Origin of the sequence: Mucilaginibacter lutimaris, from assembly GCF_042676625.1 — a bacterium.
GTDB classification, from domain to species: Bacteria; Bacteroidota; Bacteroidia; order Sphingobacteriales; family Sphingobacteriaceae; genus Mucilaginibacter; species Mucilaginibacter lutimaris.
In genome coordinates this window covers 1-57,671 of the sequence record NZ_JBHTIA010000003.1, presented here as the reverse complement: position 1 = coordinate 57,671, position 57,671 = coordinate 1, and the positions used below count along the sequence as shown (strand labels likewise).

Here is a 57,671-nt window from a genome sequence, read left to right as displayed (position 1 = left end):
TTGTGGTACACCGCAAGGATATAAAAATGGATGGCAAAAACCCGGTGCTGTTAACCGCTTACGGTGGCTTCCAGTCGGGCATTAAGCCGGGCTATTTTGGTTTTTACGCGCCGTTCATCCAGGCGGGCGGCATCGTAGTTAACGCGGGCATCCGTGGTGGCGACGAGTTTGGCGAGCAATGGCACCTGGACGGGATGCTGGCCAAAAAGCAAAACAGCTTTGATGATTTTTATGCCTGCGCGGAATGGCTCATTAAAGAGAAATACACTACCGAAAGCAAGATAGTTGCCCTTGGCGGCAGCAACGGCGGCCTGTTGATGGGAGCCGCCGCTACGCAACGGCCCGACCTGTTCAAAGCCATTGTTTGCGAGGTGCCTTTACTGGATATGCTGCGTTACCATAAATTCCTGATAGCCCGTTATTGGATCCCCGAGTATGGCGCGGCCGAAGATCCGGAGCAGTTCCGCTGGTTGTTGCGTTATTCGCCATATCAAAACATTCGTATGGGTGTAAACGTACCGCCCATGCTGGTAACCGCCGGCGCTAACGATACACGTGTAGACCCTATGAACGCCAAAAAGTTTGTAGCCGCCCTGCAAAATAACCCCGGACAAACCAGCCCCATCATCCTCCACATGGATTTTGACAGCGGCCACGGCAGCGGCCAAAGCACCCAGCAAGCCATAGAAAACTGGACGTTTATTTTTGAATATGTAATGAACCAGTTGGGGATGTAATGCGCATAATTATAGTATTTATTATGGCACTTGGTTTAGTTGGCTGCAAAAGCAAGGCAGATAAACAGCTTGTTACGGTTAAAAAGAAGAAGATAACTGTTAACAAGACCGACAGTATTATCAGCCAAAATGAATGGAAGACAATGGATTTTCCAGCAGATACCATTTACCCGGCCAGGATACTTACCGGCGGCGGTGTTTTTCATGAAGACGAAGTAGACCCTCATTCATCTAAGTATAAGTGGATGGGGATCTTTAAAACAGATACCGGTTATTATATCAGGCCAACTCAAATTAAGCTGACCCGCGAAAACGACGCCGTCTTAGATGAAGCCGGTCAAAAAACGGGGTGGATGGTTTCTCCCAGTGTTAAGGACACTTCCATACTTTTAATTTCTGGTCTTGATTATTTGCAAAGCAGACCAATAACAGCTATCCCGTTCAAGAATGAGTATATATTACCCGGCGAGCATGAAGACTTTATATGCAACGGTATAAAATATATCCTTTATGCAACAGGTACAAATAAATCTACCTCACTAAAGCGCGAACCTTACAATGTATCTGGTTATAAATTATTTATTAAGGCTGTTATCGGTGGGCAAGAATACAATCAAGTGCTACTTTCTGTCGCTATGTTTGACGATGTGATAAGCACTCTGATCTTTATAGGTGACATTGATGGTGACGGTCGCCCCGATCTTATCATGGATACAACCAACGATTATAACATGCAACGAGCTACATTATATTTATCAAAACCCGCCGAAACGGGCAAACTATTAAAGGTAGTTGGCTGGCATGCGATATCGGGATGTTAGATACAAAATGACGGTTATTTATACGTCAGCTGAACGCGCACCTCCCTCTACTCATCTTTCAAGGTTTTTACAGGATTAGTTTGTGCCGCCTGGTAGGTAAGGTATATGGTAACAGAAAAAGATATAAGCATTAACGTTACCACGGGCAATATAAACTGCCACCAGGTTATTTCTACTTTAAACGCGTAACCCTGCAACCATTGATAAATAAGCAATACGGCCAATGGTATGGCTACTACACTTGCCGCTGCAATCAGTTTCAGCATATCGTTGGTTAGCATTTGCACTATACTTTGTGCAGATGCGCCCAATACCTTGCGGATACCTATCTCCCTGCGCCGGCAGGCGGTAGAGTAAGTTGTTAAGCCAAATAAGCCCAAACATGCAATAATTATCGCCATGGATGAAAACAGCATAAACACCTGCCCAAAATGGATATCCTGCTCATACTGCCGGGCGTAAAAATCATCAAGGAAAAAATAATCGAAAGAAGATTCGGGGAAAAATCCCTCCCATGTTTGTTTAAGGTTTTGGCTTATTTTGGGCAATTGCGCCTGGTTAACCTTAAGTGAAATATACTTAAGCGGCACCCAGGTAAGTTTAGGGTCCATAAACAGCACGGTTGCAAAGTATGCCTCTTTTAGCGATTGTTGGTGATAGTCTTTAATAACACCGATGATCTCGTTAGGTACTTTATCTAAAGATTCTACCCAGATCTTTTTACCAACCGCATCTTGGGCAGATGCAAAACCAAATTGCCTAACTGCGGCTTCATTCAGGATAACTTTGGTGGAGTCGCCGGTGTTTGTTCTGTCGTACGCTCTACCCGCTATTAGCTGCAGTTGGTACATCTTCATAAAATCAAAGTCAACCCGCAGCATATCATATGTACGTTCTTCTGCTTTTGAGGTGCCGTACCTCCGGCAGGCGGCAGCCATAGCTACTTGCTTACCCGGAACCGCGCCGGATACACTCACTTCCTGTACCCCGGCTAAGTTTGCAGCGCTGCTTTTAAAGCTATTCACTTTTTGCAAATAGTTGTTTGTAATAGAGGGTGCTTTAAGCACGATAGTTTGCTTAAGGTTTATGCCCGTTTGCTCGCTACTCATGTAATTAAGCTGCCTGTAAACGGCCATCGTACCTGCCAATAATAATAGTGATGCTGCAAACTGGAAGGATACCATTCCCTGGCGCAGCCACACACCGCTTTTAGAAAAAGCAAAACGCCCCTTAAGAACCTTAATAGGTTTTAACCTCGATAAAACAACTGACGGATAGATGCCTGATAACAGTACACTTCCAATAAAAACGACGGTAACTTTTATAATAAGCGGGCCATTTATTAGCAATTCGTAAGTTTTGCTATCCCCTGAAATTTGTTGCAACAATTGCCTTATGCCTATTACAAGCAACGCGGCAAAAAAAAGTGATATGAGATTGATTATAAACGATTCGATGAAAAATTGGAGCACCAATTGAGAAGTATGCGCGCCGCTTACCTTTCTGATCCCCACTTCGCGGGCCCTGTCTACAGATTTTGTAGTGGCCAGGTTGATGTAGTTAATACACGCGATCAACAAAATAACGTAAGCCATTATCTGCAAAAAGTTAACAGCACTGCGGTTACCCTTAACCTCCATTTCGTATGGTTTTATAGTATTTAAATGGATTTTGGCCAGCGGGGTAAGCTGTACCGCCCATTTAAGTTCTTTTAAGGGTTGCTCCGTTTTAAAGCGTTCGGCCATGGCGGGGAACTGGTCTTCTATGGCTTTTGGCGATGCGTTTGGCTTTAGCTTAATAAATGTGTAATTGTTATGCTGATACCAAAACTGCTTGATCCAATCCGGCGCGGTAGCAAAAGATATCAGCATATTAAACTGCAATGTTGAATTAACCGGCAAATCTTTAAACACACCTGTTACCATGCAGCTATTGTTGTTAAAGCGGGTAGATAACTGCATTGTTTTACCCATTGCGGCATCGGCGCTGCCAAAATATTTTTTTGCTGATGCCTCTGAAATAACAATGGTGTTAATATTTTTTAATGCTGTTGCCGCATCGCCTTTAACTAAGGGAAGGTTAAAAAAGGACACAAAATTGCTATCAGCAAAGCAAACGCGCTGTTCACGGTGCTTTATATCCTGATATCGTACATCCCTTTCGTTAGCCTCCCAACTAATACGGGCATAACTTGCAATGCCCGGCAGGTTATCATACATGGCTTTTGCATAACCATTACTGGCTGTTGCCCAGCTATCCGTAATTTCGCCCGAGCGGTAAAACTTACTCTCTACCCGGTAAATGCGGTTGGCATCAGGGTACATGTTATCAAAGCTCTTCTCGAAATTTACATATGCGCTTATCACGATAAAAACCGCGATGCCAAGGCTTAAACCAATTACATTAATTAAGGTGTAAGATCTGTTTTTGAACAGGTTCCGGTAAGTTACTAACAACAGGTTACGCAACATAAGCTTAGTTTTTCAACTAAATTAAAATATTAGTTACCATTGCGAGCAAAAAAAGTATAAGATCAGGAAAATAATACCCCTATCGTTCCATCATCCTCAAAACATCTTCTTCACTACCTTCAAACGGGCCGGAGGTTTCAATTTTTAACCCTGCCATGGCGGCGGCAAATTCGCCGGCTTTTTGGATGTCGGCGCCTTTAACGCGCTTGTACAGGTAACCTGCCATATAGGTGTCGCCGCAGCCGGTGGCATCTACCACTTCGGTAGGTTTGTAGGCCGGGATGTTGTAATAAATACTATCGTGGTAAATAACCGAACCCAGGCTGCCGCGGGTTACCACCACTTCCTTTACGCCCCATTCGGCCAGTATTTTGGCGCCTTGCTTTATATCGGCTATGCCGGTAAGCACTTCCAATTCGTGCTCGTTAACTTTTAGTACGTCAATATATTTCAGGGCTTCGCGTTTATCGGCCCAGTCAATGGCGTGTACGCCTTTGTCTATTACCTCACGCAGGTATCCCTGCGCATCCACCGATACATTGCCCCTGCTAAACAAAGCTTTAATTAACTCGGTCGACATATCATCGGCCAGCAGCGGGCCAAGATGAAAGATTATGGCTTCGGTATCTTTAAGGTCATCAGCAATAAAGGCATCTGCTTTTTGCAGCACGCGCTGGGTGCGGTTGTCCTGGTTCTCGCCATAAATATTTTCGAAGTAAACGGTATAAGCGCTTGGTAAAACTTTTACCTCAATACCTTTATCGCGTAAAGCTTCAACGCTGGGGAGTTCGCTATCGGCAACGGCCGTAACCAAGCCATACTTCACAGGCATATTGCGGATGGCGTTAGAAAAATAGAAGGCCGTACCGCCCGCCATGTGTTTCTCAGCTTTGGGGGTAACAATTTTATCTAAGGTAATATGCCCTATGCAACAAATATCGTACATGCGTAAATTAAATTGATGTTAAGCGTGGGTTACAAATGTAATATTCTGCCCGTCAATTTACATCAGCCATAAAATTTAGCGCTCAGGTTCATCAGTGTAAAATTTACACTAACCTGCAATAAATAATATTTGTATTTTATAAAATGCATTATATTGCATTAACAAAACCACTACTCTATGGAAAACTTTAAGGATAAGCTACAGGCCATGTTTGTGCCCGAAGATGCCATACCTGCCGAGCACCAAATTACAGAGGTACACCAGCGCGAGTACCTTGTAAATGGCGAAATGCGCCGGTGGGACGGCGAAGTGAGCGAGGTGTATTCTCCCGTGATGATTCCGCAGGCCGATGGCTCATTGAAACGTAAACTAATAGGCACCTACCCCGTTTGCGGCGAATATGAGGCTATGGAGGCCATGGAAGCCGCCCTTGCAGCATACGATAATGGCCGCGGCGAATGGCCCACCATGAGCATTGCCGACCGCATTAAGTGCATGGATAAGTTTGTGTACAAAATGATAGAACAGCGCACGCTTACAATTAAACTGCTGATGTGGGAGATAGGCAAGTCATACGCCGACTCGGCAAAAGAATTTGACCGCACCGTTGAATATATAAATGCTACCATCGATGGCTTAAAAGACATTGACCGACATTCATCACGGTTTGAGATGGCCGAGGGGTTGATAGCCCAGATCCGCCGTTCGCCGCTGGGTGTGGTACTTTGTATGGGCCCGTTCAACTACCCGCTTAACGAAACTTTTACCACACTTATACCCGCCCTTATTATGGGCAACACCATATTGTTTAAACCACCTAAACATGGGACCCTGCTGCACTATCCCTTACTGGAAGCTTTTAAAGATTCGTTCCCCAAAGGTGTGGTGAACACCGTTTACGGCCGTGGCGCCGTAGTTACACCGGGGCTGATGGCTACGGGTAAAATAAACGTACTGGCATTTATTGGCAGCAGCAAGGTGGCCAACGATCTAAAGAAACGCCACCCAAAAGTTAACCGCTTGCGCGCTGTGCTTAGCCTTGATGCCAAAAACGCCGCCATCATCACCAAAAATGCCGACCTTAAGCTGGCTGTGAGCGAATGTATATTGGGTTCGCTATCATTTAACGGGCAGCGTTGTACCGCTATTAAGATCATATTTGTGCATAAGTCGGTAGCGGATGAATTTTTGAAGTTGTTCAGCGACGCGGTAGAAGCTTTAAAACCCGGCCTGCCCTGGACCGATGGCGTGAAACTAACCCCATTGCCCGAGCCACACAAACCCGACTACCTGAAGGAATGTATAGATGATGCCATTACCAACGGAGCTAAAGTAATAAACGAGCATGGCGGCGTAACGGCAGGTTCGTTTGTATTCCCGGCGGTGGTATACCCGGTAATCGAAAAAATGAAACTTTACCGCGAGGAGCAGTTTGGCCCTATTATCCCGGTTATCCCTTTTGAGGATATTGAGGAGCCCATAGCGTACCAGATAGATTCGCCGCATGGCATGCAGGTAAGTATTTTTAGTAACGATGCCAAAGAGATCTCGGCACTGATAGATCCGTTTGTAAACCTGGTGAGCCGTGTAAACATCAACAGCCAGTGCCAGCGCGGACCGGATGTGTTCCCCTTCACCGGGCGTAAGGATAGCGCGGAAGGAACCCTGTCGGTACATGACGCCTTAAGGTCGTTCTCTATCCGCTCGCTGGTTGCCACAAAGCTTAATGATGCCAATAAACAGATCATTAACGAGATCGTGAATGATAACGACTCGAACTTTTTGAGTACCAAGTTTATTTTGTAGGTATATTAATTATAAAGGCGGCGTTCAGCAGCAATATTGAACGCCGCCTTTCTTGCAATCAATTCAAATACTAACCAATAGATCACCTCAATACCAACCATTTACATCATAGATAAAAACTATATCATATAGATTTTTAAGATAAGCTGTCAAGCCCCTTTTTGCCTATATTTGTTGCATAAATTTTAACAAAACAACCATTATGTTAACGATAGGACAAAAATTTCCTCAATTTTCTAAAACCGCAGTAGTTAGTCTTGAAAAAGGTAAAGAGTTTGAAACATTAACTTCTGACTACCTGGTTAACGACGACAACGTTTGGACCGTAATGTTCTGGTGGCCAAAAGATTTCACTTTTGTATGCCCTACCGAAATAGCTGAGTTCAACAAAAACTTCGGTGAATTCCGCGACCGCGAAACCCGCCTTATTGGTGCATCAACCGACAGCGAGTTTGTACACGCTGCCTGGAGAACCCACCACGACGACCTGCGCGACCTTAAATTCCCGATGCTTGCCGATACGTCAAAATCATTAGCAGAAGAGCTTGGTATTTTAGAACCAAACGAAAAAATAGCTTACCGTGCTACATTTATTATTGACCCTACCGGCATTATCCGTTGGGTATCTGTTAACGACCTTAACGTTGGCCGTAACGTTAAAGAAGTTTTACGTGTGCTTGATGGTTTACAAACCGACGAGCTTTGCCCTTGTAACTGGGAAAAAGGCCAGGAAACTTTAACAGCGTAATTAACCTTAAAAGGTTTATAAATTAGCCACAGAGCACACTGAGAGAAAACCACAAAGTACACAGAGAAATACCTTTGTGCCCTCTGTGAAAACTCTGTGTTTTCTGTGGTTATTTTTTTAACATTTAATATCTACTAACATGAGCGAAAGCACCGAAATAGTACAGGAACTGCTGGAAACAACAGGCCTCGATAAAACATACCGCACCCCGGCCATAAGCCTTTTAGAAGCCGGCGAATCGCGCTACCTGCGTGATCTGAAACTGAATTTTACAAGCACCTTAATATCCGAGCATTTAAGCGCTAAAGAATGCGCCTTATTGGGTTTAAGCACTGCCGCTAATAACCAAAACGGGCCGCTTGTTGCTTACTACACTAATATCGCGAAGCAAAATGAAGCTACCGATGCTGATGTAGCTGAAGCCATTGGATGCGCATCGTTACTGGCATCAAACAATATCTTTTACCGTTTCAGGCACTTTACACAAAAGGAAAAATACACCCAAATACCGGCACGCATACGCATGCAGCTAATGATGAAACCTGTTACCGGGAAAGAGTTTTTTGAATTGATGAGCCTGGCCATATCGGCAGTTAACGGCTGCGAAATGTGTGTTAACGCGCACGAAGATTCGTTAATAAAATTAGGCACTACCGAAGAGCGGATATTTGATGCCGTTAGGATAGCCTCATTGGTAACAGCAACCGGCAAAATTATTTTCTAATTAAAACAAAGATTTTCGGTTTGTTTAAAAATAATCTCTGTTAAAATTTTAATTTGTTGATTTAAAACACTTATTTTTAACACTTAGATTATTACGAATCCCGGTCACCATTATAATTTTATAGTTATAATGTCGGTAACCGGGAGGAATACAAATTTAATTGTTGATTTTTTGGAAAAGCCATTCCGTTCGTAAGAACAGAATGGCTTTGTTTTTAGTGGGAATCTGCCACAGCCTTTAGCTTTTTAAACGGCTGCAGGTATAGTAATGGTATCGAGAACAGCATGATCAACCCCGAGATCCAGTAGGCATCATCGTAACTTAACAGCATGGTTTGCCTTATAACGGTTCCCTCAATAGCAGCATAGGCCATATGTGTAGCGTCAAGTACCGATTTACCCTTAGCTATAAAACCCTGGGTAAGCATGTGCAGCCTTTCGGTAAACGCGGGGTTATAAGGGTTAACATGTTCTATCAGTGTGCTCCTGTGGAAACCCTGGCGAATGTGTATAATGGTTGTTAAGGCCGCTATACCAAATGAACCGCCCAATTGGCGCATCATGTTGTTCAAGCCGGAGCCTTGCCCAAGTTCGGGTCCTTTCAGGTCGGCCATGGCAAGTGTAGTTAATGGCACAAATAACAAGGCCATACCAACACCGCGTATCAACAATGGTATCAATACATCTCTTTCGCCTGTTGCCAGGGTAGAGTTGCTCAGCATCCAGGTAAATACAAAGAACAGGAACATACCACCGGTTGCCATAAATTGCGCGGGGATACCTTTGTTAAGCATCTTACCAATAAACGGCATCATAAATATGGTACATAGCCCGCCGGGGAATAACAGCTCGCCCGTTTGCTGCGCGTTAAACCCAAGCAAATTTTGACAGAACACCGGGAACACAAACACCGACCCATACAACCCAAAACCAAGTATAAAGGAGGTAAACATACCCACCGCGAAACTGCGGTGCCGCATTATACCAAAGTTTACAATAGGGTGCTCGGTACTTAACTCCCGCCAGATAAATAGTAACGTACCTAAAACGGCTGTAACAGTTAAAACCACAATATAGGTTGTAGCAAACCAGTCTTCCGACTCGCCTTTTTCAAGGATGGTTTGCAAACTGCCAACAGCAACCGCTAATAAGCCAATGCCCCACCAGTCAATAGGCCGCTTTTCGGCTTTTGGTGTTTCGTTAATAAACGTATAGGCAAGGAACGCGGCAAGCGCCCCTACAGGTAAGTTCACGTAAAAGATCCACGGCCAAGAATAGTTCTCAGTTATCCAGCCACCTATGGTTGGGCCAACTGTAGGGCCTACTACCGCGCCTAAACCAAATAAGGCTGTAGCGGTACCAATTTGTTCGCGCGGCCAGGTCTCTATCAGGATGGTTTGACCGGTAGATATTAAGCCCCCACCCGCAATACCCTGCAGAATACGGAAGATAACCAGTTCATCAAGCGAGGTGGCGTTACCACAAAGGAAAGATGCGATGGTAAATACGATGATAGATGTAAGGAAATACTGCTTACGGCCAAAACGCCCGCCAAGCCATCCCGACATGGGGAGTATAATAACGTTTGCTACAGCATAACCTGTAACCACCCAGGCAATATCCTCTAAGGTTGCACCAAGGTTACCCTGTATATGCGGTATAGCAACGTTTACAATGGTGGTGTCGATAAGCTCAAGCAACGACGCCATAATTACCGTAATGGTAATAATCCATTTTTTAAAGCCAGTTTCAGCCATGTTATTTAGTCTTTTGTAATTACCGAAACGTCAACGCTCATACCCGGGCGTAGTTTCGCTATCTCTTCTTTGCTGCCGGTGATCTTGATTTTAACAGGCACGCGTTGTACAACTTTTACGAAGTTACCGGTAGCATTATCCGGCGGCAGTAATGAGAATTTAGCACCTGTAGCAGGCGAAAAATTGTAAACTGTACCTTCAATTTTAAGATCGGGGTAAGCATCAACCTTAAGGTCAACCTTTAAACCGTTCTTAATATTTTCTAACTGGGTTTCTTTAAAGTTGGCGGTAACATAAATACTGTTATCGTTCACTACAGAGAATAACGTTTGCCCTGCCTGTACCAACTGGCCAACCTGCACATTCTTTTTAGCCACTACACCACTCGCAGGCGATTTAATATTGGTATATGATAACTGTAGTTTGGCGTAATCAATATCAACCTGTCTTTGGCTTACACCAGTGTTGGTAACCTTTAACTGGCTGCGGCTGGTGGCAATTTGCTCAACAGCGGCTTTGTATTTATCGCGTGACGCGTTGTAGTTTGCCTGTGCCACTTCAAGATCGGCCTTTGCCTGGTCAAATTGCTGGCGGGTAACAGATCCGTCCTGAACCAGGTTAGCATAACGGTCGTAATCCTTACGTACCTTATCTAAACGTGCTTTAGCAGATGCTACCTCGGCCTTAGCGCTTGACGAGTTTGCGGCAGTGCTCGAGATCTGCGATTCGCCTACATTAATGTTTGCGCTTGCACCAACCTGCGCGGCCTGTGCCTGCTCTAATTTTACTTTGTAATCGCGGTCGTCAATCTTTACCAGTAACTGGCCTTTGTTAACGTGCGTGTTTTCTTCAAACATGATGCTGTCTACATAGCCGCCAACACGCGCCACAACCGGGCTTATGTCGCCATCTATCTGCGCATCATCAGTATCTACGTGCTTACTGAAGTATATATATTCTTTTACTCCAAATATGATACCCCCTAAAAGAACTACCCCTAAAATTATAGGAAGTACCTTATTTTTCTTTTTAGGTTCTGCTTCTTGTGTTTCCTTTGCCATCGCTTATATTGTAATTATTTGTTAAGTTTTCCTGTTGATTTTAATAATGTATAGTATGCAAGGCCTGCATCGGCTTTTGCCAGTTCCAGGTTTATTTCTGCCTGGTAAAGTAAGGTTTGTGCATCAGCACGATCAATTGATGATGATATGTTGCTGCGGTATTTATTTTCGAGGATGCGGTTGTTTTCCTGCGCCTGGTTTATAGAGGTTTGCAGCAGGGCTATCCTGTCTAAAGCGGCTTTATAGTTCTGGTAGCTTTGGTTAACTTCATTTTTAATGTTATCCATGGTGATGCCGCGGTTAATAACCACCTCTTCGCGCTGTAGTTTAGCTTCGTTAACCTTGTTCTTGTTTGTCCAAAGGGTTCCGAAATCCCATCCCACGGTTAAACCTATAGATATTGGGGTAATGTAATTACCGCTTTTAGGCAGTGGGTTTGCAGATGTACCTACATAGTAAGCACTGCCCGATGCCGACAGCGTTGGCAATGTATTTGCCTTTATGTTTTTGATATTTATATCGGCAACCTGTGTGCGTAAGTCTAACTGTTTAAACTCGGGGCGATTGGTCATGGCCGAATCAAGGTAGCTTGTAAGCGGCAACGCGGTACGGTCTGCTTCAACTATCTGCGCTATGTTTAGCTGTGTAGTTTCGGGCAAGCCTAAAAGGATATTCATATTATAGTTAATAATACGGCGGTTATTTTCCAGGTCAATTCCGTTTAGCTCGATGTTTGAGCGCTGTAACTGGAAACGTAAAACATCATTTTTGGTAACCAGGCCCTGGTCAAAAAAGCGCTGCGATTGTTTAATCTGCGCATCAATGGTAGCCAAGTTTTGCTCAACCACTTTTTTGCTTTGCAGCACCTTGTACAGGTTGTAGTATGAGTCGATAATATTGTACGCTATCTGGTCTTTGTCGTTAACAGCATCTAAACGGGCAACCTCGGTTAACAGGTTGGTTGACTGGCGAGCATACTTTAATTTATTACCCGAAAAAATAACCTGGTTTAATGATAGCGTACCCAGGTAAGCATTAGCGCTTGTAGGCAGCGATAAACTTTCTTCGCCAAAATTTAATTTATTGGCAGGTATTTGGGCGCGATTGTAGCCAAAACTTGCTTTACCTGTTGGTAACGAGCGGTCCCTGGCCTGCTGGTATTGAGATACAGCCTGGTCTATGCGCGATTGTGAAAGTTTAAGCACTTTGCTGTTTTCAATCCCCAGCTTAAGGGCCTCCTCCAGTGTAAGGGTTTTGTCCTGCGCGGCGGCGGGGTTGGCAATTAGCAATGCCAGTAACAGCATGGCCAAACTACCCGCGGCCCTTAGGGCTTTGTTTAGTTGTGAGGGTTTCAAGTGTGTATTATTTATTGTTGTCATTTTCATTTTGCAAGTAAGCTTTTAACAATGTTTTCATATACTTTTTAAAACGGGGCTTAAGCAGGTCATTCTGAACGTCTACGTCCAGCACATCATAGCCAAGCACCTTTGAAGATATATGCGGGGTATTTATGATATAATTTTTTGTACCGAAGATGGTAGCTACCAAAAGCTGCTGGTCGGCATCCTTATTAAAATCTCCTTTTTTAATGCCTTCTGCTATGATGCCCAGAAAAACATTTACGTTTTTCATCATAATATCCGTTATCTGGTCGGTAAGGTCGCTTTTCTTCGCTTTAGAGATCTCGCGGTTAAGCATAATGTGAAAGCAGTTGTTTGTTACCACCTTATCTATGTAGTTATCGAGATACTTGTCGAGCTTTTCCCAGGAGTTGATGCTGTCATCGTTACCTATACTAAGCAGCACGGATTGAAAATTGCTGATGCGGCGATCAAAAATTGCCAGAAATACCCCTTCTTTAGAACCGAAGTAATAATTAAGCATAGCCATGTTAACCCCGGCCTCGCCTGATATCATACGGGTTGATGCACCATCGTACCCCTGTTCGGCGAAAACACGCTCGGCAACATCGAGTATGTGGTCTTTTTTATCTACTTTATCCTTTTCCATTCTTATTGTTTGTCGGGTGCAAAATTAATTAATCGATTGATTAATTAAAGTTTCTTTTATCATCCAATTGTAATTTCAATCAATCGATTAAATAATAAGGATTTGATAATTTATGACGGAATAATTATCATACCAAATATTGCGTAAACACTTGTTTCAGATATATTTGTGGCCATGAAGCGAATACTGCCTATAACCCTTGTATTGTTTTTAGTGTACTCAACCGCGTTTTCGCAAACCGCACCACCATCAGATATTGGGACTATATTACAGAACCTTAAAAAGCTAAATGTGCTTGGCAGCGTGCTATATATTGCCGCCCACCCCGATGATGAGAATACCCGGTTGCTGGGTTACCTGGCCCAGGAAAAACACTATCGTACCGGCTACCTTTCGCTTACCCGCGGAGATGGCGGGCAAAACCTGATAGGTACCGAGCAAGGCGAACTTTTAGGGTTGATACGTACGCAGGAGTTATTAGCTGCCCGCCGCACCGACGGGGCGGAACAATTTTTTAGCAGAGCTAATGATTTTGGCTTCTCCAAAAATCCGGAAGAGACCCTGAAGTTTTGGGATAAAGATAAAGTACTGGGCGATATGGTTTGGGTGATCCGCAGGTTTAGGCCCGATGTAATGATCTGCCGTTTCCCTACAACCGGAGAGGGCGGGCACGGTAACCACACCGCATCGGCTATACTGGCTCAGGAAGCTTTTACAGCTGCCGCCGACCCAAAGCGCTACCCCGAGCAATTAAAATACACCACCGTTTGGCAGGCAAAGCGTTTGCTTTGGAATACATTCAGCTTTGGCTCGGTAAATACAACATCTCCCGATCAGTTTAAAATAAACGTGGGTGGCTACAACCCTATACTTGGTAAAAGCTATGGCGAGATAGCTGCCGAAAGCCGCAGTAACCACAAATCGCAAGGCTTTGGCTCGGCCAGGCAACGCGGCGATGCATTTGAATATTTTAAGACGATACTTGGCGATGCCCCAAAAACCGACCTGATGGATGGCGTTGATGTAACCTGGAACAGAACACCATTCGGTGCCCCGATAGCGCAAAAAATAACCGCCATTACCAAAGCCTTTAACACCGAAGCACCGCAGGCTTCTATACCCGCATTGGTTGCATTATTGGGCGATGTTGACCAGACCGTTGCCACTAATAAAGCTTTTATGACGGTTAGGCTTACCGAGCGTGCCAATACCGATTATGATTATTGGCACAAGCAAAAAACAAAAGAACTGAAAGATCTGATAGCCTCCTGCGCGGGATTATGGTTTGAGGCGTATGCCGATCAACCAACTTATGCCGTAGGCGATAAGTTACCAATTACCGCACAGCTCTTAACTCCATACAAACTCCCTATAAGTTCGTTAACAATCGATCCGGGGCAGGAGGTCTCAAGTGTTAGGGACAATAAAAACGGGGCGGTATTAGAGCCGAACAAATTAGTATCAATTAATTTGCCGTCTATTGAGCTACATAATATATCCCAACCTTATTGGCTTGAGGCACCTCACGGAATTGGTAGCTATACCCTTGCATACGATACTCAGGCAGGGCGTCCTGAAAACACTAATGTTCCTACGGCAATGTTTGAATTTGTTATAGATGGCAAAAAACTTATTTACTCAAGAAAGGTGATGTATAAATACGTAGACCCTGCCCGCGGCGAGATTTACCAGCCGTTAGAAATCACCCCGCCTGTTACCGCCAATATTGCCGAAAAAGTTTACGCTTTTAATAATACCCAACCACAAACGGTACAGATAAAACTAAAAAGCTTTAACAATGCAAGCGGCAGCATCAGCTTAAAACCATTGGCTGGTTGGAAAATCAGTCCGGCTAAAATTGATTATGCCGACAAAAAGAAAGGTGACGAGTGGACGGTAGCCTTTACCGTATCACCAACGGATAGTAAAACAAACACAGCCATATTGCAGGCAGAAGTTACAGCCAACGGCAAAACGTTTTCGCAGGGCTTGTTAGATATTCGCTACAATCATGTTCCTGCTATCACTATCTTTCCGCCAGCGCAGGCCAAACTTGTGAACATCGATCTGAAAACCGCAGGTAAAAAAATCGGCTACATTGCAGGCGCTGGCGATCTGATACCCGAATCGTTACGCGAAGTTGGTTATGATGTATATCAGCTAACCGAAAGCGAAATTATTAACGGCGACCTATCTGCCTATGATGCCATTGTTACCGGGGTGCGTGCCTATAATGTAAACGAACGCCTTGCCTACGAGCAGCCCAAACTAATGGAATACGTTAAGAACGGTGGCAACCTTGTAGTGCAATACAATAACAACAATGGCCTTGTTACCAAAAATATTGGCCCATACCCGTTCACGGTGGTTAACCAACGCGTAACCGAGGAAGATGCTAACGTAACCTTTACAGATGCCGCCAACCCGGTATTAAACTACCCCAACAAAATAACAGCAGCCGATTTTAACGACTGGATCCAGGAGCGGGGATTGTACTTTGCAGATAATATTGACAGCCAGTACAGTACTCCCCTTCAAATGAACGATACAGGTATGGCACCAAACAAAGGTTCGCTTATTGTAACAAATTTGGGCAAGGGGCGTTTTGTGTACACATCGCTGGCATTCTTCAGGCAATTGCCCGCGGGTGTGCCGGGCGCTTACAGGTTGTTTGTTAATTTGCTCAGCAAGCCTAAGAATTAGTAATTTCCATTAGGCATCAATACATTAATAACATAAATTTGCAACATCATACTTAATAAAATATTATGTCACATCATCATCACCCACATCACCACGAAGAAAAAAACTACGATTACGTATTTTACCTTGTTGCTTTAGTTGCAGGTATGTTTGTAGGTGCTATTGTTGAAAGAGGCTTTATCTGGATCCCTGTAGGTGGTGTTTTCGGTTTATTAACCGCTGCTCTATTTATCAAATTCCTGGTGAAAGGCCGTGAAGAGGTCTGAAAATAGCGATCTCCCATCTTTTATAAAAAACTGGAACCAGTTTTACGGTATAGTTATCGTATGGCTGGTTTTTTTAATTTTGGTATTTTGGCTCATCACTAAATCTTTTGAATGAGCTTAACCGACTGGATAGTACTGGGCACAACGCTGCTCGCCATTGTTATTTATGGCGTATGGAAAAGCGGCAGCAGTAAAAATATAGACCAATACCTGGGTAATCGCTCACTGCCGTGGTACCATGTGGGCTTATCAGTCATGGCAACCCAGGCCAGCGCTATAACTTTCCTGTCTGCCCCCGGGCAAGCCTACAGCGACGGGATGCGCTTTGTACAATTCTACTTTGGCCTTCCACTGGCCATGATCGTACTGTGTATTACCTTTGTCCCCATTTTTCACAAGTTAAAAGTATATACCGCGTACGAGTTTTTGGAGCAACGGTTTGACCTTAAAACCCGTGCCCTTACTTCTATTCTATTTCTCATTCAAAGGGGACTATCAACAGCTATTACCATTTATGCCCCGGCTATTATCCTTTCGGGCATCCTGCACATCAACACTACCTACACCACACTGTTTATAGGCGGCTTAGTACTTTTTTATACGGTTTATGGTGGTGCAAAGGCGGTATCGCACACTCAACTGCTTCAAATGAGCATCATTTTCGCAGGTATGTTTTTAGCGGGCGTATTTGTGGTGATGCTGTTACCAAATGCTGTTGGCTTTGGCAAAGCCATTAAGCTGGCGGGCAACCTTGGCCGAATGAACGTTATCGACTGGAAATTCGATGCCAATAACCGTTACAATATCTGGAGTGGTATTATAGGTGGTTTCTTCCTGCAGCTCTCCTATTTTGGTACCGACCAAAGCCAGGTTGGCCGATATTTAACCGGCAGCTCGGTGGGGCAAAGCAGGCTTGGGCTTATCATGAACGGCCTAATTAAAATACCCATGCAGTTTTTGATACTGCTGATAGGGGTGCTTGTTTTTAGTTTTTATCAGTTTAACCGCCCGCCCGTTTTCTTTAACAATTACGAGGTAGAGCAGGTAAAAAAGAGCCAATATGCACCGCAGTTTAACGCCGCCGAGAAACAATATGAAGATGCCTTCGCACAAAAAAAGATAAAGACCGAGGAGCTTATAAAAGCGTTTGAAAGCGACGATGAATCGCGGATTTTAAACGCTAAAAATGACCTAAAAGCGTCCGAAAAACATACTGATACCATCCGGCAAAGCGCAATTAACATTATTAAAAAAAGCAGCGGCAATAACACTGTTAATGACACCAATTATGTGTTTTTAACCTTTGTTATACACTACTTGCCAAAAGGACTTATCGGCCTGCTCATCGCTATCATCTTCCTGGCATCTATGGGCTCTACGGCCAGCGGGCTAAACGCACTGGCATCAACAACAGTTATCGACATTTACAAACGCATCCTAAAACCCGGCGAAACCGAACAACGTTATGTGAACGCCTCCCGATTGGCAACCGTATTTTGGGGGTTGGTTTGTATAGGCATGGCTTTGTACGCAAGTAAGATCGGCAACCTCTTAGAGGCCGTGAATCAGTTAGGGTCTTACATTTATGGTACTATCCTGGGCGTGTTTATTGTGGCGTTCTACATCAAAAACATTAAGGGTACACCTGTATTTGTAGCGGCAGTAATTACTGAAGCTATCATTTGTGTAATGGGTTATTACGAAACGGTGGCTTATTTGTGGTTAAATGCCATTGGCTGTATAGCGGTTATTATTATTGCTGCTGTTTTAAATAAATTTACAAACGTCAAACCGGCAACCGCTTAGTAAAAGCACATCAAAACAAACACATCGGGCATTTTAGCATTTGTACTATATTAAGTATGAAAGCTCAAAACAATGCATCTATTTACAGCGCCCTTGCTGCTAACCTGTTAATTGCTGTAACTAAGTTTATTGCAGGCGGCTTTACCAATAGCTCGTCTATGATATCAGAGGGGATCCACTCTATGGTTGATACCGTAAATCAGGTTTTACTTTTATACGGATTAAAACGCAGCCATAAACAACCGGATATAAGCCACCCATTCGGGTATGGCAAAGAGCTTTATTTTTGGTCGTTTGTTGTATCTATCCTCATATTTGGCTTGGGTGGCGGCATTTCTATTTACCAGGGGATAAACCATATCATCAAGCCCGAAGAATTGGGCGACCCATTCTGGAACTATATTGTACTTGCTTCGTCATTCGTTTTTGAGGGGGCGTCACTTGTAATAGCCATTAAAGAATTTAACAAGGTGCGCAACGGACAAAGCTGGTGGTCGGCAATTGTAAAAAGTAAAGATCCATCAAGCTTTTTGGTACTGTTTGAAGATGGAGCCGCAGTATTGGGCCTAACCATTGTTTTTGTATTTATGCTGATAGGCCATAACTACAACATGCCTTATATGGATGGTATAGCATCGGTATTGGTGGGTATACTGCTGGTTTTCGTATCGGCCATATTGGCCCGCGAAAGCCGGAGCCTGCTGATGGGCGAAGGTATAGCCCGAGATACCCAACATAAAATACGCCTGCTGGCCGAGCAGGACCAGGCAGTTATCCGGGTGGTAAATGTGCTATCCACCTACCAGGCGCCGGATGATGTTATACTGATGCTTATAATAGAGTTTGATCCGGATATCGATACCGAAGACATCACCGCATCTATTGAACGTGTGCGATTGGCCATTAAAACAGCATTCCCGTTAATAAAGCTTGTATTTGTGCAACCCCAAACCTATACCCGCATCCCGAGCAGTTTATTTCAAATAAAAAAGCCTTAAACTTTTGGTTTAAGGCTTACGCTTTATGTATGCTTAAATTAGTCTTTAGCCTGGCCAATAACCGCTTCGTTAAGGCGAACGTACTCGTCGTCGTCACTTTCTTTAGCCAGCTTTATACCTTCCTGCGCAGTTGCAATCGCGGCGGCTTTATTACCCATCTTTAATTGTACGCGCGCTTTCCATAATTTAAACCATGGCGCTTTAGGCTCAAGCTTCTCGGCTTCTAAAGCCCATTGCATAGCCTTTTTAAGATCTTTATCGTTCTCGTAATAATACTGTATAGCATTAAAATATGGGCGCTTCTTAATATCGCCCTGCATTAATTTTTCGATGTTAGCGGTAATTTGCGCGTCATCATCGGTCTGCATATGTATAGGCACCGCAGTACGGTCCCAAATAATATACATGTCTGTACTTTTGGTGGTAGAGTTAGCAAACGCTATAGTAAAGGTTTCGCGCTTTTCTTTTACATCTATTGGTTTAACGCTAAAGCGCAATAGGTCGTCGGCTTGTTTGTAGCTGTATGCGCCCCATTGCTTAACAGTTTTATTAAGGATGATGGTCCAGTTATTTTTTTCGGGAATGCTAAATAAAGAGTAGGTACCGGCAGGTACTTTATTGCCCTCTACCAAAACGTTTTCGCTAAAAGTAATTGTTGTGGCCCAGTTAGCGCCGGTGCGCCAAACTTGCCCGTAAGGGTTAATGCCACCAAATATCTTGCGGCCTTTAACGTTTGGGCGAGAGTAAGTTATGCTTATTTTACCAAGGCCAAAATCTTGTATGATGGTTTGTGTAGAGCTTGCTTCAGGAATGCGGGGCTCCTGCTGCGCGTACGTATTTAAAGTTACACATGCTATAAGCATGGTAAATAAGTATGTAACCGTTTTTTTCATTAGTATAATTTAGTACTAAGGTAGTAATTGTATGATGAATTTTTAGTGAAAAGGTTTAACAAGGCTTGAGGGGGCGCCCTAAAAAAATAAAAGCCTCCCAACCTTGCGTCGGGAGACTTTCAACCTAAACCTTATCACAATTAACCGGCAAGATTGCCGGTATGCTCAATTAGTTACAAATACTATACCAAACTTTAACAAAATCTTAATTTTGTTTTAAATGTGTCCACATGACACAAAAAGGCTGTTTTTACAATAAATTAATATGCTGTTAATTTAGCAGGCACTGTCAAGTGTCGGCCAATTTATACACAAAACCTGACAGCTATTGCCCTTTTGCCAGCGTTTTACGACGCAAATAATAGTCTAAAAGGAATAGACCCATTACTAAATCGAAAAATAAAAAGCCTTTTATAAAAGGGCCGTTAAAATAACTTGATAAGTGCACGGCTTTTAAATTTAACTCTACAGGCATTTTTAATCCGCTCCCCCTTGCTCCCGACCAATCTACCGAGCTTAATGCATATACCAGCATAGCTGCTATGGTAATTATAAAAAACGCTGCAATGCCTGTTATGATCCGTTTATTTATAGTGGCCTTAAGCGGGTCCATGGCTTTTTCGGAACGAATGGTTTCCATAACATTATACGTGAATGCCATAGATGGCTCATCAAGTTCCATGGATTTGAACTCGGTATTAAGCTGTAATAATTCATTGTATTTGGTACGGTATATTTCATCCTGCTCAATAAGCAAAGCAACAGCCTGCTTATCGGCCTCGGGCAGCGTTCCATCAATGTAGTTCCAAAGTTTTTCTTCTATACTGTTCATATCAGTTCGTTAACTTCGTGTTTTAAATTACGCTCCAGCTTTTCCTTCAAACGCTGGCGCGCCCTAAATAGTTTTACCTTAACGGTGTTGGCCTCAATTCCCATAACCTTTGCAATTTCTTCTAAAGATTGTTCGCCTTTGTAAAACATGGTTATTATTATAGCATCATCCGGTAAAAGCTGTTCAATAGCCTGGTTTAAGTAATACGACCGCGATTTATTCTCTACGTTATATTCATCATAACCGCCCGGTTTGCTTTCTATCTGTATGTAGCTTTCATCAGCATCTATCGAATGTGTGTCCAATCTTTTCTTTCGCAAAAAAGTCATGGCCGTTGTGTAAACAATACTGTACAACCATGTGCTAAATTTTGACTGCTGCTGAAATGAGCTTAGCGATTTGTAAGCCTTTATAAAGCAATCTTGCGCAATCTCTTCGGCATCCTCGCGCCCTTTTGCAAAACGCAGGGCCAAAGTAAACACAAACCGCTGATGGCGCTTTACCAGATCGGCATAGGCCGACTGGTTGCCATTTAAGGTTTGCTCTATTAGCTCAATATCCGTAAGGTTGTTATGCATATTATACAAACACTTTGACTACACGCGAGAAGATCAGGTTACACGCGATTTTTGATTTCAGATGTTCGATTTCGGATCTATATAAATATACGTTGATTTTAGATTTATACGGTAATGGTATTATTGACTGAACATAAACGCCGAAACAAAATCGGTAGAATGTATAAGGGTTTTACAAATAATTCATGTCGGCCAATCCGATATCGAATATCTGAAATCTAAATATTTTTTCTTCCGGGGTGTAACCTCTTTAAAAACACTGTGGTCATAGCTTACAAATACACCGCAATGGTGCAACACAAACAAAAAAAATTAACTCATTAAAATTTAAATATCATGGAAGATAGCGTATTAGTAGCCATTTGCTTTTTGGGATTTTTCTCCCTTATTTTCGGAATTTTTTACATCAGGAACCGCGAACGCATGGCCATGATAGAGCGTGGTATGGACCCGCGCAACTACAAGCCCAAACCGGCACCTTACCAAAACCTTACATGGGGCCTGCTATTAATTGGCGCCGGTTTAGGTTTGTTCCTGGCTTATGTGCTTGACCGCACCGTGTTTGTACAAACCGAACGCGAGAACGAAGCCATTTACTTTGCACTAATAGCCGTATTTGGCGGCCTTGGCCTGGTACTATCGTACCGTATAGAAAAAAAGGAAGTGTTAGATAAAATGCCTAATTAAAGTAAAAGTAGGGGTTATATATACAAGAACAGGGCTGGGGTGGCCCTGTTTTTTTTGTATTGAATATTAAAATATAACTACATTTATAGTAATAAACTAAACCCTATGAAAAAGAACCTACTACTATCCTTACTGGTGGCTGCAAGCCTATCGGCAGGTGCACAAACCTTAGAGAAAAAAGCAAGAATAAATGACGATGCAGAGGCAGTTTATCATGTAAACCGCGAAACGCGTTCAAAAGATGGCATTTTTGCTGTTCAAAACCCTAAAACAGAAACCTTGTGGGCGCAGGGAAATTATAAAAATGATGAACGTACCGGCAACTGGAATTTTTTTAATAAAGACTTTCAGTTAGCAATGCGTTACAACTACGACCAAAAGAAAGTTGCGTTTATAAATAAAGATGAGCTAACCAATGTTACCGTAAAAATTTTAAGTAACGATAATGAAGTTAAAAACAACGCTACCGCCCCACTGCCAATATGTTCGATGGATTATTACCTGATGACCTTAGCCAATAGCCTTAAATCTATTGAAGATGACGGAAAGGGCGTAAATACTGAGCTTGTTGCACATGTTGGTGCAGATGGCAAAGCTACTTACACCGTTTCTTTCCTTATTAATGGTAAAAAAACCAATGAGCAAAAGCTAAATGTATTGGGCGATAAGTTTGCTATTGACTGGGTACCCAGTATGTACCACAACAAACCCATTGATTCGGAATTTATTGTTTACGCTAACATCACCGGCAGCCAGCCGGAGTTTGATCAAACAAAAAGGTTGCGTTTAGATAATTAGTACCGCAAAATAACACGGGCTTATCTACAGGAGCCTTTGTTACTTAAGATAACGTTCTTTAATGATATCAAAGTGATAAATTTCGTGCCCGGCGGTTAAATAAACCAATGCGCCCACTTTAACCAGCGCCCCGCTGGCAACACCGCTGCGCCCTAATTGCTCTTCACTAAACGACCTGAATAAAAACAGTGTGGCTTCTCTTACCGCCTTAAATTCATCGGCAAGGCTCTGGATGCTGCGGCTGTTAAAATCTGTACTTAACACGTAAGTCTCCTGGTCAAAACCCGGCAGGGAGATATCTTCGCGCGAGAACACGAACGCGCGGTAGGAGAACACCCGCTCAGTATCTATCATGTGCCCAAGCACCTCTTTTAACGTCCACTTACCTTCGGCATATGCATACATAGCCTGCTCATCGGTCATGTTATAAAACAGGTTATGCGTTTGGGCCTGGTTATTGGCTAATACCTGCAAAACATCGGCACCATCGGGCACTTTATTTACGTATGCGGCCGCATAGGGCGCGTACTCGTCAGATCTTGGCTTGCTTATCATATTTTACTGTTTTTAAAACTATCCGGAATGTAGTGCCTTTACCTATCTCGCTATCTTTAACAAATATTTGCCCGTTATGGTAGTTTTGGATTATACGCTTGGTTAACGACAATCCTAACCCCCAACCACGCTGGCGGGTAGTGTACCCCGGCTGAAACACCGTATCAAACTTAGACCGCGGGATACCTTTCCCAGTATCGGTAATATCAATAAAGATCTGCTTTTTTTGTTTGCTGCCGTGTATTTGCACCTTAATACTGCCTGTGCCATCAATAGCATTTACCGCGTTTTTTAGCAAATTCTCCAGCACCCAATCAAATAGCGGAATGTTTAACCCGGCAACCAGGCGGCGGTTACCGGTAAGCTCAAAACTAATTTTGTTGCTCACACGTACGCTAAAGTAGTCTACAAAATCTTTCACTACCTCGTAAACCGGGTTGTCTTCAAGTTGGGGTTTAGAACCAATTTTAGAAAAACGGTCGGCAACTATCTCCAGCCGCTTTACATCATTCTCCATTTCGGCCATCAGTGGGTCGTCTTCGGCGTTAAACTTATCTTTAATAAGCTCTATCCATGCCATTAACGATGATATGGGCGTACCCAGCTGGTGCGCGGTTTCTTTTGCCAAACCCACCCAAACCTGGTTCTGTTCCGATTTTCGCGACGAGCTGAATGCCGTGTAAGCCACCAGTAAAAAAATAGCGATAACAGACAGCTGAATGTACGGGAACATTTTTAATTGCGTAAGTAAAGGCGAATCTTTATAGTATACGAGCCAGGTTTCGTTTAAAACAGTAGTAAGCTTAATAGGTGCATGCTGCTTTTTCATGTAAGCAAGCTCGTCCTTAAAATACTGCGGGTCGTAAGTTAGCTTGCGCTGCTTTAACTCTTCTTTATCATACCCCAGGAAGGTTTTGGTTGGGTCGAGGCCACGGGTAAATAGAAAATCGCCTTTAGCATCAGTAACAAGGGCCGGCACCACTAAACTATCCCGTACAGATAACACGTACGATAAGAAATCGTTATCGTAGGTGTTACCAATTTGCTTCATGCTAAGTGCCCAAACCTGCGCGCGTGTACGCTCTGACCGGGCGATATTTTTAACCAGATAACTTGTATAAAAGACCGACCCGCTGGCAATAACCACTGCAAAGGCAAGCAAAAAATATTTCCAGCGGCGTTTCTGTTGGTACGGGTTCATATATAGATGCTCAAATAACGGAAAATTTTTCCGCTTGATGAATTGGGCTTCGCAGGCGTATTATTTTACCCCCGCCTCTATCTGCTCAATTACGGCAGACAGTTCTTCGGCACGTTTATCCCAGGTATTGCTTTCGGCAGTTTTTAAACGCGCTTCCCGTTTTGCAGGCGTGTCACCAGCAATTTCAGATCGCACATATTGCAAGAACACCTCTTTATCGTCGGTTATCTTAATAAGTGAAGCAAAATCGGCAATATCACCAAAGGCGGTACTAACTACCGGCAGGCCGGCTGCCAGGTATTCGTTTATCTTCATGGGGTAAATTCCTTTTGTAAAATCATCCTTTACAAAAGGAATGATACCAACCGAAAAACTTTGCAGGTATGGCGGCAATTCCTCGGGCATTTTAGGCCCTTCTATTTTTACATTCGGGTACTTTTTAAGGATGCCTAACCCACGTTCGCTCAAGATACGGCCAACAAACACAAATTCCGCATCGGGCATACCGGTAAACAGGTGGTGCAGCAGGTCGTAATCGCTTCGGTCGTCAACAGTGCCTACGTAACCAACCACCTTTTTGCCTGGGTTGGGTACGCTGTTAAACCCATTTTTGAACAGATCTACCTTTACGGCATTTTTTACTATGAAGCACTGTTTGGTGAGGTCCTTTTTACTGTTATACAATCCCTGCGAGGTTACAATAGTAGCATCAACCATTTTTAAAAAGCCCTCTTCAAGCCGCAGGCCATGCCTGGCAAGCCAATAGGGCGCGCCTTTTATCTCGTCGTAACAATGGTATATAAGGGTTTTCTCGCCAAATGTACGGCCTGTCATGAGCCCCATGCCGGGGTTAAACGAGGTAAAGTTGATCAGCTCGTTCTGCATGTTCAGTTTCCTGAGCGCTTTTTTTACCACGCGCCGCAGTAGCCAGGCATTAAATTTTAACAGGTTATTATATAATTGGCCCTGGGGTAAAAAGTTAACCGGGAAAACCAGCGGAGGGAACAAAATATGGACGGTACCACCATTGTCTGTTGTAATGGTGCGGATACGGCTCTTTATACCGAATACTTTTTTAAAATCTATTTTGTCCTTATCACTTACCCCGGCAAGGGCATCTTTATAAGTATAGGCATTCTCTACAAACAAAATGTGGTTTTGGGCAGACAAAACCTTCATCAGTTCAACAACCGCTTTAATATAATTACCGTTCCATTCGGTACCGCTAATGCATAGTATATTACGGTTATTTAACATAGGTGATGTATTTGTTACTAAACTAATAATAAACTTGTTGTTTTGCCTTGTTGTACGATAAATAGAGATAATTGTTCTAATCATACGGCTTTATCTTCTTTAAAATCCATCTAAAACATTTACCTTTAAAAACGGTAAATAAGTCATCGTTTCATTAATAAATTCCGATAAAAACATGTCCGGTAATAAATTATACGTTCATTATGGCTGCGGGCAAACAGCCCCTCCCGAATGGAAAAATTTTGATGTATCGCCAACGCTTGTCATACAAAACACACCGGTTGTAGGTTTTTTGTTAAAGAAAAGCCTGGGGCAGGTATTTGATAAAAATGTACAATACGGCGATATTACAAAAGGTTTGCCCGGTATAAAAGATGGTACCGCAGATGGGGTTTATTGCTCACATGTGTTGGAGCACATGTCGCTGGAGCACTTTAGGATAGCGCTGCGCAATACTTATAAAATGCTTAAGCCGGGCGGCATCTTCAGAATTATTATGCCTGATCTGGAAACACTGGTGAGAGATTACATTACCGATAAAGACGTTAAGCACGACCCTGATGCATCCATTACGCTTATTAAACGAATGATGATGGGGGTTGAGGTGAGGCCACGCAGCTTTAAAGCAGTTACTAAGCACTTATTTGGCTACCTGGAGCATCTTTGGCTTTGGGATTGGGAGTCGACCGAGAAGGAACTGCGCGAGGCTGGTTTTACCAATATCCGCAGATGCGAATATAACGACTCTGCCGACCCGATGTTTAAACTGGTAGAAAACCCTAAACGCTGGGAGCTGGTTGTAAAGTTTGAATGTATTAAATAAAGGCGTTGGCATAAACAGAAAAACTATACATATTGCCGCAATGTTGCTAATATTACATTTTTAAAATCAGCCGGCAATGAAACATTATGGCCTCATCGGTTATCCGCTTTCACATTCCTTCTCTAAAAAATACTTTACCAAGAAATTTTTAGCAGAAAATATCACGGATTGCACATATGAACTTTACCCTTTAGAAAACCTTGCCGACCTGCCAAACCTGCTGCACCAAACACCTGCTCTTTGCGGCCTTAACGTAACCATTCCGCATAAAGTAAACGTTTTACAATACCTGGACTGGATAGAGCATGACGCTAAAACCGCGGGCGCGGTTAATTGTATCCGTGTTACCTCCGAAAGCCCCTTGGAGGCTGCGTTCTCGGGCGAAGTTGGCATAAAAGGCCACGATTTTAGGCTGGAAGGATATAACACCGACATTTATGGTTTTGATATGTCATTAAGCCCGCTACTTACCGATAAGCATCAAACAGCCTTGATACTTGGCGATGGCGGCGCTGCAAGGGCCGTAAAATGCGTGTTAGAAAATAAAGAGATCCCTTACAAATGCGTTACCCGCAAACCCGTAGCCGGTAATATTTTATTTAGCGATTTAACCGTAAAAGATGTGGCCGATAATAAACTTATCATCAATACCACACCCATTGGTACCCACCCCAATGTTAACGAATGCCCGCCCATACCTTACGAGGGCGTAACAAATGATCATTTGTTATTTGACCTGGTTTACAATCCCGAACAAACACTCTTTCTTAAAAAAGGCGCGAAACAAGGGGCAGCTACAAAAAACGGATATGAAATGTTAGTATTGCAAGCCGAAAAGGCCTGGGAAATATGGAACTCAAAACAAAAACATCCGTGAGATATTTGGCGCTTTTAATGCTGGTGCTTTTTTTAGCTGCCTGTGGCGGCAACGCCGATTATTCACCTAAGCCGCGTGGGTATTATCGTATCGTTTTTCCGGCTAAGGAATATCGGCCATACACCGAAGGCTGTCCTTTTACATTTGATTACCCTAAATACAGTACAATAGAACCCGACAGATCAAAGGACGCGAAACCATGCTGGCAAAACATCCAGTTCCCGCAGTTTAACGCTACGCTGCATTTAAGCTACCAGCCAGTTACTTCGAAAAAAGAATTTAACCAGTTGATAGAAGATGCGCACAAACTGAGCTTTAAGCACACCATTAAAGCCACCTCTATTGATGAAGGTGTAATAGCATACCCCGACCGCAAGGTTTATGGAATTTATTATACTATTGATGGCAACGCGGCATCATCGGCGCAATTTTATTTAACCGACAGCACTAAGCATTACCTGCGCGGCGCGCTATATTTCAACTCCGAACCAAGGCTCGATTCGATCCAACCTGTTCTTAATTTTATTAAAAAGGATATGGATGTAATGATCAAAAGTTTTAGGTGGAAATAAGCAGAAAGCTTAAAGACTAAAGCTCAAAGCTATTAATGGAAAAAAGCTTTCGGCTTTCACCTTTCCGCTTTAAGCTTAATTAACCTACTTTTGCAACATGGCTACCGTTAGATCATTTGTAAATAACCCCTACCAGGAAAATACCTATATATTATTTGACGATACCGGCGAATGCGCCATCATAGACCCGGGTATGTACACCGCTGCCGAGCAAAACACGGTCACTAATTTCATAAAAGATAATAACCTTAAGCCTGTTTTGCTTTTAAATACCCACTGCCATATAGACCATGTACTGGGTAATAAATTTGTATTTGAGCAATACGGCCTAAAACCACAATTTCACGAAGGCGAATCGGATACTTTGGCCGCCGTTGTGGCCTATGCCCCATCAATGGGTTTCAGGTACGAGCCATCGCCCTTGCCGGACACCTACCTGCCGGAAACAGGCATGGTTGAGTTTGGCAATACCGAGCTTGAACTGATATTTGCGCCAGGCCATTCACCGGCGCATTTATGCTTTTATGATAAAGCAGCCAGCATCCTGATAGGTGGCGACGTATTGTTCCGCAACAGCATTGGCCGCACCGATCTGCCCGGCGGCGACTTTAGCACCCTGGTAAAAAACATTGAAGAAAAACTATTTGCCCTGCCCGATGATTGTACTGTGTACCCCGGCCATGGCCCCGAAACAACAATAGGTTACGAGAAGCAAACCAACCCATATTTGTAACACAAAAGCATTTGAACACCTCTGTTTATATAGCCAAAAGGTACCTGTTCTCTAAAAAACAGACGCATGCCATCAACATCATATCGGGTATATCAATACTGGGTGTGCTGGTAGGCAGCGCGGCGCTCATTATTATTCTTTCGGTATTTAACGGGCTGGAGAGCGTTATCCTTTCATTATACAGCAACTTTACGCCTGAGCTTAAAATTGAGCCGCGCATGGGTAAAACATTCGACCCAAATACCCCTTATTTTAACGCCTTGGGTAAAGATAAACGCGTGGCATCCTACACGCAGGTGCTGCAGGAAAAGGCGTTGATCCGCTATGCCGACCGTTCTTTTATTGCCACGGTAAAAGGTGTAAGCGATGATTTTTTAAAAGGCCGCACTTTAGATAGCACCATACAGTTTGGCTCGTTCACCTTAAAAGATAAAGGCGAAAATTACGCGGTAATAGGCGCAACCGTGCAGGGCAGTTTAGGGGTAAGTATCAAAAACCAGTTTGTAGGCTTGCAAATATTCTCGCCAAGGCGGAATGCGGGCAACTCTACCGACCCCATGAACGATTTTGTTTTCCGTACTATTCAGCCATCGGGGGTATTCGGTATCCAGCAGGATTTCGACGATCTGATCATCACCCCGATAGAATTTACCCGCGACCTGCTCGACCAGCCCAACCAGGTATCGTCACTGGAACTTAACTATAAAAAAGGCACAAACCTGGATGAAGTGCAGGAAGCAATTGAAGACCGCATAGGTAAAAGCTTTACGGTGCGTAACCGCAAGGAGCAAAACACCGAGCTATATAAAACCATCAACTACGAGCGCTGGTCGATATTTATGATCCTGACCTTTGTACTCATCATTGCCATTTTTAACATTATTGGCTCCCTCACCATGCTGGTGATAGATAAACGGAAGGATATTGCCATACTCACCAGCCTTGGCGCCGATAAAAACCTGATAAGACGCATCTTCTTCTTCGAGGGGATGATGATCTCTTTCATAGGTTGCATAATAGGCCTGGCTTTGGGTTTAATTGTTTGCCTGATACAGAAGCAGTTCGGCTTTATCAAAATGGGCTCGGCGCTATCCGTGCTTGATGCTTATCCCGTGGCATTTAAGCTAAGCGACATTGGTTTGGTATTTTTAACCGTAACGGTGATAGCTGTTATTGCATCGGGCATCAGTTCCAGCCTGAGTGTTAAAAGGCTTGATGAAATAAAAACGGATCTTTAAAAGTGAAAGCAGAAAAGTAAAAGGCAAAAGGTTTTGTCGCCTTGCGAGTTGACTCACCTGCTCCCTCTCCTTTGGAGAGGGCTGGGGAGAGGCTTTTCACCCTCTTTCCGCGCAGCGAAGAGAGGGTCGCGCACGAAGTGCCGCGGGGTGAGTAAAATAGCCGGCATGCTTCCCCCTCTCCTTCGAAGAGGGCCGGGGTGAGGCCTTTTTACCAACACTATTTTGCCACCTACTTTCAATTCATTAGCTTTAACCCATTACCTTCGCTAAACAAATTAAAAACTCATTCGCCTAAGCGGCGTTACTTAATATTATGGAATCTAAACGTCAGCAAAAATTTGCCGGGGTAATACAGCAGGACCTCGCCGCCATATTTCAACGCGAGGGGATGAATTATCTTCCGCATACTTTGGTAACCATTACCAAAGTGAGGGTTACGCCCGACCTGGCCATTGCCCGCATCTTCCTGAGCTTTTTCAACAATACCGATAACCAGGCAGCCCTGCAAACCATAAAGATGCACGCATCCGAGATACGCTATAAGCTTGGCGCACGCATTAAAGACCAGGTAAGGGTAATACCCCAACTGGAGTTTTTTGTGGATGATACCAGCGAATACGTTGAGCGCATGGACAAGATCTTCGAAAAAATAAGCCACGAGCCACGCCAGCCCGATACAGAAGAAGAGAAATAAAACACTATGCTTGCTACCGAAAAATTAGCAGCTTATATTAAAGTCCGCCCCGGTGCCATTGGCAAAGTGGTGGACTTTGATGTTAAAAGCGATAAGCTATACCCGCTTGACCTTACTGCGGCTAATACCGAACTAACCCCCAAGTTAGTTGCCGATACCGAAGCCTTTAGCCGTTGGATCAACAAAAAGCTATCTGACAATAATGCTCGCTACGGCATCGGCGGCTATATGGAGCATCGCACCATTTACAACCGCAGCCCATTATTTAACACCGATGATGAGCCCCGCCGTTTACACCTTGGGCTAGACATATGGGGCGATGCCGGTACGCCGGTTTATGCTCCCTTGGACGGAACCGTACACAGCTTTGCCGATAACGATAACTTTGGCGATTACGGGCCAACCATCATGCTGCAGCACAACCTAGATGGGTTAACGCTATGTAGTTTATACGGCCATTTAAACCGCACAAGTTTGGCGAACCTACAGGTGGGCCAAGCCATCAGCAAAAACCAACAAATAGCAACCTTTGGCAATGCTGCCGAAAACGGCCACTGGCCACCTCACCTCCATTTTCAACTAATGTTGAATATTGGCGACGCCAAAGGCGATTACCCCGGCGTGGGGCAATACTCGCGCAGGGCGGAATACTTGGCCAACATCCCCGACCCTGAACTGATTTTACAATTCGCTGATGCCAACAAAGCGTAACGCTCAATTGTAACTACTTTATTATATCTGCCACCCGATTGCATTTTACACATTAGTGATTATATTTGCGGTCGTAAAAAACTTCATTTTAACAACATAATGAGAGAAATACAATTCAGGGAAGCGCTAAGGGAAGCCATGCAGGAAGAAATGCGCAAGGATGAGAACGTATACCTAATGGGCGAGGAAGTTGCCGAATATAATGGCGCTTACAAAGTAAGCCAGGGTATGCTTGACGAATTTGGTGCAAAACGTATTATTGATACGCCTATCTCTGAATTAGGCTTTGCCGGTATAGGCATTGGTTCGGCCATGAACGGTTTAAAACCTATCATCGAGTTCATGACCTTTAACTTCTCGTTGGTAGCTATCGATCAGATCATCAACGGCGCGGCCAAGATCATGTCGATGAGTGGTGGCCAGTTCTCGGTGCCAATCGTATTTCGCGGCCCAACAGGTAACGCGGGTATGCTAAGCTCGCAGCACAGCCAGTGTTTCGAAAACTGGTACGCAAACTGCCCGGGCTTAAAAGTGGTTGTACCATCAAACCCTTACGATGCAAAAGGACTGCTAAAATCAGCGATATTAGATCCGGATCCGGTTATCTTTATGGAATCTGAATTGATGTATGGCGATAAAGGTGAAGTGCCTGAGGAAACTTACTATATAGAAATTGGTAAAGCAAAAGTAACTAAAGAAGGCAGCGATGTTACCTTAGTTGGTTTTGGTAAAATAATGAAAGTGGTTAACGCTGCCGCTGCCGAACTTGAAAAAGAAGGCATTCACGCGGAGGTTATCGACCTGCGTACCGTACGCCCTATTGATTATGATACCGTTATTGCTTCGGTTAAAAAAACAAACCGTTTGGTAATTGTAGAAGAAAGCTGGCCTTTAGGTTCTATAGCTACCGAGGTAGCATTTAAAGTACAGAAAGACGCGTTTGATTACTTAGACGCACCTGTACTACGCATAACCGGTGGCGACGTACCATTGCCGTACGCCCCTACCCTGATCCAGGAATACCTGCCAAACCCCGAGCGTGTGGTTAAAGCAGTAAAAGAAGTAATGTACGTTGCAAAATAATTGTAACGACTAAATATTGAAAGAGCCTCGCGACGGAAGTAGCGAGGCTCTTTTGTTTCACCGAAATGTAAACCTGCAACCTGCCAACCCACAACCGCAAACTATTCCCCCGCTACGCACGTTATAAAAACATGGCCGATAAAAAAACACTGATACTGGGCGCCACGCCCGACGCAAGCCGATACGCTTACCTTGCCGCCAACCGACTGATGGGCAAAGGGCACAGTATTGTAAACGTTGGTATTAAAACCGGCGAAGTTGCAGGCGTACCTATCGAAAAGCCCGAAACCATCCACACCGATATTGATACCATAACCCTGTACGTAGGCCCGCAAAACCAGCCGCCCCTGTACGACTATATCATCAACACCCACCCCAAACGCATTATATTTAACCCCGGTACCGAAAACGCCGAACTGCGCCGCTTAGCCCACGAAAACGGCATTGCTACTGATTACGCGTGTACTTTGGTGCTGTTGAGCATTGGGCAGTATTAACCTTTTTAAGCAAAAGGTTAACGTCAAAAAGTTTACAGTGTCCCACTTTTTGAGACACTACACGTTGCAAATACGGAACAAACTGTATTACAATAACTTACATTTTTGCAATTTGCAATTTTAGTTAAAGTTTTACTTAGCTATTTTGACAGTAATATATTATTTATCAACCGCTTATTGATTTTTGAATGGGTGTCCCACTTGTCGAAAAACGGGACAGAATGGGACACCTTGTTTNCTTTCACCTTTCACCTTTCACCTTTCACCTTTCACCTTTCACCTTTCACCTTTCACCTTTCACCTTTCACCTTTCACCTTTCACCTTTCACCTTTCACCTTTCACCTTTCACCTTTCACCTTTCACCTCATTTGGTTACCTTAGCATTTTATATCTGCATGAACAAACAAATAATAATTACAGCATCGGTACTGGGTACATTGGCCGTTATTGCCGGCGCTTTTGGCGCCCATGCGCTCAAGGCCTCCATATCAGCCCGCCAGCTGGAAGTTTGGCAAACCGCTGTTCAATACCAGTTTTACCACGTGTTCGCATTACTTTTCCTCTCAACATTCACCCGCTTCAAAAACAGGATAATTGTAAGCGCTTACTACCTTTTTACAATAGGTATTGTGCTTTTCTCGGGCTCGTTATATTTATTAGCCTGCCGCGATCTGCTTAATATGCCCGGGTTAGCTGTAATTGGCCGTATAACACCAATAGGCGGTTTGCTGTTTATTATAGGATGGATATTTTTAGCTTTTGCTGCTTTCAGAAATAAATAATTGCCGATGTTAGAATTTGCCGATGGTTTACAGCCTACCCGTAAAACACTTTTTGTAGAGGTTGTTTTACCGTTGGCCATAAGCCTTAACTACACTTACCGCGTACCCTACGAGCTTAACAACGCCATTGTTGTTGGCAAGAGGGTAGTAGTGCAGTTTGGTAAAAGCAAATTATACACCGCCGTTGTAGCCAATATAACGGAACACGCTCCAGAAAAGTACGAAGCCAAGTATATTATAGATATACTTGATGAGCAACCTGTGGTTACACAGCGCCAGTTGCAGTTCTGGAACTGGATAGCCGAATACTATATGTGTAATGAGGGCGAGGTAATGAACGCCGCCCTGCCCTCTGCCCTAAAGCTGGCCAGCGAAACAAAAATTATGCTTAATAAGGATTTTGAGTATGATAAAACCGCGCTGAACGATAAGGAGTATTTAATAACCGAGGCCTTAGATATTCAGCCCGAACTTACTATTAGCGACATTGCGAAACTGCTGGGGCAAAAAACGGTGATGCCCATCCTTAAAACGCTTTTTGAGAAAAACATCATCAATATATCCGAGGAGGTAAGCGAGCGGTACAAGCCCCGCAAACGCACTTATTTAACCCTTAACCCGGCTTATCATAATCAGGAAGCGCTGAAAGAACTTTTCACCATCCTGGAAAAGCGCGCGCCAAAACAGGCGGATGCCGTACTGGCTTTTATCAAGTTGTCGCGACAGCAAAAGGCAGTTTCAAAAAACGAACTGATCGAGGCAAGTGGCAGCGGCGACTCCAGCATAAAGTCGCTTATAGACAAGGATGTCTTTATTGCCGAAGAAAAAGCGGTTAGCAGGTTAGGATATGACGAGGATGAAGACCAGCTAAGTAATTTTATATTAAGCCCGACGCAGGAAATAGCCCTTGCCCAAACAAAGGAGCAGTTTTTAGAAAAAGACGTAGTGCTGCTGCATGGGGTAACTTCATCCGGCAAAACGCAGATCTATATTAAATTGATAGAGGAGATGATAGCAACAGGCAGGCAGGTGCTTTACCTGCTGCCCGAAATTGCCTTAACCACACATATTATAGAGCGCCTGCGGGTTTATTTTGGCGGCACAATAGGTGTCTATCATTCCCGCTTTAACGATAACGAACGGGTAGAAGTTTGGCAGAAAGTGCTTAACGGAGATTATCAGGTAGTGCTTGGCGCTCGTTCGTCGGTCTTTCTGCCCTTTAATGATCTGGGTTTGTTAATTGTTGACGAAGAGCACGATACCTCCTATAAACAGTTTGACCCTGCACCACGCTACAACGCCCGCGATGCTGCAATTTACCTGGCCAATATTTATAAGGGCAAGGTATTGCTGGGTTCGGCAACGCCATCGTTCGAAACATATTACAATGCCCGTGTGCATAAATATGGCTTTATTGAGCTGGTGGAGCGTTACGGCGGTGTACAATTACCGCTGATAGAAGTTGTAAGCATAACAGAAGAAACCAAGCGCAAAACCATGCAATCGCACTTTAGCAGTGTGTTGATGCAGGATATACAGCAGGCCATTGCTGATAAGGAGCAGGTGATACTGTTCCAAAACCGCCGTGGTTACGCGCCGGTATTAATTTGTAAGGTTTGCGCTTACACACCAAAGTGTATCAATTGCGATGTTAGCCTTACCTACCATAAACATACACACAAGCTCCACTGCCATTATTGCGGTTATAAAGAGGATACGCCCAAAATTTGCCCCGCATGTGGCTCTACGCATTTAGAGTATAAAGGCTTTGGCACCGAAAAGGTAGAGGATGAGCTATCTGTACTGATGCCAAACCTGCGGCTGGCACGTATGGACCTTGATACCACCCGTTCTCGCAACTCGCTGCAAACCATTTTAAATAATCTCGAAGAAAAAAAGATAGATGTTTTAATTGGTACACAAATGGTTGCCAAGGGATTAGATTTTGCCGATGTTACCGTAATTGGCATTATTAACGCCGATAGCCTGCTTAAATACCCCGATTATCGCGCCAACGAGCGCAGTTACCAGATGCTTGCCCAGGTGAGCGGCAGGGCGGGGCGCAGGGGCAAGCAGGGCAAGGTGGTCATCCAAACATACGACCCCAACCACCGGGTGATAAAACAGGTTATTGATAACGATTATAACGACCTGTACTTTACCGAAATGGAAGAGCGTAAAAGCTTTAAGTACCCGCCATACTTTCGCATTATCAGTATGGACCTAAAGCATAAGAATCCGGAGGTGCTATATAACCAGGCCGAGTATATGGCCAACGAATTGCGCAAGCATTTTGGCGATAGGGTGATAGGCCCCGAAGCCCCGCTCATTAATCGCATCCGCAACTATTATATCAAATCTATCATGCTGAAGTTTGAGCGCGATACCATCTCTATTGTAAAAGCGAAAGCCATCATAAGGGAGGTAATTACGCAGTTTCAAACCACTAAACTGAGCAAAGGCAGCGTTATACAACCAGATGTTGACCCTTATTAGGCGCACTTAACTACATTTTCAAGAAACGGCTCTAAAACCGGGTTAAGTATTACTTATTTATAAATAATGTATGTGAAATATATTGTTTATAAAAACATATGAAGTAATTAAAGATTTACGATTTTTCTTTTGGGATAACAGTATCCAATAGCAGGCATATTTATCTACCTACTATTGGGTATTTTTATGGGTTAGTGTATTCGCCTATTGTTCACAGCACGAAATAATTTTATATTTATCACAACTTAAACCCTTAAATATGAAACTATTGCTACTTAAAATTTTCGTTGCCTTATTTCCTCCCAAGGTAAAATATCAGTATGTTAAAATAGATCGCCCGTGCGGTGGTCCGTATTCTTTTAAGAAGTAGACCTAAAACGTTATAAAAATTCGGTTAATATTATCATATGATATATGACTGAATATTATATGCTTTTTAATATCAAAATGGGTTAAAACACCCTAAATAAATAGGGTTATAACTCAGCCTTTAAAAAGCAATTGCATCTACTTTTAAAGCTGAAAACCAGCCTGTTCAAATTAATACAGATAGGCTGCTTGTAGAATATTTAAATCACCATCACAAAAAAAGATCATGAAACCTACAATTAAACTTGCACTTGTATTTAACCTTTTTTTAGGGTTAAGCTTTGTGGCAAATGCACAGGGCCCGGCGGCTACTTCACCGTCTGCCGAATTAAAATACCGCAGAAGCTCGCTACACCTCATCCTGTTAGAATCGGAAGACTTCCCGCGTAAGGATGTAGTTATAAAGGCATATCACGCGGCACCATTTCCGGATAAGTATAACAACCACGAAATAGATCTGAAAAGTATAAACCCTACCCCTTACCTGTTAACAGATGCCGAAAAAGTAGCATCAGGGACTAAGAAAACCGGTATGGCTGCCTTTGGCGCGAATATGCTATCGGGAGCAACCGCCGGCATAGTAGATAAGGATGCTGCCGATATGCCAATAGTAACCGATAAGATAATTAAAGACAAAAAAATAGCCAATCAGCTTGTTGCCAAATGGTTTAACAGGCAGGCCGATGGTTCATTCGATATGAAACTGGTAGGCGAAAGGGGCTCTTATGATGCTACCGAAATGCAGGCCAATATTGCTAAAGGCAGCGCAAGGGGTACCGCCTCTTTAGCCGATGCCGGCGAAGAGCTTATAGGCAACACCTTTGTTGTATTAACCAAGCTAAAATTTGTAAGCAACGAGCCTATAGCGGCTGCAATACGCGAAGTTGCTAAACTTAAAGCTAACAACTTGCCCGCGTTGTTTCAGCCGGCTGCCTACAAAGTGTTGGATATAGCTTATAATAAAGCCAAAGAAGGGTACTCGGTATGGACAACATCTTACCTGTACAAGCTAAAGTGGAACGACTCTATAGCATCTGTTTTTTACAACGACCTGTGGATAGAAAAAGGCAAAATTGATAAAAAACGTATGGCCGCGTTTGATAATAGCAACCTGTTCCAGATGGAATACATAGGCAGCGAGAAATCAAGCAGTTTGGTAACCTTTTCCCTTAAAGAGACCCGCACCGAAGATCAGATAGTAGAACTTGCCACTGTGCGCAATGTGGAGCACGTTTTTGCCAAACTGCAAAAAGCGTACGAAGTGTTTAAGCCCAAAACACCTATTTACTCCGGCGAGCCGGTTACAGCCAAGATAGGTATGAAAGAGGGGCTTGAGGGCGGTGAGAAATTTGAAGTGCTGGAACAAACGGTAGACCCTAAAACCGGGCTGACCACCTATGTTAAAAAAGGTACGGTTACGGTAGATAAAAAACAGATATGGGATAACCGTTTTAACGCGGGCGAAGAATTATCAACAGGTGATAACGACGATAAAAAGAAAGACAAAAAGGATAAAGATAAACCGGCTATTGACCGTACCTACTTTAAAGGCGGCGGTAAATTTTACGCGGGGATGCTTTTGCGACAGATCAAATAACACAAAACCATATAAATAATGAAAAAACATAGTACAATTTGGGTGATGTTGATGCTGCTGATAACGGGCTTTTCGACCACCGTTATGGCGCAAACAAACAAAAAGGCAAATGCCGATACCGAAGCCTGGCGTTATGAACTGGAAGTGGCGGGCACGGGTGTGCAGGGTACTTACTTATTAAAGGTATGGTCGTACTCTAAAAAGCCTAACGTGGCTATTGAACAGGCTAAAAAGAACGCGGTGCATGGCGTAATATTTAAAGGCTTCGCCGGCGACCAGGGTATTTTGGGCAAACCGCCGCTTACTACAAACTCAAATTTAGAACAGGAGAAGGATGAGTGGTTTAAGGAATTTTTTGCCGATGGCGGTAAATATCAAAAGTTTGTTTCGCTATCAAGCGATGGCGCCGTTGCTGCCGAAGACCGCATGAAAGTAGGCAAGCAATATAAAATAGGCGTGCTGGTATCTGTTAATGTGGCCCTGCTGCGTAAAGACCTTGAGGATGCCGGCATCATCAAATCATTAAGTGCAGGCTTTTAAACCCAACCATCATGAATAAAAATTTACTTTATATAATCCTTGCCGCCGTGCTTGCATTTAGCAGCTGTGCCGAGCAAAAAAAGCTAAACAGCAGTTACACCTACAAAACCGAATGCCTTGGTGTAGGGTTTGACGGTTCGCAGCAGGTGCTGGCCTTTTCAGGCCTTCGTAACAAACAGGATGCTATTGAAGAGGCCAAAAAAGTTGCCATACGCGAAGTACTATTTAACGGCCTGCGCGAGGGTAAACCCGATTGCGATGTAAAGCCTATCCTGAATGAGGCTAATGTACAGGCAAACAACGAGGCGTACTTTAATAATTTCTTTGTATCGCAATACAAAACTTACGCGCTATATATAGAGGAGCGTGCGGGCCAAAAGGCAAAAGCACAGCAGAAGGTTAAAAATGTAGCGCAAAGTACCGGTTATGTTATAAAGATCAGCAGGCCCGCCTTAAAAGAGAAAATGATTGCCGACGGCATCCTTAAAAATTAAACTATTCTGATAAATGAAACTACAGATAATTAAAATAGCCCTTTCATTATTAATGATATTGGGCGCGGCAACCGCAGGGTTTGCGCAGGCAAAAAAGCCAACTATTATGGTTGTGCCAAGTGATGTTTGGTGCAACACAAATGGTTACATGACAACTTATGACGACCAGGGCACCAAAGTGAAGATCCCCGATTACAAGCGTGCTTTCCAGGAAAACAGCGATCTGCTGGCAGTAATAAGTAAGATAAACGGAATGATGGCCGAGCGTGGTTTCCCGCTTAAGAACATGGAATCGGTTATCAAGACCCTGGAGTCTGAACGTGCCGAAAACGCTATCCTTACTTCAAAAAGTGGAGCGGGAGTAGCCGAGAGCCCGATGGATAAATTAAAGAAAGTGGCCAAGGCCGACATTATTATGCAGCTTACGTGGGATGTGTTAAAAACCGGGCCTAAAAAATCAATACGTTTTACGTTGCAGGGTATAGATGCCTACAGCGATAAGGAGGTTGCAACTGCCGGCGGCACGGGTAACCCCTCGTTCTCGGCAGAAACTGCGGTATTGCTTGAAGAAGCCGTTGCCGATAAGTTAGACAATTTTAACGCGGGCCTGCAACGCCATTTCGACGATTTGTTTGCCAATGGCCGCGAGATCATCATCCGCATCAAAAAATTTGATTCGTGGAAGAACGATCTGGAGACCGAATACGGCGGTAAAGAGCTGAACGTAGTAATTGAGGATTGGGTACGTGCCAACTCACTCAAAGGCCGCTTTAGCAATACCGATGCAACCGAGAACGCCATGTTGTTTGAGCAGGTACGCATACCGTTGTATGATGCAAATGGCAATGCCATTGATGCACGTGGGTTTACACGCGGGCTGCAAAAGATGCTGGCTGCCGCGCCATATTCTATTGTAAATAAGCTTACAGCTAAAGGCTTAGGGCAAGCGGTAATTGTACTTGGTGAAAAATAAAATCAAATAAGACAATCATGAAAAAACTGATCATAACCTGCATGTCGCTTCTTATTGTTATGGGGAGCTACGCGCAAAAAAGGCCGGCACCTGCTAATGACCGTGGTCGTGTAACGCTTGCCGCTTACATACCCGACCAGATAGACGGCCTGCCGGATGCTGCCCGCAACATGCTTGGCAACAAACTGAACCAGATCATAAGCCAAAATGGTTTTGGGGGCGATGAAGGGCAGCGCTTCATCATCACCGCGAATATTGTTGTGGCAAGCAAGGATATGCTGTCGACCGCGCCGCCGATGACGGCATTAAACCTTGATGTTAACCTATATATAGGTGATGGCTACGAGGGTACAAAGTTTGCCAGTACGGTAGTATCGGTAAAAGGCGTTGGCGAAAATGAGGCTAAGGCCTATATTAACGCATTTAAAAACATTAACCTTAACGACCCTAAACTGCAGGCGTTTGTAGATAAAGGCAAAACCAAGATCATTGCGTACTACAACACCCATTGCGACGTGATTATTAAACAAGCTCAAACGCTTGCCAATACCGGCCGTATGGATGAGGCGATTTACAACTTAACATCGGTGCCACAGGCATGTACCAATTGTTATAGCCGCTCTATGGCCCTGGTAGCGCCCATTTACAAAAAACAAATTGAGAAAGACTGTGCCGTTAAATTAGCACAGGCTAAAACCGTTTTTACAGCAAACCAAAACGTTGATGGGGCGAATGCTGCCGGAGAGATTTTGCAGCAGATAGATCCTCAATCGGCCTGTTATAAAGAAGTAAAGGTATTTGTTGCGCAAATAGGTAAGCGGGTTAAGGAAATTGACAACCGTGAATGGAGTTTTAAACTACAGGAGCAAAAGAACGATATGAGCATTATAAATGCCGCCCGCGATGTTGCTGTAGCCTACGCTGCCCAACCACGGGTTACTACTTATAACATTCATGGCTGGTGGTAAATACACGCTGTATAAATGTTAAAAATATTATTGGTTAACTGCCAAAGCTTTATTGCAGGGTAGTGGCATATTACATAGCGAGCCGGCAAATTTGCCGGCTTTTTATATAACTTTGCCTTTGTAATGGCGTACAAATTTATTGATAATTACCGCGAACAAGGGGCAAGGAAACGATTGGTTGAGATACTGCGAAAAAAGGGTATCGAAGACGAAAAGGTATTGCTGGCCATTGGTAAAGTACCCCGTCATTATTTTTTTGATGAAACTTTTTGGAACCAGGCTTATAAAGATATTGCATTCCCGATAGGGGCCGGGCAAACCATTTCTCAGCCCTATACGGTAGCTTATCAAACCGAGTTATTGCACATCCAAAAGGGCGATAAAGTATTGGAAATAGGTACAGGCTGCGGTTACCAAACCTGTATCTTGTTAGAGCTTGGCGCGAAAGTTTTTACCATTGAACGCCAGGAAAAATTATATGAGCGTACCATACAGGTACTGCCTTACATGGGTTATAAGCCAAAATTCTTTTTGGGGGATGGCTCGATAGGTATTGCCGAAGATGCGCCTTACGATAAGATCATAGTAACCGCGGGCGCGCCCACCGTACCAGAAATATTATTAAAACAACTTAAAATAGGCGGCATCCTCGTCATTCCGGTTGGTGACGAAAAATCCCAAAAGATGGTAACAGTACTCAAAACTGCTGAGCATGATTACGAAAGGCATGTGCTGGACACATTCAGGTTTGTGCCATTGGTGGGTGATAGGGCGTGGTAGTTCAGTAGGTAGTTATGAGTTGGCAGTTTGCATATAATTTGCCTGCCGCCAACTCACAACATGCTTTTTAAATCTTTTTACCTAATTGCTTTAAAATTCCTAATTCGTTTGAGCTTCCCCAACGCTCGGTCATTTTGCCATTTTCGAATTTGCTTATTTGCATGCCGCGGGCTTTTATGGAGTTTCCGGTAGGTGCAATCCCCATAAAATCACCATTATGTGTACCGTTAACTTCATAAGCAAAGCTTACATTTTCATCGTCGGCAACTAAGTGCTTTACTTCAATTTTAAGATCAGGGAATGCGCTGCGTAACTCGGTGAAAAAATCGATGTAGCCTTGTGGGCCCGCCACCTGACCTTCTGCCGGGTCATGATCTACGGAATTCTCGGCAACAAGATCTTTAAATGCTTCAAGGTTTCCGGCATTTATGGCTTCGCCAAATTTTTTCTGCGCTTCTATATTTGCTTGTTTGCTCATGGTATAATTTTCATTATACAACACAAGAGTGAAGCCAAGAACTGGGTTTAAGAAATAATATCTACGCTATTTGGGAATAACGGTATTTTATTACCTTTTCATAGCCCTGTCCATCTCGATCTTAGTATCGCGCTCTTTCATGGTTTCGCGTTTGTCGAAGGTCTTTTTACCCTGCGCCAAACCAATTTCCAGTTTGGCAAAGCCGCGGTCGCTAATGAATAAGGCCAGGGGGACAATGGTTAGGCCTTTTTCTTCGCCACGGGTATGGAGTTTTTTTAGCTCTTTTTTATTGAGTAATAACACACGGTCGCGCTTGGCTTCGTGGTTATAGAAAGATCCCATCGAGTATTCGGATATATGCAGGTTCCGTACGTAAAGCTGGTTATCAATAAATGTGCAAAAGGCATCGTTTACGTTGGCTTTGCCCTCGCGTATGGATTTTATTTCGGTACCTAATAGCTGGATGCCGGCTGTATACTTATCCAGTATATGGTATTCAAAGTATGCCTTTTTATTTTTGATATATATATTCTGCTCCATTACGCTGCAAATATGCGATTAATTAAGGAATCAAGATAATAGGGAATTAAGAACCGAGATTGATCAGTATTACAAAGAACCCTTTATCCATATTGCTTCTTAATTCTTGACTCTTGATTCTGATTCTAAATGTCTTTTCTCTTCCTCTCGGGTTTTACAACCAGCACCGGTACGTTTACCTTGTGCCTTACCGAATCAACAGTGGTGCCAAATATGAGGTCTTTTAAAACTTTATGCCCGTGCGATCCCATCACCACAAAATCTATTTCAGATTGATTGATGATCTCGGCAATTGCCGTTGCAGCGCCACCATAGCCAATTTTTGCTTCGGCTTTGTAATGAAGGCTGGTTAAGGTGTTTACATATTTATCCAGATTGTCTACGTCGCTTTGGGTTTCGTTATCCATCACCTGCCCGCCGTAGTAGCGCGCGCCGGCTGTTTCCACAACGTGAATCAAAGTGTAATGCGCTTTTTTACCACCCTGCATCAAAGCATGGCGAATGCAGTCTTCATCGTTTCGCGAAAAATCTATGGTAATAGCAATATTGCTGTAGCTTACAGCCTCCAGGTTGCCCAATTTCGCGGCAATACCATGCGGGATATATGCGGGCTGGTCGGCATGCTTATACAGCAGCGGGCGAAGAAATACATATAATAATAATAACCCTATCCCCACCGCTATTGGCGATATTACATAGTGCACCAAATTAGCAGAGCCCGGGCTGCCTGCCGCCCAGGTTTCAATTTCCTGTATCACCAGCCTAACGTTTAACCCAACTATAAGCGTAGCGAAAACCCATGCCAGTATTTTAAGGGGTACGCTGGTGGCAAACTTGCCCATTCGTTTTTTATCTGACGTGAAGTGGATAAGCGGGATAATAGCAAAACCCAATTGTAAACTAAGCACCACCTGGCTTAAGATCAACAGCTTGCCAAGCCCTTCTTCGCCAAAATGCAGAATGGTAAAAAAAGCCGGTATTATAGCCAGCAACCGCGTTAGCAAGCGGCGCAGCCATGGGGCAATGCGCAGGTTTAAGTGCCCCTCCATTATTATCTGCCCGGCGAGCGTCCCTGTAACTGTAGAACTTTGTCCGGCGGCAATCAGCGCTATAGCAAACAGGGCAGGGGCCAGCTTACCAAATATATTGGTGAGCAATTTGTGCGCGTCCTGTATTTCGGCAACCTCATGGAATCCGCGACCGAAAAAGGCGCTTGCGGCAAGGATCAGTATAGCTGCGTTTACAAAAAAAGCGAGGTTAAGCGCAATGGTGGTATCCCAAAAGTTATAGCGGATGGCGCTTTTAATACCTTCTTCGCTGCGGTCTATCTTACGGGTTTGTACCAGCGAGGAGTGCAGGTACAGGTTGTGCGGCATTACGGTAGCGCCAATAATACCAATAGCCAAATAGAGCGATGTATTATTAAGTTTTGTAGGGATAAAGCCTTTGGCAATTTCAATAACGCTGGGCTGCACTATAAACATCTGCGCCAGAAAGGCCATACCCACAATAAATATCAGCGATATGATAAACCCCTCCAGTTTGCGCATACCTTTATTTAACAGGAATAGCAAGAGCAGGGTATCCAGTAAAGTAATAGATACGCCCCATATCAGCGGCAATCCAAAAAGTAAATTTAAACCAATGGCCATACCGATGATCTCGGCAAGGTCGCAGGCTATAATGGCTATTTGTGCCAAAATATAAAGGCAAAAGTTTACAAAACGCGGATAGGTATGCTTTGATGCCTGGGCAAGATCGAGCCCCCTTACAATGCCCAGTCTAACGGCAAGATTTTGCAGTAGCAAGGCTATCATATTTGAGAGTAGCAGCACCCAAATCAATTTGTATCCAAATTGGCTGCCCGCGGCAAGGTCGGTAGCCCAGTTGCCGGGGTCCATATAGCCAACGCTTACCAGGTATGCTGGCCCCAAAAAGGAAAGGAGCTTGCGCCAGCCGGTTTTGTTTTCGGTAGTAACGGTATTGTGTACGTTGCCTAATGAATGGCTATCGTGTCGCTGTGTGGTCATAAGGCTATTAGCAGGTTATTGGCCACATCTCGGCTTATTTGTAAATCTTTGTTGTCCATATGTAGTACTACGGTATTATCGTATGCTATTACCTCTTTTACAGTTATTTTTTTGCCAATGGTAAGGCTTTGCTTCTCCAGGTATTGTAAAAATGCCGAAGAGTGGTCCCTAACCCCTGAAATGATACCGCAAGCATTAACATCAACCGCCGAAATAGGTTTAAGATCATTTTGTTTAAAGTTGCCTTTACTATCCGGTATCGGGTCGCCGTGCGGGTCGCGGGTAGGGAAACCCATAAACTCATCAAGTCTGTCAATTAATTCTGTAGAAGATATATGCTCCATTTCTTCGGCCATCTCGTGTACCTCGTCCCATTTAAAGTGTAGTTTCTCCACCAAAAAATACTCCCACAGCCGGTGCCGGCGAATAATGTTAACCGCAACCTTTTCGCCGGTTTGCGTTAAACTAACACCCTGGTAACGGGTATAATTGATCAAAAGCTTCTCGGCAAGCTTCCGCAGCATGTCTGTTACCGACGATGCCTTGGTTGCCAGCTCCGCAGCTATCTGGTTAGTGCTAACATTCTCAGCCATCATCGACAGCTTATAAATGGCTTTAAGGTAATTTTCCTCGGCTAATGTATACATTTAAGCAAATCTAATTACATTTTTAGGCTTGTCTAAAAATACAAATAAATTTATAATATGTTTTGTTGCGATAGTTTTTAAAAAAATTATATTTTGTAGGATATAGAATGCTTTATATTTGCACGTACCATGGCTCAAGAATTAGATAAAATAGACCTACAGATACTTAAAATTTTACAGGAGAACGGCCGCATTACGAATTTGCAGCTATCGAACGAAATTGGCTTATCGCCCGCGCCTACATTAGAGCGTGTGCGAAAACTGGAAAACGCGGAATACATCAAAAGTTATCATGCCCTTGTAGATGAAGAAAAACTCGGCTTAGGCATTAAAACTTTTATACAGATCTCGCTGGATTTTCATCAGAAAAATACCATCCAAACGTTTTTAGACGAGATCCAGAATATTAAGGAAGTTACCGAATGCCACCACGTTACAGGCCAGTGCGATTTTTTACTGAAGGTTTACGTCCGCGATATTAAATCGTATGAGCAACTGATCATGGAAAAGATCAGCCGCATTACCGTGGTGAAAACCTTCCAAACTATGATGATCATGAGTACCAGTAAAAAAGAGCCAATAGTGCCGCTGGAATATTAAGAATAGAGGCAAGATATTTAGAGCCAGGAATCAAGACAAATTTTTTTTGATGCCTGGCTTTTGTGTTTTATGGTTGCTAATGTAATTTTATGATCTTATGTAACATGATAAGTTTTAATGGCGTCCAATAGGCAATGAAACTTAAAAATCTGCCCTGGATACCCTTCGCTTTTTTTGCCATTGTTATAGGCCTTTATCCGTTAATTTATTTTTTGGTAGATATGCGCTCGAATGGTTTATTGCAATCTAAACCAAGAGCTATTTTAAATGACGGTATTTGGAACGCTGCTTTTTATACCCATATTATTTTCGGCGGCATAGCCCTAATAACGGGGTGGACACAGTTTAGCGCCCGTTTGCGCCAGCGTTACGTAAATATACATCGCCTTGTAGGTAAAATACACGTTATTGCGGTAACACTGAGCAGTGTAGCGGGGTTGTATATCGCTTTTTTTGCTACCGGCGGCCTGGTTTGTGTGTTAGGATTCGGCTCTTTGGCTATACTGTGGCTCATCAGTAATATAATGGCCTATAACACAATACGTCAGGGCCAGATCCGCCTGCACCAAAATTGGATGATCTTCAATTACGCGCTTACCTTCGCGGCGGTTACTTTACGTATCTGGCTACCATTGTTATCGGCCTTTGTGTTTCACGATTTTATCCCGGCCTATCGCATCGTATCATGGTTATGCTGGGTGCCCAACCTCATTATAGCGCTTATTATTATAAATAAAACTAACAATAAGCCTGCTTTGATAAAGCAGCAAGTGTAATACTATCTTATTATCATCGCGCTGCTAAATCTGCCAGTCGATCTCTGTTTTCCCTTGCTTTTCTAAAAAAGCATTTGTTTTAGAGAATGGTTTAGAGCCAAAGAAACCGCCATGACTTACTGCCAATGGCGATGGGTGGGTTGATTTGATAATAAGATGATTATTATTTGGGTTGATAAGCGCGGCTTTTGATTGCGCGTAGGCCCCCCACAGGATAAATACGATACCCCTTTTTTCGTCGGACAGGGTTTTGATGGCCGCATCTGTAAATTTTTCCCAACCCTTTTTTTGGTGCGAGCCTGCTGTTGCCGCACGTACGGTTAAAGTAGCGTTTAAAAGCAGCACACCCTGTTCGGCCCATTTGGTGAGGTTGCCCGTTTGGGGGATGACGAAGCCGGGTATATCAGTAGCCAGTTCTTTGTAGATATTTTTTAATGATGGCGGAACAGCCACACCCGTTTGCACCGAAAATGACAAACCGTGCGCCTGGCCGGGGCCATGGTAAGGGTCTTGTCCCAATATTACTACCTTAACATCATTAAACGGGGTAATGTTAAACGCGTTAAATATATCGGCATTGCGTGGGTAGGTAATGTAGCCTGCGTCCTTTTCTGTTTTAAGGAAATTTTTAAGATCGTGCATGTAGGGTTTTTCAAATTCCGCGCTTAAATGTTTTTTCCACGATGGTTCTAATTCTCCGGCCATAAATATTAAATACTGGTGTTTTATTTAGCTTACAAATAACGATATTTGCACTCTGTTTTATACTAATACAAATTATGTCAAATATAGTTAGGTTAATTATTGCTTGTGTTATAATGGGTGCAGGTGTTACGCTATGCGCTTTCGGTTTTTGGGGCTGGGGGATAACTGTATTTTTACTGGGTGGCATTACTTTGCTTACCTTCTTCTTTAACGAGAATATGATAATGGCGCAATTTTACCTGCGTAAAGAAAACTCCGCGAAAGCAGAAGCATACCTGGCTAAGATCACTAATTACGAAAAACAACTTTACAAAAGCCAGCATGGTTATTATAACCTGCTTATAGGTTTAATAGAATCGCGCACGGCGCCGTTAAAATCAGAGAAATACTTTAAGAAAGCCCTGCAGTTGGGTATGGGCATGTCGCACAATATCGCTTTGGCTAAACTAAGCCTCGCGGGTATCTCGATGGCAAAACGCAACAAGCGCGAAGCCGAAATGTACCTGAAAGAAGCCGCAAAAGACGACAAAAATAAACTGCTTGCCGACCAGATAAAGATGATGAAAGGCCAGATGGCCCAAATGGATAAGCAGCAGGTACAGCGCGGCGGTTTCCGTCAAAAGTTTTAAAAAACTTAAGCTTATTTTTCGTCGATGCTGCTGTAGTACTCAGGTTCAGATGAGTGGTTTTGCGAAGGTTCGATGTGCCTGTCTACAATATGATTGTAAAAAGCGGCTTCTATTTCTTCCTGTTTGTTTTTTACAGGTTTAGAAACTTCCACAATTTTTAAAAGGCTGCGGATGAATGATAGGTCGAAATTGCTCCTGTTAAGCTTTATCAGGTATTCGTTCTCGGTTATTTCCAGGATAGAATTTGTCATGGTATTCAATTATAGAGTGTCTGCTATAAAATTGAACAAGTACTATTAATTGAAAGTTTTATTGCCTTTATCTTTTTGTTAAGAGATGTGGATAGCCGAATTATTATTTTAACCACAGAAGACATCAAGAAAAATACAAAGAGCATAAATAAGTCTGCCACCATGCCGAATTTATTCCGGCATCTATCTGCAAAGTCTGCGACAGAAATTCAAGAAATGTCCTTTAGGATCCTGAAATAAGTTCAGGATGACAGACAGGGGTTGCAAATAAGAAAGGGACGCTGAAACAGCGTCCCTTTCTTATTGGTCCCGACCATGAACTGATTATTCAAACCACTTCATTACGTCTTCTTTGGTTGGCATAGCTATTTCCAGTTTCATTTTTTTGCGCATCCCGCCAAGGTCATTAAACACCTTGTTTGGGTTGCCTGCTTTTAGGGCTTCAACACTGTTGAAGCCCATTTTATTTAATACGGCCACCCACTCGGCTTGCACACCAATGTTGATAAAATCATCGGCAGTAGCCACCTTGGCTTTTTTCTCGGGGCGCATCTGCGGGAAGAACAGTACTTCCTGTATGGTGCTTTGGTTGGTCATCAGCATCACCAAACGGTCTATACCTATACCAAGGCCCGATGTTGGCGGCATACCATATTCAAGGGCGCGAAGGAAGTCGTCGTCCATCGCCATTGCTTCATCATCGCCACGGCCCGCTAATATTAGCTGCTCTTCCAGGCGTTCGCGCTGGTCGATAGGGTCGTTTAATTCAGAATATGCGTTAGCTATTTCTTTACCGTTCACAAACAGCTCGAAACGTTCTACCAAGCCATCCTTTGTGCGGTGCTTTTTAGCAAGCGGTGTCATTTCAATCGGGTAATCGGTAATGTATGTTGGCTGGATCAGGTTATGTTCAACCTTAGCGCTAAAGATCTCGTCAATAAGCTTGCCTTTACCCATACTGGCATCAACCTCAATGGCAAGGTCGGCACAAACTTTACGCAAGCCTTCCTCATTCATGGCAGATACATCTATACCCGTATATTTCAGGATAGAATCGTACATCGATAATTTTTCGTACGGCCCTGCAAAGTTTATTTCATGCTTACCCACCTGTACTACCGGGATACCATGAACGGCTTTGGCTACAGTTTCTAAACATTCCTCAACCATCGCCATCATCCATATATAGTCTTTATAGGCCACATAAATTTCCATGGCGGTAAACTCGGGGTTATGAGTACGGTCCATGCCCTCGTTGCGGAACATTTTGCCAAACTCATAAACACCATCAAAACCGGCTACAATAAGGCGTTTAAGGTAAAGCTCGTTAGCAATACGCAAAAACAGCGGCATATCCAGCGTGTTGTGATGTGTGGCGAAAGGCCGTGCAGCAGCGCCGCCATGTATAGCTTGTAATATAGGGGTTTCTACTTCCATCCAACCCTGCAAATTAAAGTAATTACGCATAGCGCTGATCACTTTAGAGCGGTTGATGAATATGTTTTTGTACTCGGGGTTAACGGTTAAATCCACATAACGCTGACGGTAACGCATTTCGGGGTCGGTAAAGCCATCGTGGATGGTGCCATCTTCCTCACGTTTAACAACCGGGAGTGGTTTTAATGATTTGGAAAGTACGGTCAATTCTTCGGTATGTACCGATATCTCGCCGGTTTGGGTCAGGAAAACGTAGCCTTTAACGCCCACGTAATCGCCAATATCCAAAAGCTTTTTAAAAACGGTATTGTACAGCGTTTTATCTTCACCGGGGCAAATGTCATCACGTTTAATGTAGATTTGCACGCGGCCGGTACTATCCTGTATCTCAAAAAAAGAAGCGCTGCCCATAATACGGCGCGTCATGATACGGCCGGCTATGGTAACCTGTTTATACTTATCCGGCGTAGCTTCAAAATTGTCATTAATGTCCTGTGCCCACGCGGTTACATCAAAAGCTTCGGCAGGATAAGGGTTTATGCCCAGCTCGCGCAACTGATCCAAAGACCTGCGGCGAAAAATCTCCTGTTCGGAAAGTACAATACTCATCTTATAAATTGTGTTATTAAGGGGGCAAAAATAGGATTTTTGAGTGAGATATGAGAGGTTAGATGTGAGATTTGAAATGTGAAGCAAACTGTGGAGTTTACTCACCCCGGCTACACTACGTTGGCCGACCCTCTCTGCTGCGCAAAGAGGGTGAAGAAGCCTCTCCCCGGTACTCTCCGAAGGAGTGGAAGCAAAGAATAACCCTTTTTCCGCGTAGTGGAGAGAGGGTGGTCGAGCGAAGCAATGACCGGGTGAGTAAAATCACGAAATGATAGGCTCTTGTTAAATCACTAAATAATATCTTTGCCGCATGAATATTAAAGTCATCGCCTTTGATGCCGACGATACGCTTTGGGTGAATGAACCCTACTTCAGGCAAACAGAGGAGCAGTTTTGCACCCTGCTTTCGTCATACGCATCGCAGCACGAACTGGAGCGCGAACTTTTAAAGATCGAGATCGGTAACCTTGGCTTGTATGGCTATGGCATAAAGGGCTTTATCCTATCAATGATAGAAGCCGCCATGAACATCACCCAAAACACGCTGAGCATTGAGGTTGTGAACCAGATCATAGGCCTGGGCAAGCAGATGCTGAACCAGCCAATAGAGTTGTTGGATGGCGTGGAAGATGTGCTGGAAGAACTTAAAGGTAAATACCGTTTAGTGGTAGCTACAAAAGGTGACTTATTAGACCAGGAAAGAAAGCTAAAGAAATCGGGCTTGAGCCCATACTTTCACCATATCGAGATCATGAGCGAAAAGGATGACGCCAATTATCTGAAGCTGATAAAGCACCTGGATATACAACCACAAGAGTTATTAATGGTGGGTAACTCGCTTAAAAGCGATGTTATGCCGGTATTAAATATAGGCGGGTATGCCGTACATGTGCCTTACCATATCACTTGGGCACATGAGCAAATTGAGGATAGCATAGATAACGACCGTTTTAAAAGCGCCGACACCATTAAAGATATTTTAGCGTACCTGTAAATGAAAACAAAAATAGACCTGGATACCTGGTACCGCAAAGATCATTTTATTTTTTTTAACAGCTTTGAGGAGCCTTTATTTGGCGCTACCGTAAATGTTGATGTTACCATTGCTTACCAAGTGGCAAGGCAAAGGGGCATGTCTTTCTTTTTATATTACCTGCATTGTATTTTAGAAGCCGCGAATAAGATAGAAGCTTTTAAATACCGGGTGGAAGATGGTGAGATATTCTTGTACGATACCATTAATTGCTCTACCACAGTTGCCAGACCGGATACCACTTTTGGCTTTTCTTATATTAATTATACGCCCGATCTTGAAGTGTTTAGTGCTGATGCACAACAAGAGTTAGATCGGGTTAAAGGCACCACAGGGCTCGAGCTTAGGCCATTGTATGATGTGCTGCATATCTCAGCTATCCCATGGGTAAATTTTACCGGATTAACACATGCCCGCAGCTTTTCATTTAAGGATAGCATGCCCAAAGTATCGTTAGGTAAGGTTACGGATGTTGACGGTAAAAAACTGATGCCGGTATCTGTTACCGTGCACCACGGCCTGGCAGATGGCCGCCATGTAGGTGAGTTTATAGACCTTTTTCAGCAATTGCTTAACCGTTCATAAGCAACGTTTTACAACCTTAGGGCGTATATAATCAGGTAGATATATCAATAAGTAAATGATATATTTACGTATCGTTAATTATATGCTTAAAAAGGTATTCGTTTTATTTATAGCCGTTGCGGGCCTGTCTGCCTGTAAAAAGGAAAAACCCTTTGTGCCCGATTCAACCAATGCGCTTCCCGGTTTATGGTCGCAGCTTGGGGATTTTCCTGGAGAGGGCAGGGTGCGTTCGTTCGGTTTTGCCATAAACGGTAAAGGGTATTTACTTGGAGGCAATGCTGCCGGCGGGTTTTACTCCGATCTTTTAAACGACTTTTGGGAATACGACCCCAAAACGGATAAATGGACCCAAAAAGCAGATTACCCCGGCCAGGCAGGCGAATATATACGCGGCTTTGCCATTAATAATAAAGGTTATATGGGCACGGGTTACGGGCAAAGGGTTGCCATCCCCGGCGATGATATAGCACAGAATAACGATTTTTGGGAATATGACCCGGCAACCGATAAATGGACCCGCAAGGCCGATTTTGCAGGTGTAAGGCGCGAGAATGTAATAGCATTTGAGTTGAACGGCGCGGGCTATATGGGCTTGGGTACTAATAACGCCTACGACATTAACTATAAAGATTTTTGGAGGTACGATGCCGGCACAGATAAGTGGACCCGCATGGCAGATTACCCGGGCAGTGGCAGTTTTGGACTTACCGCCTTTGTGTGTAATGGTAAAGGTTATGCGGGTATAGGCGGGGCATCGCCAAACATTGCTGAGAAAGATTTTTGGCAGTACGACCCCATCACCAATAAGTGGACCCGCAAAGCCGATTTCTTGGGTACCCCGAGGGCTTTTACCGGGCAGTTTGCGGTTGGTAACCTGGCGTTTGTAGGTTTTGGGTCTACGCTTACGGCCACTGCCGACGATTGGTTTAAATATGATGCGGATGCCGATAGGTGGGTTAAGAGCACCAATTTACCCGGCCTTAGCCGTTACGATATGGTGAGCTTTGCCATTGATGGTAACGGTTATATTGGTACAGGCAACCCCGGCCAGTTAAAAGATTTCTGGAAGTTTAAGCCAAGAAAGATCAATTAGTTTTTTAAAGAACAGGGAATGATTATCTTGGCTATCTAATAACCTGTCATGATGCTTAAAAAGTTAACACTCGCTTTATTCCTATCGGTTTTCTTGTTTTCCTGTTCAAAAAAATCAAACCCAGCACCCGAAAAGCCTACCGGCCCGATCATACCGGCAGATGCGCGCTGGCAGCAGGCAGATAACCTTACTATGGTGAATACCATAAGTGCCTTTAGCTTTACCATTGATAATAAAGGCTATTTTTTAAACGAAGAGAATGAGGCCGGTAAAACCGTGAACCTTTGGGTTTATGATCTTGCTACCGGCCAATGGACAAAAAAAGCGCCGTTTCCAGGTGCAAGCAAAATGGGATTTAACGGCTTTGTTGTAAACGGCAAAGTATATGTAGGTACCGGGTCTGGGTCGGCCGTAGCCAATACCCCTTCCGTTGGTAACAAGGCCATGTTTGAGTATGATCCCGCTACAGATAAATGGACACAAAAGGCCGACTTCCCCGGAGGGGAAAGAGCAAACACTGTTGCATTCAGTATAAACGGTGTTGGTTACATGGGACTTGGGGTTGATATTTTACTCACTAAAAAGTATAGCGACATGTGGAAATATGACGCTGCAGGTGATACCTGGACAAAAATAGCCGACTACCCCGGCGACGGCCAATACCTAAACAAAGGCTTTGCGGCAGGCAATAAGGGTTATGTAGGTATGGGCATTTCAATAGCCGATAAAACTACTGTTAAAAAAGATATTTGGCAATATGACCCTGCGAATAATAGCTGGACTAAAAAGTTGGATTTTATTGGTGTTGCTAGGGTATTTGGTGTAAACTTTAATATCAACGGCACTTATTATATGGGCCTTGGTTCGGGGCGTAATGAGCTATTGAAGGATGTTTGGAAGTATAACGAAACAAACGATACCTGGCTACAGGTAACTAACTATCCCGATGAAATGGCTTACGGTATTATCGGTTTCGCTATTGGTGATGCTGCATACGTTGGCGGCGGCGCGTCTTATAACCCAACCGCCCCGGGGAATTTAACGCATTTTTGGAGATTTAAACCGTAACTGCTACAGTAGTTTGTGCCTGAATATAGTGTAAAGTACCATACTCACACCATTGATAAGGGCATGAAGGCCCATACCCCAAAAGTAACCATTCTTAAACCGGATGTAAGTTAAGGCCCATCCCATCATCAATTGTGGAATAACATATAACGGGTATATGTAAATTATATGCCATTGCAGCGGCACATAGTTTAAAATATGCATCAGCCCAAATACAATTACCGACGTTACGATCAGCAGGGTTTGAAACCCTTTACCAGGCGTTTTTAACGCGGGGCCAAACTTTGTTAACGTAAAGTACCCTACGACTAACAAAGCTACCCTTGCCAGGATATTTATAAATAAGCTTTGGTTAGCAAGGCCGGGAATAAGTTTCGCAATCAAAACCAATGCAAAGCCAAATGCAATAGCTACGTGCTGCCTTTTAAAGGTTAGCGGTAACCTAAAAATAGCCTCTTCAATTACAGGCGCCATTACACTAATGTAAAATACAGCCTTTAGGTAGCCAAACTTATGGAACATCCTCAATAACGTTTCCTGATACTGGCGGGAGATACTTTTATAATGCAGCACGTGGGTCACAAAATGATCAGCGATGAATGAAATAGGCGCTATCAAAATGTTTATTAAAAAAATAATACCGTAGATCTGCAACAGCAAAATTAGTTTGCTTTGAAAAGAACGGTCCTGATTAAGTTGAGGATAGTTGTTTACTGCTAAAAATTCCTTTAGCATTCGCTCAGTATATCATTAATCAACATCCGCTTCAACATTATATAGGTCATCTATAGCGTCGGCGTATTTTTTTTCTATAACCTTGCGTTTTGCTTTAAGCGTAGGGGTAATTTCGCCCGCTTCCATACTAAAAGGGGTGCGTTTTACCTTAAAGTTTTTGATCCGCTCGAATTTTGCCAGTTCGTTAGATAGTTTCTTTACGTCCTGGTTTATCCATTCGGTAATTTCCTTCTCTTCAATAAACTGGTCGGGTTTTTCAAAATAATCGTCGCCCAGTTTAAAGGTTTCCTGCAATAGTTCCCGGCCGGGTACTAAAATGGCGGTAATGTATTCGCGCTTATCGCCAATTAAAAATACCTGTTCTATTTTAGGGCTTTTTAAGTAAGTGTTTTCTACAGGTGTAGGGTAAACGTTTTTACCATAGGCATTTACCAGCATGTTTTTAAGCCTGTCGGTAATTTGAAGGTTACCCCTGTAAAAACGGCCAATATCACCCGTATGGAACCAGCCGTCGGTGTCAATAACAGCGGCTGTCTCCTCCGGCTTTTTCCAATAGCCCTTCATTACACAATGCCCCCGAACGATGATCTCGCCCTCCTCTGTTTCTAAATTTGGGTTAAAGTTATGGTATGTTTGTTTGGTGTAAATGTGTTTGGTATCAACGTTTTGTATGCCTACTTCAATGCCATCTATAATACGGCCAACTGTGCCGTAAATAATGCGGTCGATCTCGGTAATAGACATAATTGGCGACGTTTCCGTTAAGCCAAAACCTTCTAACAATTTAATATCGATATTGCCAAAAAACTCGCCAACGTTTTTAGGCAAAGCCCCGCCGCCCGATAGCAGTACCTTTAAACGACCGCCGGTTTTCTCTTTAATTTTGCTAAATACCAGTTTATTGGCCAGCTTTTGCTGCGCACTTAAGATCATTCCCGGTTTTTTACCTGCCTCGTTTGCCAGGCGGTATTCCTGCCCAACTTTAAGCGCCCATGTAAATATTTTGGTTTTCATGCCACCGGCAGCAAGCCCATTCTTCATGGCGCGGTCGTGGATGCGCTCGAGCAATCTTGGCACACAGCACATTACGGTTGGCTTTACCTCGGCCATGTTTTTGGCTAAAAGCTCGAGGCTTTGTGCGAACGCTATGGTACAGCCCTTATTCATGCAGATATAGTATGTTGCTGTACGCTCAAAAACATGCGATAGCGGCAGAAACGACAGGAACATATCGTCCTTGGTAATAATAGGGATCTGGTAAAGGCTCACCTTACAGTTTTCGGTAAGGTTATGGTGAGTAAGCATTACCCCTTTGGGCGTGCCTGTAGTGCCCGATGTATAAATAAGGCAGGAAAGATCGGTTGGTAATATGGCTTCGCGCGCGGCATTAATGGCCGCGCGTTTGGCATCAACCAGTTTTAAACCCTCCTCTATAACCTGTGTAAGGCCAATAACGCCCGCGTTAAGTTGCAGGGTGTCGGTGTATTTTTCGAAACCTTCAAACGCGGGTATGATACGGATAAGCGATTTACAGTTATTGGCAATTTTTAACACCTTACGGCAAAGAAAAGGGTTGCCGGTAATGATGGTGCGTGCCTCAGAATCGTTCAGGATATACTCTATTTCGGCCTCGGACAAGGTAGGATAGATAGAAGTATTTACCGCCCCAATTTGTTGCAGGGCCTGGTCGTAATAAACGTAATCGGGGCCGTTCTCGATGATAAGGGCCAGCCTGTCGCCTTTTTTAATACCGATATCCAGGAACCAGGCCGATATCGCGTCGATCTTTTCAAGGGCTTGTTTGTAAGAGATCTCTACCCAGGTATCCTTTACCTTATGGATCAGAAATGTATGCTCTTCGGGGTGTATGTTTGCAACAATATTACGGATCAGCTCCGGTATGGTAGATTGCTCAGCAACAATATTCATCAAGTATATATATCAGGTTTATACCTAACAAAGCTAATTATTTTACATTTAATTAAAAACAGCATAATCCCTGCCAATTTTCAGGTGTCCCACTATTTGTAACACAACAACGGGACACTTTTAAATAATTGATAATTAGGTACTTGTGAATTTAAGCTGTTAGCTTTTCGTGAATGTCCACTTTATGTAATATACAATAACTTATTTATAATAAGGTTTTTATATAAATTTACCGGGGTGTCCCATTTTTAAAAAAACGGGACGGAATGGGACACCCCACTTATTTGACCCGTCCTGAAAAAAGTTTACACTATTGGTTGTTAATACTGGGGTTGATTTACACTTTAAAGTTAAGTACTAAAATAGGTTTACACAAATTAGCTTTCCATGCCTGCCTCCATTTCTATTTTAGGGTAATAGTTCTGCCACCTTCGTGGTATAGGCCCTGTCATTGCATGTGCTTTTTCGGGGGTGACCATATCTAAGCTGGAATGCGGCCGTAAGGCGTTGTAAATACCGATAGCCTGTTTAACGCTTTGGTTAGCAACATTAATATTCTGATAGTTTTCCTTTAGCAGTTCCATTTTGAGTATCCCGTTAACTCTCTCGGCTATGGCATTATCCCTCGGGTTGCCACTTTGGGT

At 43.5% G+C, this 57,671-nt stretch carries 57 protein-coding genes (1 of these 57 running past the window's edge); 35 read left to right on the top strand and 22 right to left on the bottom strand.

The genetic code is table 11. The features are described 5' to 3' along the window. Both ACFQZI_RS01040 and ACFQZI_RS01035 read left to right on the top strand, forming a co-directional pair. Positions 1-737, top strand: the final stretch of a protein-coding gene (locus ACFQZI_RS01040; protein WP_377137481.1) for a prolyl oligopeptidase family serine peptidase. 1,333 nt of this gene lie to the left of the window's left edge; 737 of the gene's 2,070 nt are visible here — the last part of the coding sequence; the start codon falls outside the window, past its left edge; it ends in the stop codon at positions 735-737. Positions 738-760: 23 nt separating this feature from the next. Beyond that, positions 761-1,558: a hypothetical protein gene (locus ACFQZI_RS01035; protein WP_377137479.1), complete on the top strand. Its 798-nt coding sequence runs from the start codon at positions 761-763 to the stop codon at positions 1,556-1,558. A gap of 47 nt (positions 1,559-1,605) precedes the next feature. Here ACFQZI_RS01035 and ACFQZI_RS01030 read toward each other — a convergent pair whose 3' ends face one another. Then, complete coding sequence (locus tag ACFQZI_RS01030; RefSeq protein ID WP_377137477.1) at positions 1,606-4,029, bottom strand: ABC transporter permease; 2,424 nt, start codon at positions 4,027-4,029, stop codon at positions 1,606-1,608. 79 nt (positions 4,030-4,108) lie between these two features. Beyond that, entirely contained in the window at positions 4,109-4,975 is an 867-nt protein-coding gene (locus tag ACFQZI_RS01025; protein ID WP_377137475.1) for a PfkB family carbohydrate kinase, read from the bottom strand. A gap of 177 nt (positions 4,976-5,152) precedes the next feature. Between ACFQZI_RS01025 and ACFQZI_RS01020 the strand changes: the two genes are divergently transcribed. From ACFQZI_RS01020 to ACFQZI_RS01010, 3 genes are all read left to right on the top strand, one after another. Further along, complete coding sequence (locus tag ACFQZI_RS01020) at positions 5,153-6,781, top strand: NADP-dependent glyceraldehyde-3-phosphate dehydrogenase (RefSeq protein WP_377137473.1); 1,629 nt, start codon at positions 5,153-5,155, stop codon at positions 6,779-6,781. Between the two features lie 202 nt (positions 6,782-6,983). Beyond that, on the top strand, positions 6,984-7,529 hold the full coding sequence (locus tag ACFQZI_RS01015) for a peroxiredoxin (protein ID WP_377137471.1): 546 nt from the start codon (positions 6,984-6,986) through the stop codon (positions 7,527-7,529). Between the two features lie 139 nt (positions 7,530-7,668). Further along, positions 7,669-8,253 carry a carboxymuconolactone decarboxylase family protein gene (locus ACFQZI_RS01010; RefSeq protein ID WP_377137469.1) on the top strand — a complete coding sequence of 195 codons (585 nt, stop codon included), beginning with the start codon at positions 7,669-7,671 and terminating at the stop codon, positions 8,251-8,253. Positions 8,254-8,467: 214 nt separating this feature from the next. Here ACFQZI_RS01010 and ACFQZI_RS01005 read toward each other — a convergent pair whose 3' ends face one another. From ACFQZI_RS01005 to ACFQZI_RS00990, 4 genes are read right to left on the bottom strand one after another with little or no spacing between them, the layout of a single operon-like run. Continuing rightward, complete coding sequence (locus tag ACFQZI_RS01005) at positions 8,468-10,009, bottom strand: DHA2 family efflux MFS transporter permease subunit (RefSeq protein WP_377137467.1); 1,542 nt, start codon at positions 10,007-10,009, stop codon at positions 8,468-8,470. Between the two features lie 5 nt (positions 10,010-10,014). Next, positions 10,015-11,070, bottom strand: coding sequence for an HlyD family secretion protein (locus ACFQZI_RS01000; protein ID WP_377137465.1), 1,056 nt, complete (start codon positions 11,068-11,070; stop codon positions 10,015-10,017). A gap of 14 nt (positions 11,071-11,084) precedes the next feature. Then, positions 11,085-12,425, bottom strand: coding sequence for a TolC family protein (locus tag ACFQZI_RS00995; RefSeq protein WP_377137463.1), 1,341 nt, complete (start codon positions 12,423-12,425; stop codon positions 11,085-11,087). Positions 12,426-12,432: 7 nt separating this feature from the next. Continuing rightward, on the bottom strand, positions 12,433-13,080 hold the full coding sequence (locus tag ACFQZI_RS00990) for a TetR/AcrR family transcriptional regulator (protein WP_377137461.1): 648 nt from the start codon (positions 13,078-13,080) through the stop codon (positions 12,433-12,435). A gap of 174 nt (positions 13,081-13,254) precedes the next feature. Between ACFQZI_RS00990 and ACFQZI_RS00985 the strand changes: the two genes are divergently transcribed. The 4 genes from ACFQZI_RS00985 to ACFQZI_RS00970 all read left to right on the top strand — a co-directional run bounded on the left by ACFQZI_RS00985 (position 13,255) and on the right by ACFQZI_RS00970 (position 18,853). Then, positions 13,255-15,783, top strand: a complete 2,529-nt coding sequence (locus ACFQZI_RS00985) for a PIG-L family deacetylase (protein ID WP_377137459.1) — start codon at positions 13,255-13,257, stop codon at positions 15,781-15,783. 65 nt (positions 15,784-15,848) lie between these two features. After that, the gene (locus ACFQZI_RS00980; protein WP_377137457.1) at positions 15,849-16,049 is read left to right on the top strand and encodes a hypothetical protein; all 201 of its coding nucleotides are present in this window, start codon (positions 15,849-15,851) and stop codon (positions 16,047-16,049) included. Positions 16,050-16,160: 111 nt separating this feature from the next. Further along, a complete protein-coding gene (locus tag ACFQZI_RS00975) occupies positions 16,161-17,855 on the top strand; it encodes a sodium:solute symporter (RefSeq protein WP_377137455.1) in 1,695 nt (564 codons plus the stop codon). A gap of 56 nt (positions 17,856-17,911) precedes the next feature. Beyond that, positions 17,912-18,853 (top strand): cation diffusion facilitator family transporter, encoded by a 942-nt coding sequence (locus ACFQZI_RS00970; protein ID WP_377137453.1) that lies wholly within the window; start codon positions 17,912-17,914, stop codon positions 18,851-18,853. Positions 18,854-18,891: 38 nt separating this feature from the next. Here the strand turns inward: ACFQZI_RS00970 and ACFQZI_RS00965 are convergent, their stop codons facing one another. From ACFQZI_RS00965 to ACFQZI_RS00955, 3 genes are all read right to left on the bottom strand, one after another. Then, positions 18,892-19,746, bottom strand: a complete 855-nt coding sequence (locus ACFQZI_RS00965; RefSeq protein ID WP_377137451.1) for a DUF2911 domain-containing protein — start codon at positions 19,744-19,746, stop codon at positions 18,892-18,894. 325 nt (positions 19,747-20,071) lie between these two features. Then, on the bottom strand, positions 20,072-20,578 hold the full coding sequence (locus ACFQZI_RS00960) for a hypothetical protein (RefSeq protein WP_377137449.1): 507 nt from the start codon (positions 20,576-20,578) through the stop codon (positions 20,072-20,074). Next, a complete protein-coding gene (locus ACFQZI_RS00955) occupies positions 20,575-21,156 on the bottom strand; it encodes an RNA polymerase sigma factor (RefSeq protein ID WP_377137447.1) in 582 nt (193 codons plus the stop codon). Before ACFQZI_RS00955 ends, ACFQZI_RS00960 begins: the two co-directional genes overlap by 4 nt. 336 nt (positions 21,157-21,492) lie before the next feature. On the opposite strand from ACFQZI_RS00955, the gene ACFQZI_RS00950 reads away from it, so the two are divergent. Beyond that, on the top strand, positions 21,493-21,843 hold the full coding sequence (locus tag ACFQZI_RS00950) for a DUF6249 domain-containing protein (RefSeq protein ID WP_377137445.1): 351 nt from the start codon (positions 21,493-21,495) through the stop codon (positions 21,841-21,843). Positions 21,844-21,948: 105 nt separating this feature from the next. Next, positions 21,949-22,641, top strand: coding sequence for a hypothetical protein (locus ACFQZI_RS00945; RefSeq protein WP_377137443.1), 693 nt, complete (start codon positions 21,949-21,951; stop codon positions 22,639-22,641). A gap of 39 nt (positions 22,642-22,680) precedes the next feature. On the opposite strand, the gene ACFQZI_RS00940 is transcribed toward ACFQZI_RS00945, so the two are convergent. Genes ACFQZI_RS00940 through ACFQZI_RS00930 form a run of 3 tightly spaced genes read right to left on the bottom strand, consistent with a single transcriptional unit; the run spans position 22,681 to position 25,654 of the window. Beyond that, the gene (locus ACFQZI_RS00940) at positions 22,681-23,196 is read right to left on the bottom strand and encodes a DinB family protein (protein WP_377137441.1); all 516 of its coding nucleotides are present in this window, start codon (positions 23,194-23,196) and stop codon (positions 22,681-22,683) included. Further along, on the bottom strand, positions 23,174-24,397 hold the full coding sequence (locus ACFQZI_RS00935; protein ID WP_377137439.1) for a sensor histidine kinase: 1,224 nt from the start codon (positions 24,395-24,397) through the stop codon (positions 23,174-23,176). The genes ACFQZI_RS00940 and ACFQZI_RS00935 overlap by 23 nt, the downstream gene beginning before the upstream one ends. 60 nt (positions 24,398-24,457) lie before the next feature. After that, on the bottom strand, positions 24,458-25,654 hold the full coding sequence (locus ACFQZI_RS00930) for a glycosyltransferase (protein ID WP_377137437.1): 1,197 nt from the start codon (positions 25,652-25,654) through the stop codon (positions 24,458-24,460). Positions 25,655-25,829: 175 nt separating this feature from the next. Between ACFQZI_RS00930 and ACFQZI_RS00925 the strand changes: the two genes are divergently transcribed. The 17 genes from ACFQZI_RS00925 (at position 25,830) to ACFQZI_RS00845 (ending at position 41,882) form a co-directional block, all read left to right on the top strand. Next, positions 25,830-26,477, top strand: a complete 648-nt coding sequence (locus ACFQZI_RS00925) for a class I SAM-dependent methyltransferase (protein ID WP_377137435.1) — start codon at positions 25,830-25,832, stop codon at positions 26,475-26,477. A gap of 76 nt (positions 26,478-26,553) precedes the next feature. Then, on the top strand, positions 26,554-27,354 hold the full coding sequence (locus tag ACFQZI_RS00920; protein ID WP_377137433.1) for a shikimate dehydrogenase family protein: 801 nt from the start codon (positions 26,554-26,556) through the stop codon (positions 27,352-27,354). Next, positions 27,327-27,926, top strand: coding sequence for a gliding motility lipoprotein GldD (gldD, locus tag ACFQZI_RS00915; RefSeq protein ID WP_377137431.1), 600 nt, complete (start codon positions 27,327-27,329; stop codon positions 27,924-27,926). The genes ACFQZI_RS00920 and gldD overlap by 28 nt, the downstream gene beginning before the upstream one ends. A 97-nt stretch (positions 27,927-28,023) precedes the next feature. Next, the gene (locus ACFQZI_RS00910; RefSeq protein ID WP_377137429.1) at positions 28,024-28,659 is read left to right on the top strand and encodes an MBL fold metallo-hydrolase; all 636 of its coding nucleotides are present in this window, start codon (positions 28,024-28,026) and stop codon (positions 28,657-28,659) included. 11 nt (positions 28,660-28,670) lie between these two features. Further along, entirely contained in the window at positions 28,671-29,897 is a 1,227-nt protein-coding gene (locus ACFQZI_RS00905) for an FtsX-like permease family protein (RefSeq protein ID WP_377137427.1), read from the top strand. A 313-nt stretch (positions 29,898-30,210) separates the two neighbouring features. Further along, positions 30,211-30,591, top strand: coding sequence for a 30S ribosome-binding factor RbfA (gene rbfA, locus ACFQZI_RS00900; protein ID WP_377137425.1), 381 nt, complete (start codon positions 30,211-30,213; stop codon positions 30,589-30,591). 6 nt (positions 30,592-30,597) lie between these two features. Beyond that, on the top strand, positions 30,598-31,302 hold the full coding sequence (locus ACFQZI_RS00895; protein ID WP_377137423.1) for a peptidoglycan DD-metalloendopeptidase family protein: 705 nt from the start codon (positions 30,598-30,600) through the stop codon (positions 31,300-31,302). Positions 31,303-31,401: 99 nt separating this feature from the next. After that, positions 31,402-32,385, top strand: a complete 984-nt coding sequence (locus ACFQZI_RS00890; RefSeq protein ID WP_377137421.1) for a pyruvate dehydrogenase complex E1 component subunit beta — start codon at positions 31,402-31,404, stop codon at positions 32,383-32,385. 131 nt (positions 32,386-32,516) lie between these two features. Next, positions 32,517-32,882, top strand: coding sequence for a CoA-binding protein (locus ACFQZI_RS00885; RefSeq protein ID WP_377137419.1), 366 nt, complete (start codon positions 32,517-32,519; stop codon positions 32,880-32,882). A 396-nt stretch (positions 32,883-33,278) separates the two neighbouring features. Then, positions 33,279-33,665, top strand: coding sequence for a DUF423 domain-containing protein (locus ACFQZI_RS00880; RefSeq protein ID WP_377137417.1), 387 nt, complete (start codon positions 33,279-33,281; stop codon positions 33,663-33,665). A gap of 6 nt (positions 33,666-33,671) precedes the next feature. After that, a complete protein-coding gene (gene priA / locus ACFQZI_RS00875; RefSeq protein WP_377137415.1) occupies positions 33,672-36,161 on the top strand; it encodes a replication restart helicase PriA in 2,490 nt (829 codons plus the stop codon). 595 nt (positions 36,162-36,756) lie between these two features. Next, on the top strand, positions 36,757-38,127 hold the full coding sequence (locus ACFQZI_RS00870; protein ID WP_377137413.1) for a hypothetical protein: 1,371 nt from the start codon (positions 36,757-36,759) through the stop codon (positions 38,125-38,127). 18 nt (positions 38,128-38,145) lie between these two features. After that, on the top strand, positions 38,146-38,667 hold the full coding sequence (locus tag ACFQZI_RS00865; RefSeq protein ID WP_377137411.1) for a hypothetical protein: 522 nt from the start codon (positions 38,146-38,148) through the stop codon (positions 38,665-38,667). 11 nt (positions 38,668-38,678) lie between these two features. Beyond that, positions 38,679-39,161 carry a hypothetical protein gene (locus tag ACFQZI_RS00860; RefSeq protein WP_377137409.1) on the top strand — a complete coding sequence of 161 codons (483 nt, stop codon included), beginning with the start codon at positions 38,679-38,681 and terminating at the stop codon, positions 39,159-39,161. 13 nt (positions 39,162-39,174) lie between these two features. Next, a complete protein-coding gene (locus ACFQZI_RS00855; RefSeq protein ID WP_377137407.1) occupies positions 39,175-40,134 on the top strand; it encodes a DUF6175 family protein in 960 nt (319 codons plus the stop codon). A gap of 17 nt (positions 40,135-40,151) precedes the next feature. Then, a complete protein-coding gene (locus tag ACFQZI_RS00850; RefSeq protein WP_377137405.1) occupies positions 40,152-41,102 on the top strand; it encodes a hypothetical protein in 951 nt (316 codons plus the stop codon). A 123-nt stretch (positions 41,103-41,225) separates the two neighbouring features. Further along, positions 41,226-41,882 carry a protein-L-isoaspartate(D-aspartate) O-methyltransferase gene (locus ACFQZI_RS00845; protein ID WP_377137403.1) on the top strand — a complete coding sequence of 219 codons (657 nt, stop codon included), beginning with the start codon at positions 41,226-41,228 and terminating at the stop codon, positions 41,880-41,882. A gap of 67 nt (positions 41,883-41,949) precedes the next feature. Here the strand turns inward: ACFQZI_RS00845 and ACFQZI_RS00840 are convergent, their stop codons facing one another. The 4 genes from ACFQZI_RS00840 to ACFQZI_RS00825 form a co-directional block, all read right to left on the bottom strand. After that, the gene (locus ACFQZI_RS00840) at positions 41,950-42,360 is read right to left on the bottom strand and encodes an ester cyclase (RefSeq protein WP_377137401.1); all 411 of its coding nucleotides are present in this window, start codon (positions 42,358-42,360) and stop codon (positions 41,950-41,952) included. 90 nt (positions 42,361-42,450) lie between these two features. Continuing rightward, positions 42,451-42,900 carry an SsrA-binding protein SmpB gene (gene smpB / locus ACFQZI_RS00835; protein ID WP_377137399.1) on the bottom strand — a complete coding sequence of 150 codons (450 nt, stop codon included), beginning with the start codon at positions 42,898-42,900 and terminating at the stop codon, positions 42,451-42,453. A gap of 125 nt (positions 42,901-43,025) precedes the next feature. Continuing rightward, the gene (locus tag ACFQZI_RS00830; RefSeq protein WP_377137397.1) at positions 43,026-44,930 is read right to left on the bottom strand and encodes an Nramp family divalent metal transporter; all 1,905 of its coding nucleotides are present in this window, start codon (positions 44,928-44,930) and stop codon (positions 43,026-43,028) included. Beyond that, complete coding sequence (locus tag ACFQZI_RS00825; protein WP_377137395.1) at positions 44,927-45,577, bottom strand: metal-dependent transcriptional regulator; 651 nt, start codon at positions 45,575-45,577, stop codon at positions 44,927-44,929. The genes ACFQZI_RS00830 and ACFQZI_RS00825 overlap by 4 nt, the downstream gene beginning before the upstream one ends. A 129-nt stretch (positions 45,578-45,706) precedes the next feature. On the opposite strand from ACFQZI_RS00825, the gene ACFQZI_RS00820 reads away from it, so the two are divergent. Both ACFQZI_RS00820 and ACFQZI_RS00815 read left to right on the top strand, forming a co-directional pair. Further along, positions 45,707-46,177, top strand: coding sequence for an Lrp/AsnC family transcriptional regulator (locus ACFQZI_RS00820; protein ID WP_377137393.1), 471 nt, complete (start codon positions 45,707-45,709; stop codon positions 46,175-46,177). 134 nt (positions 46,178-46,311) lie between these two features. Beyond that, on the top strand, positions 46,312-46,953 hold the full coding sequence (locus ACFQZI_RS00815) for a DUF2306 domain-containing protein (RefSeq protein ID WP_377137391.1): 642 nt from the start codon (positions 46,312-46,314) through the stop codon (positions 46,951-46,953). 24 nt (positions 46,954-46,977) lie between these two features. Here ACFQZI_RS00815 and ung read toward each other — a convergent pair whose 3' ends face one another. Continuing rightward, positions 46,978-47,658: a uracil-DNA glycosylase gene (ung, locus tag ACFQZI_RS00810; RefSeq protein ID WP_377137389.1), complete on the bottom strand. Its 681-nt coding sequence runs from the start codon at positions 47,656-47,658 to the stop codon at positions 46,978-46,980. A gap of 74 nt (positions 47,659-47,732) precedes the next feature. On the opposite strand from ung, the gene ACFQZI_RS00805 reads away from it, so the two are divergent. Next, a complete protein-coding gene (locus ACFQZI_RS00805; protein ID WP_377137387.1) occupies positions 47,733-48,287 on the top strand; it encodes a DUF2892 domain-containing protein in 555 nt (184 codons plus the stop codon). A gap of 11 nt (positions 48,288-48,298) precedes the next feature. On the opposite strand, the gene ACFQZI_RS00800 is transcribed toward ACFQZI_RS00805, so the two are convergent. Together ACFQZI_RS00800 and lysS are read right to left on the bottom strand one after the other, a co-directional pair. Beyond that, positions 48,299-48,538 (bottom strand): hypothetical protein, encoded by a 240-nt coding sequence (locus ACFQZI_RS00800; protein WP_377137385.1) that lies wholly within the window; start codon positions 48,536-48,538, stop codon positions 48,299-48,301. Between the two features lie 324 nt (positions 48,539-48,862). Then, complete coding sequence (gene lysS, locus ACFQZI_RS00795; RefSeq protein WP_377137383.1) at positions 48,863-50,584, bottom strand: lysine--tRNA ligase; 1,722 nt, start codon at positions 50,582-50,584, stop codon at positions 48,863-48,865. 310 nt (positions 50,585-50,894) lie between these two features. Between lysS and ACFQZI_RS00790 the strand changes: the two genes are divergently transcribed. The 4 genes from ACFQZI_RS00790 to ACFQZI_RS00775 are packed head-to-tail and all read left to right on the top strand — an operon-like array spanning position 50,895 to position 54,363. After that, the gene (locus ACFQZI_RS00790) at positions 50,895-51,578 is read left to right on the top strand and encodes an HAD family hydrolase (RefSeq protein ID WP_377137381.1); all 684 of its coding nucleotides are present in this window, start codon (positions 50,895-50,897) and stop codon (positions 51,576-51,578) included. Beyond that, entirely contained in the window at positions 51,579-52,202 is a 624-nt protein-coding gene (locus ACFQZI_RS00785) for a CatA-like O-acetyltransferase (protein WP_377137379.1), read from the top strand. It begins immediately after the preceding gene. 55 nt (positions 52,203-52,257) lie between these two features. Then, complete coding sequence (locus ACFQZI_RS00780) at positions 52,258-53,295, top strand: Kelch repeat-containing protein (RefSeq protein ID WP_377137377.1); 1,038 nt, start codon at positions 52,258-52,260, stop codon at positions 53,293-53,295. A 48-nt stretch (positions 53,296-53,343) separates the two neighbouring features. After that, complete coding sequence (locus ACFQZI_RS00775; RefSeq protein WP_377137375.1) at positions 53,344-54,363, top strand: Kelch repeat-containing protein; 1,020 nt, start codon at positions 53,344-53,346, stop codon at positions 54,361-54,363. 3 nt (positions 54,364-54,366) lie between these two features. Here ACFQZI_RS00775 and ACFQZI_RS00770 read toward each other — a convergent pair whose 3' ends face one another. The 3 genes from ACFQZI_RS00770 to ACFQZI_RS00760 all read right to left on the bottom strand — a co-directional run. Continuing rightward, positions 54,367-55,098, bottom strand: a complete 732-nt coding sequence (locus ACFQZI_RS00770) for a CPBP family glutamic-type intramembrane protease (RefSeq protein WP_377137373.1) — start codon at positions 55,096-55,098, stop codon at positions 54,367-54,369. Positions 55,099-55,113: 15 nt separating this feature from the next. Then, on the bottom strand, positions 55,114-57,027 hold the full coding sequence (locus tag ACFQZI_RS00765; protein ID WP_377137371.1) for an AMP-dependent synthetase/ligase: 1,914 nt from the start codon (positions 57,025-57,027) through the stop codon (positions 55,114-55,116). A gap of 377 nt (positions 57,028-57,404) precedes the next feature. Further along, a partial coding sequence (locus ACFQZI_RS00760) for an integrase core domain-containing protein (protein WP_377137369.1) occupies positions 57,405-57,671 on the bottom strand: 267 nt, incomplete at its 5' end.

What these genes read in the sequence shown, in the direction of transcription:
- ACFQZI_RS01035 (WP_377137479.1), top strand. Translation starts at nt 761, where the DNA reads ATGGCACTTGGTTTAGTTGGCTGCAAAAGCAAGGCAGATAAACAGCTT.
- ACFQZI_RS01030 (WP_377137477.1), bottom strand. Translation starts at nt 4,029, where the DNA reads ATGTTGCGTAACCTGTTGTTAGTAACTTACCGGAACCTGTTCAAAAAC.
- ACFQZI_RS01025 (WP_377137475.1), bottom strand. Translation starts at nt 4,975, where the DNA reads ATGTACGATATTTGTTGCATAGGGCATATTACCTTAGATAAAATTGTT.
- ACFQZI_RS01020 (WP_377137473.1), top strand. Translation starts at nt 5,153, where the DNA reads ATGGAAAACTTTAAGGATAAGCTACAGGCCATGTTTGTGCCCGAAGAT.
- ACFQZI_RS01015 (WP_377137471.1), top strand. Translation starts at nt 6,984, where the DNA reads ATGTTAACGATAGGACAAAAATTTCCTCAATTTTCTAAAACCGCAGTA.
- ACFQZI_RS01010 (WP_377137469.1), top strand. Translation starts at nt 7,669, where the DNA reads ATGAGCGAAAGCACCGAAATAGTACAGGAACTGCTGGAAACAACAGGC.
- ACFQZI_RS01005 (WP_377137467.1), bottom strand. Translation starts at nt 10,009, where the DNA reads ATGGCTGAAACTGGCTTTAAAAAATGGATTATTACCATTACGGTAATT.
- ACFQZI_RS01000 (WP_377137465.1), bottom strand. Translation starts at nt 11,070, where the DNA reads ATGGCAAAGGAAACACAAGAAGCAGAACCTAAAAAGAAAAATAAGGTA.
- ACFQZI_RS00990 (WP_377137461.1), bottom strand. Translation starts at nt 13,080, where the DNA reads ATGGAAAAGGATAAAGTAGATAAAAAAGACCACATACTCGATGTTGCC.
- ACFQZI_RS00985 (WP_377137459.1), top strand. Translation starts at nt 13,255, where the DNA reads ATGAAGCGAATACTGCCTATAACCCTTGTATTGTTTTTAGTGTACTCA.
- ACFQZI_RS00980 (WP_377137457.1), top strand. Translation starts at nt 15,849, where the DNA reads ATGTCACATCATCATCACCCACATCACCACGAAGAAAAAAACTACGAT.
- ACFQZI_RS00975 (WP_377137455.1), top strand. Translation starts at nt 16,161, where the DNA reads ATGAGCTTAACCGACTGGATAGTACTGGGCACAACGCTGCTCGCCATT.
- ACFQZI_RS00970 (WP_377137453.1), top strand. Translation starts at nt 17,912, where the DNA reads ATGAAAGCTCAAAACAATGCATCTATTTACAGCGCCCTTGCTGCTAAC.
- ACFQZI_RS00965 (WP_377137451.1), bottom strand. Translation starts at nt 19,746, where the DNA reads ATGAAAAAAACGGTTACATACTTATTTACCATGCTTATAGCATGTGTA.
- ACFQZI_RS00960 (WP_377137449.1), bottom strand. Translation starts at nt 20,578, where the DNA reads ATGAACAGTATAGAAGAAAAACTTTGGAACTACATTGATGGAACGCTG.
- ACFQZI_RS00955 (WP_377137447.1), bottom strand. Translation starts at nt 21,156, where the DNA reads ATGCATAACAACCTTACGGATATTGAGCTAATAGAGCAAACCTTAAAT.
- ACFQZI_RS00950 (WP_377137445.1), top strand. Translation starts at nt 21,493, where the DNA reads ATGGAAGATAGCGTATTAGTAGCCATTTGCTTTTTGGGATTTTTCTCC.
- ACFQZI_RS00945 (WP_377137443.1), top strand. Translation starts at nt 21,949, where the DNA reads ATGAAAAAGAACCTACTACTATCCTTACTGGTGGCTGCAAGCCTATCG.
- ACFQZI_RS00940 (WP_377137441.1), bottom strand. Translation starts at nt 23,196, where the DNA reads ATGATAAGCAAGCCAAGATCTGACGAGTACGCGCCCTATGCGGCCGCA.
- ACFQZI_RS00935 (WP_377137439.1), bottom strand. Translation starts at nt 24,397, where the DNA reads ATGAACCCGTACCAACAGAAACGCCGCTGGAAATATTTTTTGCTTGCC.
- ACFQZI_RS00930 (WP_377137437.1), bottom strand. Translation starts at nt 25,654, where the DNA reads ATGTTAAATAACCGTAATATACTATGCATTAGCGGTACCGAATGGAAC.
- ACFQZI_RS00925 (WP_377137435.1), top strand. Translation starts at nt 25,830, where the DNA reads ATGTCCGGTAATAAATTATACGTTCATTATGGCTGCGGGCAAACAGCC.
- ACFQZI_RS00920 (WP_377137433.1), top strand. Translation starts at nt 26,554, where the DNA reads ATGAAACATTATGGCCTCATCGGTTATCCGCTTTCACATTCCTTCTCT.
- gldD (WP_377137431.1), top strand. Translation starts at nt 27,327, where the DNA reads ATGGAACTCAAAACAAAAACATCCGTGAGATATTTGGCGCTTTTAATG.
- ACFQZI_RS00910 (WP_377137429.1), top strand. Translation starts at nt 28,024, where the DNA reads ATGGCTACCGTTAGATCATTTGTAAATAACCCCTACCAGGAAAATACC.
- rbfA (WP_377137425.1), top strand. Translation starts at nt 30,211, where the DNA reads ATGGAATCTAAACGTCAGCAAAAATTTGCCGGGGTAATACAGCAGGAC.
- ACFQZI_RS00895 (WP_377137423.1), top strand. Translation starts at nt 30,598, where the DNA reads ATGCTTGCTACCGAAAAATTAGCAGCTTATATTAAAGTCCGCCCCGGT.
- ACFQZI_RS00890 (WP_377137421.1), top strand. Translation starts at nt 31,402, where the DNA reads ATGAGAGAAATACAATTCAGGGAAGCGCTAAGGGAAGCCATGCAGGAA.
- ACFQZI_RS00885 (WP_377137419.1), top strand. Translation starts at nt 32,517, where the DNA reads ATGGCCGATAAAAAAACACTGATACTGGGCGCCACGCCCGACGCAAGC.
- ACFQZI_RS00880 (WP_377137417.1), top strand. Translation starts at nt 33,279, where the DNA reads ATGAACAAACAAATAATAATTACAGCATCGGTACTGGGTACATTGGCC.
- priA (WP_377137415.1), top strand. Translation starts at nt 33,672, where the DNA reads ATGTTAGAATTTGCCGATGGTTTACAGCCTACCCGTAAAACACTTTTT.
- ACFQZI_RS00870 (WP_377137413.1), top strand. Translation starts at nt 36,757, where the DNA reads ATGAAACCTACAATTAAACTTGCACTTGTATTTAACCTTTTTTTAGGG.
- ACFQZI_RS00865 (WP_377137411.1), top strand. Translation starts at nt 38,146, where the DNA reads ATGAAAAAACATAGTACAATTTGGGTGATGTTGATGCTGCTGATAACG.
- ACFQZI_RS00860 (WP_377137409.1), top strand. Translation starts at nt 38,679, where the DNA reads ATGAATAAAAATTTACTTTATATAATCCTTGCCGCCGTGCTTGCATTT.
- ACFQZI_RS00855 (WP_377137407.1), top strand. Translation starts at nt 39,175, where the DNA reads ATGAAACTACAGATAATTAAAATAGCCCTTTCATTATTAATGATATTG.
- ACFQZI_RS00850 (WP_377137405.1), top strand. Translation starts at nt 40,152, where the DNA reads ATGAAAAAACTGATCATAACCTGCATGTCGCTTCTTATTGTTATGGGG.
- ACFQZI_RS00845 (WP_377137403.1), top strand. Translation starts at nt 41,226, where the DNA reads ATGGCGTACAAATTTATTGATAATTACCGCGAACAAGGGGCAAGGAAA.
- ACFQZI_RS00840 (WP_377137401.1), bottom strand. Translation starts at nt 42,360, where the DNA reads ATGAGCAAACAAGCAAATATAGAAGCGCAGAAAAAATTTGGCGAAGCC.
- smpB (WP_377137399.1), bottom strand. Translation starts at nt 42,900, where the DNA reads ATGGAGCAGAATATATATATCAAAAATAAAAAGGCATACTTTGAATAC.
- ACFQZI_RS00830 (WP_377137397.1), bottom strand. Translation starts at nt 44,930, where the DNA reads ATGACCACACAGCGACACGATAGCCATTCATTAGGCAACGTACACAAT.
- ACFQZI_RS00825 (WP_377137395.1), bottom strand. Translation starts at nt 45,577, where the DNA reads ATGTATACATTAGCCGAGGAAAATTACCTTAAAGCCATTTATAAGCTG.
- ACFQZI_RS00820 (WP_377137393.1), top strand. Translation starts at nt 45,707, where the DNA reads ATGGCTCAAGAATTAGATAAAATAGACCTACAGATACTTAAAATTTTA.
- ACFQZI_RS00815 (WP_377137391.1), top strand. Translation starts at nt 46,312, where the DNA reads ATGAAACTTAAAAATCTGCCCTGGATACCCTTCGCTTTTTTTGCCATT.
- ung (WP_377137389.1), bottom strand. Translation starts at nt 47,658, where the DNA reads ATGGCCGGAGAATTAGAACCATCGTGGAAAAAACATTTAAGCGCGGAA.
- ACFQZI_RS00805 (WP_377137387.1), top strand. Translation starts at nt 47,733, where the DNA reads ATGTCAAATATAGTTAGGTTAATTATTGCTTGTGTTATAATGGGTGCA.
- ACFQZI_RS00800 (WP_377137385.1), bottom strand. Translation starts at nt 48,538, where the DNA reads ATGACAAATTCTATCCTGGAAATAACCGAGAACGAATACCTGATAAAG.
- lysS (WP_377137383.1), bottom strand. Translation starts at nt 50,584, where the DNA reads ATGAGTATTGTACTTTCCGAACAGGAGATTTTTCGCCGCAGGTCTTTG.
- ACFQZI_RS00790 (WP_377137381.1), top strand. Translation starts at nt 50,895, where the DNA reads ATGAATATTAAAGTCATCGCCTTTGATGCCGACGATACGCTTTGGGTG.
- ACFQZI_RS00785 (WP_377137379.1), top strand. Translation starts at nt 51,579, where the DNA reads ATGAAAACAAAAATAGACCTGGATACCTGGTACCGCAAAGATCATTTT.
- ACFQZI_RS00780 (WP_377137377.1), top strand. Translation starts at nt 52,258, where the DNA reads ATGATATATTTACGTATCGTTAATTATATGCTTAAAAAGGTATTCGTT.
- ACFQZI_RS00775 (WP_377137375.1), top strand. Translation starts at nt 53,344, where the DNA reads ATGATGCTTAAAAAGTTAACACTCGCTTTATTCCTATCGGTTTTCTTG.
- ACFQZI_RS00770 (WP_377137373.1), bottom strand. Translation starts at nt 55,098, where the DNA reads ATGCTAAAGGAATTTTTAGCAGTAAACAACTATCCTCAACTTAATCAG.
- ACFQZI_RS00765 (WP_377137371.1), bottom strand. Translation starts at nt 57,027, where the DNA reads ATGAATATTGTTGCTGAGCAATCTACCATACCGGAGCTGATCCGTAAT.